52 protein-coding genes, 1 pseudogene and 1 other annotated feature (2 of these 54 cut by a window edge) are annotated in these 57,671 nt (G+C 31.5%); of the genes and pseudogenes, 15 read left to right on the top strand and 38 right to left on the bottom strand.

From position 1 onward, the window contains the following. The 5 genes in view from EKN01_RS07930 to EKN01_RS07230 are tightly spaced (at most 15 nt apart) and all read right to left on the bottom strand, a layout consistent with a single transcriptional unit that may run on beyond the window. Positions 1-59 carry the beginning of a hypothetical protein gene (locus tag EKN01_RS07930; RefSeq protein WP_241685267.1) on the bottom strand. Its footprint begins 694 nt before the window's first position, so only the first 59 of its 753 coding nucleotides appear in the window; the start codon lies at positions 57-59; its stop codon lies beyond the left edge, outside the window. A 15-nt stretch (positions 60-74) separates the two neighbouring features. Then, positions 75-674 (bottom strand): response regulator transcription factor, encoded by a 600-nt coding sequence (locus tag EKN01_RS07245; protein ID WP_129045617.1) that lies wholly within the window; start codon positions 672-674, stop codon positions 75-77. 1 nt (position 675) lies between these two features. Then, complete coding sequence (locus tag EKN01_RS07240; protein WP_129045616.1) at positions 676-1,803, bottom strand: sensor histidine kinase; 1,128 nt, start codon at positions 1,801-1,803, stop codon at positions 676-678. Between the two features lie 6 nt (positions 1,804-1,809). Further along, a complete protein-coding gene (locus tag EKN01_RS07235; protein ID WP_129045615.1) occupies positions 1,810-2,550 on the bottom strand; it encodes an ABC transporter permease in 741 nt (246 codons plus the stop codon). Further along, positions 2,543-3,439: an ABC transporter ATP-binding protein gene (locus EKN01_RS07230; protein ID WP_129045614.1), complete on the bottom strand. Its 897-nt coding sequence runs from the start codon at positions 3,437-3,439 to the stop codon at positions 2,543-2,545. Before EKN01_RS07230 ends, EKN01_RS07235 begins: the two co-directional genes overlap by 8 nt. A gap of 156 nt (positions 3,440-3,595) precedes the next feature. On the opposite strand from EKN01_RS07230, the gene EKN01_RS07225 reads away from it, so the two are divergent. Both EKN01_RS07225 and EKN01_RS07220 read left to right on the top strand, forming a co-directional pair. Continuing rightward, positions 3,596-3,778: a hypothetical protein gene (locus EKN01_RS07225; protein ID WP_099973990.1), complete on the top strand. Its 183-nt coding sequence runs from the start codon at positions 3,596-3,598 to the stop codon at positions 3,776-3,778. Positions 3,779-3,912: 134 nt separating this feature from the next. Then, positions 3,913-5,406, top strand: coding sequence for a DUF6056 family protein (locus EKN01_RS07220; protein WP_129045613.1), 1,494 nt, complete (start codon positions 3,913-3,915; stop codon positions 5,404-5,406). 44 nt (positions 5,407-5,450) lie between these two features. Here the strand turns inward: EKN01_RS07220 and EKN01_RS07215 are convergent, their stop codons facing one another. Genes EKN01_RS07215 through EKN01_RS07205 form a run of 3 tightly spaced genes read right to left on the bottom strand, consistent with a single transcriptional unit; the run spans position 5,451 to position 7,222 of the window. Next, positions 5,451-6,128: an alpha/beta hydrolase gene (locus EKN01_RS07215; protein WP_129045612.1), complete on the bottom strand. Its 678-nt coding sequence runs from the start codon at positions 6,126-6,128 to the stop codon at positions 5,451-5,453. Position 6,129: 1 nt separating this feature from the next. After that, on the bottom strand, positions 6,130-6,927 hold the full coding sequence (locus EKN01_RS07210; protein WP_129045611.1) for a hypothetical protein: 798 nt from the start codon (positions 6,925-6,927) through the stop codon (positions 6,130-6,132). Positions 6,928-6,970: 43 nt separating this feature from the next. Beyond that, the gene (locus EKN01_RS07205; RefSeq protein ID WP_129045610.1) at positions 6,971-7,222 is read right to left on the bottom strand and encodes a hypothetical protein; all 252 of its coding nucleotides are present in this window, start codon (positions 7,220-7,222) and stop codon (positions 6,971-6,973) included. A gap of 316 nt (positions 7,223-7,538) precedes the next feature. On the opposite strand from EKN01_RS07205, the gene EKN01_RS07200 reads away from it, so the two are divergent. Then, the gene (locus EKN01_RS07200) at positions 7,539-7,907 is read left to right on the top strand and encodes a helix-turn-helix domain-containing protein (protein WP_129045609.1); all 369 of its coding nucleotides are present in this window, start codon (positions 7,539-7,541) and stop codon (positions 7,905-7,907) included. Between the two features lie 21 nt (positions 7,908-7,928). Here EKN01_RS07200 and EKN01_RS07195 read toward each other — a convergent pair whose 3' ends face one another. Then, positions 7,929-8,327, bottom strand: coding sequence for an ImmA/IrrE family metallo-endopeptidase (locus EKN01_RS07195; RefSeq protein WP_164966387.1), 399 nt, complete (start codon positions 8,325-8,327; stop codon positions 7,929-7,931). Positions 8,328-8,564: 237 nt separating this feature from the next. Between EKN01_RS07195 and EKN01_RS07190 the strand changes: the two genes are divergently transcribed. After that, positions 8,565-9,593: a zinc-binding alcohol dehydrogenase family protein gene (locus EKN01_RS07190; protein WP_129045607.1), complete on the top strand. Its 1,029-nt coding sequence runs from the start codon at positions 8,565-8,567 to the stop codon at positions 9,591-9,593. 39 nt (positions 9,594-9,632) lie between these two features. On the opposite strand, the gene EKN01_RS07185 is transcribed toward EKN01_RS07190, so the two are convergent. Then, complete coding sequence (locus EKN01_RS07185) at positions 9,633-10,307, bottom strand: putative bacteriocin export ABC transporter (RefSeq protein ID WP_206731628.1); 675 nt, start codon at positions 10,305-10,307, stop codon at positions 9,633-9,635. Continuing rightward, the gene (locus EKN01_RS07180; RefSeq protein ID WP_129045606.1) at positions 10,297-12,378 is read right to left on the bottom strand and encodes a DUF1430 domain-containing protein; all 2,082 of its coding nucleotides are present in this window, start codon (positions 12,376-12,378) and stop codon (positions 10,297-10,299) included. Before EKN01_RS07180 ends, EKN01_RS07185 begins: the two co-directional genes overlap by 11 nt. Positions 12,379-12,500: 122 nt before the next feature. Here EKN01_RS07180 and EKN01_RS07175 point away from each other — a divergent pair, with 122 nt between their 5' ends. Next, on the top strand, positions 12,501-12,890 hold the full coding sequence (locus tag EKN01_RS07175; protein WP_129045605.1) for a hypothetical protein: 390 nt from the start codon (positions 12,501-12,503) through the stop codon (positions 12,888-12,890). Between the two features lie 27 nt (positions 12,891-12,917). Here the strand turns inward: EKN01_RS07175 and EKN01_RS07170 are convergent, their stop codons facing one another. The 9 genes from EKN01_RS07170 to EKN01_RS07130 all read right to left on the bottom strand — a co-directional run bounded on the left by EKN01_RS07170 (position 12,918) and on the right by EKN01_RS07130 (position 21,794). After that, positions 12,918-13,700, bottom strand: a complete 783-nt coding sequence (locus EKN01_RS07170; protein WP_129045604.1) for a MurR/RpiR family transcriptional regulator — start codon at positions 13,698-13,700, stop codon at positions 12,918-12,920. A gap of 3 nt (positions 13,701-13,703) precedes the next feature. Next, positions 13,704-14,804, bottom strand: coding sequence for an agmatine deiminase (gene aguA / locus EKN01_RS07165; protein WP_129045603.1), 1,101 nt, complete (start codon positions 14,802-14,804; stop codon positions 13,704-13,706). A gap of 85 nt (positions 14,805-14,889) precedes the next feature. Further along, on the bottom strand, positions 14,890-15,987 hold the full coding sequence (gene aguA, locus EKN01_RS07160) for an agmatine deiminase (protein ID WP_129045602.1): 1,098 nt from the start codon (positions 15,985-15,987) through the stop codon (positions 14,890-14,892). Position 15,988: 1 nt separating this feature from the next. Beyond that, positions 15,989-17,350, bottom strand: a complete 1,362-nt coding sequence (locus EKN01_RS07155; RefSeq protein ID WP_129045601.1) for an APC family permease — start codon at positions 17,348-17,350, stop codon at positions 15,989-15,991. A gap of 28 nt (positions 17,351-17,378) precedes the next feature. Further along, positions 17,379-18,419: a putrescine carbamoyltransferase gene (gene ptcA, locus EKN01_RS07150; protein ID WP_129045600.1), complete on the bottom strand. Its 1,041-nt coding sequence runs from the start codon at positions 18,417-18,419 to the stop codon at positions 17,379-17,381. A 174-nt stretch (positions 18,420-18,593) separates the two neighbouring features. Beyond that, positions 18,594-19,205: a helix-turn-helix domain-containing protein gene (locus EKN01_RS07145; RefSeq protein ID WP_129045599.1), complete on the bottom strand. Its 612-nt coding sequence runs from the start codon at positions 19,203-19,205 to the stop codon at positions 18,594-18,596. 99 nt (positions 19,206-19,304) lie between these two features. Next, entirely contained in the window at positions 19,305-19,958 is a 654-nt protein-coding gene (locus EKN01_RS07140) for a TetR/AcrR family transcriptional regulator (RefSeq protein ID WP_129045598.1), read from the bottom strand. A gap of 4 nt (positions 19,959-19,962) precedes the next feature. Continuing rightward, positions 19,963-21,075 carry an ABC transporter permease gene (locus tag EKN01_RS07135; RefSeq protein ID WP_129045597.1) on the bottom strand — a complete coding sequence of 371 codons (1,113 nt, stop codon included), beginning with the start codon at positions 21,073-21,075 and terminating at the stop codon, positions 19,963-19,965. Beyond that, positions 21,075-21,794, bottom strand: coding sequence for an ABC transporter ATP-binding protein (locus EKN01_RS07130; protein WP_129045596.1), 720 nt, complete (start codon positions 21,792-21,794; stop codon positions 21,075-21,077). The genes EKN01_RS07135 and EKN01_RS07130 overlap by 1 nt, the downstream gene beginning before the upstream one ends. A gap of 405 nt (positions 21,795-22,199) precedes the next feature. Here EKN01_RS07130 and EKN01_RS07125 point away from each other — a divergent pair, with 405 nt between their 5' ends. Next, a complete protein-coding gene (locus EKN01_RS07125; protein ID WP_164966386.1) occupies positions 22,200-23,870 on the top strand; it encodes a reverse transcriptase domain-containing protein in 1,671 nt (556 codons plus the stop codon). A gap of 38 nt (positions 23,871-23,908) precedes the next feature. On the opposite strand, the gene EKN01_RS07120 is transcribed toward EKN01_RS07125, so the two are convergent. The 5 genes from EKN01_RS07120 to EKN01_RS07100 form a co-directional block, all read right to left on the bottom strand. Then, positions 23,909-24,466, bottom strand: a complete 558-nt coding sequence (locus EKN01_RS07120) for a GNAT family N-acetyltransferase (protein ID WP_129045594.1) — start codon at positions 24,464-24,466, stop codon at positions 23,909-23,911. A gap of 63 nt (positions 24,467-24,529) precedes the next feature. Further along, on the bottom strand, positions 24,530-25,177 hold the full coding sequence (locus tag EKN01_RS07115) for a nitroreductase (RefSeq protein WP_129045593.1): 648 nt from the start codon (positions 25,175-25,177) through the stop codon (positions 24,530-24,532). Between the two features lie 73 nt (positions 25,178-25,250). Continuing rightward, complete coding sequence (locus tag EKN01_RS07110) at positions 25,251-26,483, bottom strand: restriction endonuclease subunit S (RefSeq protein ID WP_129045592.1); 1,233 nt, start codon at positions 26,481-26,483, stop codon at positions 25,251-25,253. Further along, complete coding sequence (locus EKN01_RS07105; protein WP_129045591.1) at positions 26,476-28,140, bottom strand: type I restriction-modification system subunit M; 1,665 nt, start codon at positions 28,138-28,140, stop codon at positions 26,476-26,478. The genes EKN01_RS07110 and EKN01_RS07105 overlap by 8 nt, the downstream gene beginning before the upstream one ends. Positions 28,141-28,160: 20 nt before the next feature. Beyond that, the gene (locus EKN01_RS07100) at positions 28,161-31,271 is read right to left on the bottom strand and encodes a type I restriction endonuclease subunit R (protein ID WP_129045590.1); all 3,111 of its coding nucleotides are present in this window, start codon (positions 31,269-31,271) and stop codon (positions 28,161-28,163) included. A 134-nt stretch (positions 31,272-31,405) separates the two neighbouring features. Between EKN01_RS07100 and EKN01_RS07095 the strand changes: the two genes are divergently transcribed. Beyond that, positions 31,406-31,999, top strand: coding sequence for a stage II sporulation protein M (locus tag EKN01_RS07095; RefSeq protein ID WP_129045589.1), 594 nt, complete (start codon positions 31,406-31,408; stop codon positions 31,997-31,999). A gap of 42 nt (positions 32,000-32,041) precedes the next feature. On the opposite strand, the gene EKN01_RS07090 is transcribed toward EKN01_RS07095, so the two are convergent. Then, positions 32,042-32,860: a GIY-YIG nuclease family protein gene (locus EKN01_RS07090; protein ID WP_129045588.1), complete on the bottom strand. Its 819-nt coding sequence runs from the start codon at positions 32,858-32,860 to the stop codon at positions 32,042-32,044. 346 nt (positions 32,861-33,206) lie between these two features. Here EKN01_RS07090 and EKN01_RS07085 point away from each other — a divergent pair, with 346 nt between their 5' ends. Beyond that, complete coding sequence (locus tag EKN01_RS07085; RefSeq protein ID WP_129045587.1) at positions 33,207-34,244, top strand: zinc-dependent alcohol dehydrogenase family protein; 1,038 nt, start codon at positions 33,207-33,209, stop codon at positions 34,242-34,244. A gap of 76 nt (positions 34,245-34,320) precedes the next feature. Here the strand turns inward: EKN01_RS07085 and EKN01_RS07080 are convergent, their stop codons facing one another. From EKN01_RS07080 to EKN01_RS07060, 5 genes are all read right to left on the bottom strand, one after another. Next, positions 34,321-36,852 carry a M1 family metallopeptidase gene (locus EKN01_RS07080; RefSeq protein WP_129045586.1) on the bottom strand — a complete coding sequence of 844 codons (2,532 nt, stop codon included), beginning with the start codon at positions 36,850-36,852 and terminating at the stop codon, positions 34,321-34,323. Between the two features lie 258 nt (positions 36,853-37,110). Continuing rightward, positions 37,111-37,467 carry an MmcQ/YjbR family DNA-binding protein gene (locus EKN01_RS07075; RefSeq protein WP_129045585.1) on the bottom strand — a complete coding sequence of 119 codons (357 nt, stop codon included), beginning with the start codon at positions 37,465-37,467 and terminating at the stop codon, positions 37,111-37,113. Between the two features lie 23 nt (positions 37,468-37,490). Then, the gene (locus EKN01_RS07070; RefSeq protein ID WP_099974009.1) at positions 37,491-37,742 is read right to left on the bottom strand and encodes a hypothetical protein; all 252 of its coding nucleotides are present in this window, start codon (positions 37,740-37,742) and stop codon (positions 37,491-37,493) included. A gap of 596 nt (positions 37,743-38,338) precedes the next feature. Next, positions 38,339-39,775, bottom strand: a complete 1,437-nt coding sequence (locus EKN01_RS07065; RefSeq protein WP_129045584.1) for a 6-phospho-beta-glucosidase — start codon at positions 39,773-39,775, stop codon at positions 38,339-38,341. Between the two features lie 12 nt (positions 39,776-39,787). Beyond that, positions 39,788-41,677 (bottom strand): beta-glucoside-specific PTS transporter subunit IIABC, encoded by a 1,890-nt coding sequence (locus EKN01_RS07060; protein ID WP_129045583.1) that lies wholly within the window; start codon positions 41,675-41,677, stop codon positions 39,788-39,790. Positions 41,678-41,826: 149 nt separating this feature from the next. Between EKN01_RS07060 and EKN01_RS07055 the strand changes: the two genes are divergently transcribed. The 4 genes from EKN01_RS07055 to asnA all read left to right on the top strand — a co-directional run bounded on the left by EKN01_RS07055 (position 41,827) and on the right by asnA (position 46,213). Beyond that, complete coding sequence (locus tag EKN01_RS07055) at positions 41,827-42,531, top strand: GntR family transcriptional regulator (RefSeq protein WP_164966385.1); 705 nt, start codon at positions 41,827-41,829, stop codon at positions 42,529-42,531. A 73-nt stretch (positions 42,532-42,604) separates the two neighbouring features. Beyond that, positions 42,605-44,011, top strand: a complete 1,407-nt coding sequence (locus EKN01_RS07050) for a C69 family dipeptidase (protein WP_129045581.1) — start codon at positions 42,605-42,607, stop codon at positions 44,009-44,011. A gap of 85 nt (positions 44,012-44,096) precedes the next feature. Further along, complete coding sequence (locus EKN01_RS07045; protein WP_129045580.1) at positions 44,097-44,822, top strand: M57 family metalloprotease; 726 nt, start codon at positions 44,097-44,099, stop codon at positions 44,820-44,822. Between the two features lie 80 nt (positions 44,823-44,902). Further along, positions 44,903-45,151: a binding site (T-box leader), on the top strand. A gap of 54 nt (positions 45,152-45,205) precedes the next feature. Further along, positions 45,206-46,213 carry an aspartate--ammonia ligase gene (gene asnA / locus EKN01_RS07040; RefSeq protein WP_129045579.1) on the top strand — a complete coding sequence of 336 codons (1,008 nt, stop codon included), beginning with the start codon at positions 45,206-45,208 and terminating at the stop codon, positions 46,211-46,213. A gap of 233 nt (positions 46,214-46,446) precedes the next feature. Here the strand turns inward: asnA and EKN01_RS07035 are convergent, their stop codons facing one another. Next, on the bottom strand, positions 46,447-47,148 hold the full coding sequence (locus tag EKN01_RS07035) for a DUF975 family protein (RefSeq protein WP_129045578.1): 702 nt from the start codon (positions 47,146-47,148) through the stop codon (positions 46,447-46,449). 58 nt (positions 47,149-47,206) lie between these two features. Beyond that, complete coding sequence (locus EKN01_RS07030; protein ID WP_164966384.1) at positions 47,207-47,929, bottom strand: DUF975 family protein; 723 nt, start codon at positions 47,927-47,929, stop codon at positions 47,207-47,209. 174 nt (positions 47,930-48,103) lie between these two features. On the opposite strand from EKN01_RS07030, the gene EKN01_RS07025 reads away from it, so the two are divergent. From EKN01_RS07025 to EKN01_RS07015, 3 genes and pseudogenes are all read left to right on the top strand, one after another. Beyond that, the gene (locus EKN01_RS07025) at positions 48,104-48,376 is read left to right on the top strand and encodes a zinc ribbon domain-containing protein (RefSeq protein ID WP_129045576.1); all 273 of its coding nucleotides are present in this window, start codon (positions 48,104-48,106) and stop codon (positions 48,374-48,376) included. After that, positions 48,376-48,786: pseudogene (locus EKN01_RS07020) on the top strand (peptide deformylase). Before EKN01_RS07025 ends, EKN01_RS07020 begins: the two are co-directional and overlap by 1 nt. A gap of 110 nt (positions 48,787-48,896) precedes the next feature. After that, complete coding sequence (locus EKN01_RS07015; protein ID WP_129045575.1) at positions 48,897-49,769, top strand: M57 family metalloprotease; 873 nt, start codon at positions 48,897-48,899, stop codon at positions 49,767-49,769. Positions 49,770-49,818: 49 nt separating this feature from the next. Here EKN01_RS07015 and EKN01_RS07010 read toward each other — a convergent pair whose 3' ends face one another. The 5 genes from EKN01_RS07010 to EKN01_RS06990 form a co-directional block, all read right to left on the bottom strand. Next, complete coding sequence (locus EKN01_RS07010; protein ID WP_129045574.1) at positions 49,819-50,532, bottom strand: ABC transporter permease; 714 nt, start codon at positions 50,530-50,532, stop codon at positions 49,819-49,821. A gap of 732 nt (positions 50,533-51,264) precedes the next feature. Next, positions 51,265-52,026 carry an ABC transporter ATP-binding protein gene (locus EKN01_RS07005; protein WP_129045573.1) on the bottom strand — a complete coding sequence of 254 codons (762 nt, stop codon included), beginning with the start codon at positions 52,024-52,026 and terminating at the stop codon, positions 51,265-51,267. Between the two features lie 117 nt (positions 52,027-52,143). Beyond that, entirely contained in the window at positions 52,144-53,694 is a 1,551-nt protein-coding gene (guaA, locus tag EKN01_RS07000) for a glutamine-hydrolyzing GMP synthase (protein WP_129045572.1), read from the bottom strand. A gap of 96 nt (positions 53,695-53,790) precedes the next feature. Then, positions 53,791-55,935 carry a M13-type metalloendopeptidase gene (locus tag EKN01_RS06995; protein WP_164966382.1) on the bottom strand — a complete coding sequence of 715 codons (2,145 nt, stop codon included), beginning with the start codon at positions 55,933-55,935 and terminating at the stop codon, positions 53,791-53,793. A 105-nt stretch (positions 55,936-56,040) separates the two neighbouring features. Continuing rightward, positions 56,041-57,671: the 3' portion of a M13 family metallopeptidase gene (locus EKN01_RS06990; RefSeq protein WP_164966381.1), read on the bottom strand. The gene runs 484 nt beyond the window's last position; the window shows 1,631 of its 2,115 coding nt (coding positions 485-2,115); its start codon lies beyond the right edge, outside the window; the stop codon is at positions 56,041-56,043.

The raw sequence follows: 57,671 nt of genomic DNA, 5'->3' as shown, positions 1-57,671 counted from the left end.
AATTCTTCTACTTTAATATGAGTAGAATCTGTAGTTAAATCAGCACTAACTTTCGTCATAATTATCTCCTTAAATTAAATCCAACCATGATCATTAGCAACATTAATCGCCTCAATACGTGAACTAGAACCAGTTTTACTAAGTATTGAAGAGATATAATTACGAACTGTTCCTTCTGATAAAAATAATGTGTTGGCAATATCAGCAGTTTTTGAACCATCACTAATCATCTTTATTATCTCTGTCTCACGTTCATTAAATGGATTTTCTTCAGCTGTTAATACTGATTTTACCAAATCAGGAGAATATATTGTATCTCCTTTCATAATATTATGAATAGCATCGATTAAATAATCAGTTTTACTATCTTTCAACAAATATCCATTTACTTCAGCATTTACAGCTTTTTGGAAGTAATTCTTCTGTGCAAAAACAGTAAGAATAACTACTTTTGTATCTAAATCTTTGATTTGTTCTGCCACTTCAAGCCCTGTCATCTTAGGCATTTCGATATCTAATATTGCTAGATCAGGTTTCAATTGTCGAATTTCTTCAAGAGCTTTTTCACCGTCTGTAGCGGTTCCGATCACTTGAAAATCATCTTCCAATGACAAAATTTCTGATAACGCTGAAATTAGTATTTCTTGATCCTCAGCTAAATATATTGATACCATATTATTTCTCCTTTGGAAGTTGAGCAGTAATTGTTGTACCGTCATCCGAGTTAATAGTTATTTTTCCATTTGGTATATTAAATCGCTTCTTCATACCATCTAATCCGAAAGAATTCTCTCGAACGTCAGCTTCACTAAATCCAACTCCGTCATCTGTTATGGTCATGGTTACAAAATCATTATTTTCATCAAAGTTAATATGAACATGCAGTGCTTTAGAGTACCTAATAATATTGGTAGTAGCTTCTTTTATTGTTGCTGCAAAAATATTTTGAATATCAGTAGGCCAAGTATTGGCTGCTTTTTCATTAGTGGTTTCTAGAATAATATTAGAGTCTCTTAAGAGATTACTCTCTTTTAAAATAACTTCTGATATAGTTTCCTTGCGAAGATCGGTTACTATTTCTCTAATTAGATTAAGGTTGTCCCGAGATAATTTTTCAATTTCTATCATTTGATCATTAGCTTTAGCATAATTCTCTTTTTTTATTAACTTTTGTGCCAATTCTGATTTCAAAGTTATCGCTGACATAACCTGACCTACTTGGTCATGAAGATCTTGCGATATTCTCTCACGTTCATCCATCTTGACTACTTGTAGTAGTCGCTCGTAATCAGCTGATGTTTGAGCACTTTTAGTATATGCATTAGTCAGAGATCTGGCTACAATTGGTGATGCAAAAACAAATATTAATATAAATATCATTTCTGAAATATAGTAAGCACTAGAGAATAAATCAGATTTAATCTGATAAATGTAGCAAGCAATACCAATTGCTGCGACTGTATAATATCCAGTAACTAATCTTCTAAAATACTGCTCACTAATCCTAAAACTCCCAATCACCCAGGCACAATACACAAATATATAAGGATTTCTAAATAATGCAGTAAATATAAAACCCAAAATAATCTGAGTAATTACATATGGCAAAAAATTCTTACGATCTGCAAAGGTATTTCGATAAATAACTAAAAATACAAATATTAACACTATTTGTATTTTTTTAGATAACGTATCAAAAGGTATCAAATTAGCCACCATAAATATAAGCCACACAAGCCAGAAATAAGGTGCCAATCCTAATCTTTTAGGAAATAAAACATATTTTTGAAGGAATGATTTCATATTTTCTCACTCTTTTTTAAGATTTATCAAATACATAGCTACTAAAAATGCCACTGTCCAACAACTTAATCCTATAATATCTGTGACATGAAAGCTGGAATTTAATACAACTGATTTCATGATATTAGAAAGTTGATATACCGGAGTTAATTTACCTATATGTTGAAGCCATTCAGGGAACATCCTCAATGGCCACCATAACCCACCAAGGATAGCTAATAGAAATACTCCAATATTGTTCAAAACATTAACTAGATTTATATTACCAGACTGAGATATTAATAAACCTAGAATATCAAAAGGTATCGTACCTATTACAAACACTAATATTAAATTAATCCATGTACCAGCTGAGATATGAATGCTATTCACCAAACCACCAACTAATCCTATCAATAAAAATGATATTAGCTTCATAGCAATTAAAACCACAATCACTGAAGCATAATATTGAATTTTTGAAATAGGCGATAGTTTTACAAATAATTCAAATTTATTCTGTTTGTCGCTCAAGATAAAGTTAGAAAACGTTGTTATTGATATCAAGGTTGCACTAAATATCAACATGCTAATTAAATATTCTTTGTTCCATTCTTCGGTTAGAGGACCTGATTGATTTACAGGTAATATCTTAGTGTAAAGTAAATAGAAAAATGCTGGGAAAATTACATCATAAATAAAAAAGCTCTTGTTTCGCAAAGCTAATCGTAAAAAATTGATTTTTGTTTGATATATAAAATCAGTCATTATCTTGTCCCCCTTTACTTAAATTTTTAAATATTGTTTCCAATGTATTTTGCTCAATGCTTAAATTTGATATTTCATCATAAAAAACTTGAAAATCTTTCAAAAATTCAATCAAGTTATTCGTTGTGATGATGAAATGTTGACCGTTTTGCTTAATAGTTTTAATTGATTCAATTTTTTTAAAATTAACAAGATTAACCTGCGAATCAAACTGTATCTGTGTACTTTCCTGATCCTTACGTAAATCGTCTAATGTTCCTTGAAATACAAACTTTTCATTTTGAAGAATCATGATTTTTGTTGCTATATTTTGAAGCTCTTCTATGTAATGACTAGTTACGAAGAATGTCTTACCTTGATTTTTTAGTTTTAATACAGTATTCCAAAATTTTTCACGATTCATGACGTCCATGCCATTTGTAGGTTCGTCCAAAAAAATCAAATCAGGATCACCCGCTAAAGCAACCGCAAACGATAATAATCGTTTTTGACCTCCTGATAAATCTGTTACTAATTCATTTTCTTTAGACTTAAGATTAGAAAGAGATATTAATTCTTTATAATCCACAGGATTTTTATAATATGACCTAGCTAGATTAATCGTTTCTTTAACTTTAATTTTTTCTAGCGATATATCTTGCTGTGGCATGACCCCTATGCGTTCTCTTAATGACTTATCTTTAATTGAAGTGTTACCAAATATCATTACTTTTCCTGAAGATCTTTCAGTTAAATTATTAATAATGTTAATTAATGTAGATTTACCGGCTCCATTTTCTCCAATTAAAGCCACGATTTCACCACTTTCACTGGTAAAACTTATATTTTTTAAAACCGTGTTTGATCCATATTTTTTTGTTATATTTTCAATCTTTAAAATTTCAGTCATAATCCCCTCACCTCAAAGCCAATTTTATATAGGTTTGAGTTATTACAGTAGTAAAAGTCATCACAAAAAAACATGACAAATGTCATAGTAAATTTTGATTGCTTTTCCCTGTAAACGTGATATGATTTCTATCAAATATAAATAACGGAGGTAGATATGTTCTTATTATTTGCACTTTTTATGGTTCTATTTTTCTTTGGAGTAGCCGGACCATTTTTATTTAAGTTGATAGGGACAATACTGCTAATTGTATTCGCAATATTATTCATCAAATTAGCATTTTGGATATTCCTTATCGGTATAGCAATTGCCGGTATTTCTAGAATATCTAGAATATAAAAAGAGACCTTTTAAGGTCTCTTTTTTTGTATTAATTTTTTAAATATCTCATAATGTTATTAAGTTTTAATAAAACTGGCGTCCAATAGAAATACATAAGTGATACTTTTAACTATATGAAATAGGGTGGAAAAATGTATCTTAGTAAAAAGTTTGAGAAGTTTGTATTTTTTATTATATTCGTCTATTATTCTATAGTTTCATTCCTAATCATCCCTACTGGTGATGATTTTTTTTGGTGGGGTAAACAAGGTCACTATTTACTAACACATGGTTTCTACAGTTTAGATCCTTCGTATGGTGGGAGTAGTAATGGTAGATATTTGGGAAATTTATCTATAATACTAATTATGCACAGTCAGATATTTGCAATCATCTACTACGCTTTTATACTTACATTATTCATTTGGTGTATTTATCAAATAACCGGAAAAACATTACCGTCATTGATATTATCGCTATCACTTTTTTTCATAATACAAGTAGGCTATTTACAAAGTATATTTCTATGGTATGCCGGCTTTGTTAATTACCTTCCACCTGTAACTTTAATGTTATTAGCAATCATAATTTTCAAAAAATATATCGACGAAGAAGTAAAAAATAAAAATTTAATATCATCAGCTATGTTTGTAATTGCCCTGATAGGTGGACTATTTGTAGAACACTTTACCATGTATCAATTATTTGTTGGTATAGTCGCCATCATATCTACTATTTATTTTAATAAAGTAGGTAGTTTGAAGAAATCTTTAATTCCAGCTGTATCTTACTTGTTGGGTGCTATCTTTTCTACCTGTATAATGTTCTCAAATCCTTCTTACTATCACAATTCCAGTAGCTACAGAGAAACAAATTTCACAATTAATAACTCTACAAATATTTTTATCAATTATTCTCATTTTTGGATAATTACATTCAACTATTTCTTTATTATTTTGATTTGTCTATCCGTAGTTTTCATTGCATATAAAGAAGTTATCAACAGAAAATTGAAAATAACGTTGATTTCTCTAGCAATATTTTTTATCTCATATTATTTGATAATCAATATATTTATACATCTAAACTATAGAATAGATGAGTTATCACAAATAATTAATTTCCCATTTCAGATTGCTATCTTTGATTTTACAATCTCAATTCTATTTTATATTTACTTGTTTATTACAACTATTATTTTATACAATCCATCATCAAAAAATAATAAATATGTTCTTTTCTATCTATTTAGTTCAGTTGCATTATTTGTCCCTTTTATTTTTATACTATCTCCAGTTTTTGCCAGAGAGTATTTTGGTGCTTCTATTTTCTTAATAATTATAAGTATAATCTATGCTAATCGAGCTTTTGATTATTTGGATATCAGTTTAAAATACTTATTCATAGGTCTAGCAACTTTATCTATAATTTTAAATTCACTGTCAGTTATTTATATGATGACTAGCAATAGTATAGCAAATACAAACAGAGTTACTGATAGTAAGTTTCTTTATGAAGATGCGATTTTAAATAAAAACGTTCCTTATAAATCATTTGTATTTCTAAATGATGATCTTAAAATGCAGTCTCCTGAGTACTATAAATTTAGGTCGAATTTTAATATAGAAAATTATATTTACAAATAAAAATAAACCAATCAACAATTTATTGTTAATTGGTTTATTCAAATTTAGAACCATTTTAAAATTACATTTTTTACTTCAGGAGACCATAGAACTGTTCCATGATTTTGATTATTACATTCAGTAACACTTTGAGGGAACACTAGAGATGCACATAAAGCACTATCTTCAGCAATCACTCCATCACTAGCAATATTTGTAGGAAATGCATCATTTGTTGGATCTTTTGCAACAAATGTATTTACAGTGCCACTGTATTTAATTTTGGCTTTATCTGCAATAACTTCTTTCACAAAACCTGTTTGTTGAACCGTTACTGCTTTACCGTTATAAGGAGTTGCAATAGTTATAATATTATTTACATAACTTGGTGAATAAGTTTCTAACCATCTAACAACAGCATTTCCACCATTAGAGTGTCCCATAATATTAAGCTTATCAGTTGCTCCTTCAGCATTTCTAAATAATGTAACAGCATTCTGCAAATAATAAGGTAAATTTTCTAATTCTCCTACTAGATAATTATTTGTTTTAAAAACTACTGTTGCATACTTTGATCCTGGTACTCTTTTATAAAATGAAGCAGTACCATTTTTCTCTACTTCGATAATATTAAACATACTAGGGTTTACTCCCCAGTGTTGTGCGACTGAGGGACCATTTGAATAATCATTTACTATAAAATTTCTATCTGAACCTGAACCACCTACGAATATATTTAACATTTTAATTTACTCCCTTTCTTGTTGGAAAGAACTGTCCGTACATAAGACTTGTTCCTGTTGCATCATTAATATTAATATATTGATTATTACCTATCTTGTATCCTGTTCTTCCATTTGTTGTATAAATTCCATCTGATAAAATTTGATGTCCTAAATTATAGTGTAACCCTGTTATTGCATTACCATTGTAATCAAAATAATCTGGTGCAACACTATTTACATTAATTATCTTTGTTATTGGCGTAACATTTCCTCCAGGTAAAGAACCTGATGAGGAAGTCAATTTTGAATTTGGGAACACATGATTCATACTATAAAAATAAGAGCTGTCCACTTTAAAACCTGTTTGAAATTTCTTAGTCCCTACACCATTAGAGTTAGTTGAACCACTATACATTTCAATACCTGTCTTTGTTACAAAACTAGAACCATCTGCAACATCTAAACCTTTTGCTGAGGATAATTGTTGATATCTATCTACAACGTATGGAGTAAATTGTCTATTAGGTCCAAGATAATCAAAGTCTCTATTAACTGTTACTGTATAATTTCCATCTGAACTATCAAAATCAGATACAATATTTTGTCCAGGTTTATCTAATCTTGCCCATTCAGTTCCGTCCACTTTAAAGTACTTATAACCTGTCAATTCATCATAAGCATATTCTTGAGATTGCCATGAAGTAAAAGTGCCTAGACTTCTACCATTTTGAGCAAAAGTATTGCCCGATAATATATATAGATCCGCTACCGTTGATTGTGTCGAAAAGACACCTTTAAAACTAAATCTTCTAATCATATTTAATTCTCCTTATTTTAAATTTATTTTTATTTTATGTTTATTATTTTTTAGATTTGATATCTTCTAATTCAATAAATAATGTCTTTATTTTTTCTTCATGAGACGTTAATTTTATCTCATGAGAATCAAGAACTTTACTTAAAAGTTCATAACTATTATTTATTTTTTTTAATTGAATTGTTAGATTATCAATTTTATCTATTATGGGTGATAAAATGAGCTTTCTAACAAACCAAGTTAATACTCCTATTAAACTTGTTAATAAAAAGAACAGATTCACCCATTCATCCAAAAACAACCCTAAAAATTTGTGCATTGTCTAGTTTCATATAAATCAATAAATTTACCTGATATATCCTTACTCCTTTCTTTAAATATTTATCAATATAATTTTAGTAAATATACAATTTTATTTAATACTGCATTAAATTTAAATAAAAAACACCTTGTTTAATTGGCATTCTTTTAATTATTGACTTAACAACAGGAATTCATATAATATTGTACCTATAGGTATTTATTAGAATTATAAGATATTAAGTTGAATCTATTCAACTTTTTAAGTATAGTTGAATATAATCAGTAAGTCAATAATAAGGAGCTTTTTTATGGACAAAAATTTAAAGGAAATAGTTGAAGAGCTTATTCTTTCTTCTGACAAAGTAAAGAACGTTGCTAGCTTAGAGCGGGAGTTAGGGCTTTCCAAAGGAACTATAAGTAAATGGAATAATTCAAATAATGTTCAATCATCTAATTTATTGAAAATTGCTGATTTTTTTGATGTATCAATTGACTATCTAATGAACAGAAAAAAAGACAACTTTAAAAATCCAGAAGAATGGTATAGGATTGATACAAGAAATTTAACAGATACAGAAATTGAAGAAATAAAATCAAAAATTGACGAATATTCAAAATTTCTTCATCTTCAAATTGAAAATGATAAAGATACAAAAAAGACAAATAAAAAAACATAAACCATTACAGTTTATGTTTTTTTATTTGTCTTTTTTTATAAAACACTCTGCAAAATAGTCTTTTTCAGATTCTAATATACTAACATTATTAATACTATCCATTAATAGACAACGTGTGCCATTATTTAATTCCACTTTTGAATCTATTATTAAATGATATATCTCATGTAATATAGTGTATTGCTTTTCCGAACCATCCATAAAAGGATTTATTCCAATCGCATAAATTCCACTATCAAAAATAATTTGTCCTTTTATTCTCATCAAAAGTGGATCAGTTTTTTCTATGGGCAAATCAAAAACTTTAATATTAAAAGATTCTAATAGCTTGTCTATATAGTTACCAGTTGTAATAGAATCATTTAAACTAATAACTTTGTTTAATAACGACTCAGAATAAATATTATTTTTATCTTCCAAAATAATCCTCCTGTATTTCAGCGAAGGCGAACATACGTTCTTATTATATATTATAACTTCCTTTTTTTCAATTCTTGATATTTTAAGTAAGAAATCAATTTACAAAGATATCTAAACTGAATATTCTATATTTTTTATTAAAAGATAAATTATGATAAATATATAAATAATTAGTAACATATCCTATGAAAATAAATTTTTTAAGACTATCATTGGCCTTGTCAGGAGGATATTAATATGACAAAAATAAAAGCAGTAGGTTTTTATAGTCATTTACCTATCAATGACAGCAATAGTTTTGAAGATGTGGAAATAGATTTACCAAAGGCCACAGGACATGAACTATTAGTTAAAGTCGATGGTGTTTCTGTCAATCCAGTAGATACATTTGTTCGTAAGGGTGGAAGAAAAGACAAATTGTCACATCCCAAAATTATCGGTTGGGATGCAGTTGGTTCAGTAGTTGAAAAGGGTGATGATTCAACTTTATTTAATATCGGAGATCGAGTTTGGTACGCTGGTGATTTTACAAAATCAGGTAGTGACGCCCAATATCAGACAGTTGATGAAAGAATTGTTGGAATGGCACCAAACAATCTTGATGATAGTCAATCTGCAGCCGTTCCACTTGTTGGACTGACTGCCTATGAGTCATTATTTGAAAAGTTAAATCTAACTTTTTCTAATAACGAAGGTAAAACAATTTTGATTATTAACGGCTCTGGTGGCGTCGGATCTATGGCTGTACAATTGGCCAAAATAGCGGGATTGACCGTTATTACTACGGCATCAAGACATGATTCAATGGAATGGGTTAAAAATTTGGGTGCAGATTATGTTGTAGATCATCACAAAGATTTAGTGCCACAAGTAAAAAATTTAGGATATAAGTATGTTGACTATATACTAAATTTGAATAATCTAGATGCCCACTGGAATGAGATTGCTGAATTGATAAAACCCGATGGTAATATCGCAGCGTCTACAGAAAATCATCGTCTAATCGATTTACAAAAGCTAACCAAGAAGCGTGCAACGTTCAGTTGGGAATGGATGTACAGCAAATCATATTATCAAACCGAAGATATGGTTACACAACATGAAATATTGAATCATATAGCAAAACTATATGAAGATAATAGCCTAAAAGTAATAACAACCAAGAATTATTCGCCAATCAATGCTGAGAACCTTAAAAAAGCTCATGCAGACGTGGAGTCTGGTCATATGATTGGTAAGGTAAATATTAATGGTTGGGATGATTAAATTGGAAAAAGAAAAGACCGCTTACGCGGTCTTTTTTTATTATTTTCCAACACCTTCATACAATTCATTTAAATCATAAATTGTATCACTAATATTTTTAAAGTATAAATCATGAGAAACCACTACTACTGTTTTTCCACTTTTTTGTAATTCTAATAATAAGTTACATGCATCTTCTTTGTTATCTTTGTCCAAGGAACCTGTTGGTTCATCAGCAAGAACAATTTCAGATGGTTTCAAAATTGTTTTTGCAATTGCTACTCTTTGTTGCTCACCACCGGACAAAGTATATATTTTAGAGTTTAAATCTATATCAAGATTAACATCTTGAAGCGCTTTTCTTTTAAGCGATTCTTTCTCTTGCTTAGATTTTTTTATATACTGCAATCCAATATCTAAGTTTTGACCCACAGTTTCATCATCGATTAATCCAAAATTTTGGAATAAGTAAGATATTTTATTTCTTCTCATAAGTAATGCCTCACGACTATTTATCTTTGGTGCTTTTTTATTTAGAATAAATATTTCACCTGAACTAGGTTGTTCAAGTAGACCCAACATGTTTAATAATGTTGTCTTACCAGAACCACTTTTCCCAAAGATTGTTACGAATGAATTCTTTTCAATTGTCAGATTTAATCCATCGATTATTTTATTATTTTTATAAGATTTAGATATATTATTAGCTTGAATTGCAATATTGTTATCCATCATTAATAACCTCTTTAATATTTTTATTTTCGAGAGATCTAATACTCATCCATACAGTAAGACACTCTATTATCGTTATAATCACTGTCAATGCAAAATAGGGCGTATTCCCTTGATATCTAGTTATAGTTAACAATAATAATATTATTGCTTGTACAGAAATCAGTATAAATATACTTCTGTATGCTCTAACCTTAGAATAACCTTGTATTCTTTTAAGTAATAACGAACGTTTATTAATCATAAAGTACAGACCCGTTATGTATCCCGTTAAGAAATAGGTAACAAATATTGAGAATAATATTAATGCTGAAGCTTGCATTACATTTCCAATTGACATTTTTAAGTCTTCGAATTGCAAATCTTTTAATTTTACCAATTGTAGATAATTGTCTTGATAATTATTCTTTTTAAGAAGTGGGAGTAATTCTTTATATTTATCTCTGACCGATTTTCCATTTAACGGAATTTTCATAGCGTCTTGATCCCCACCACCATTAAGAAAATTTCTATTTATCCACGAAGAATTATTATACGTGGAAACCAGTATAGGGTAGTTTTCAATTGTTTCCGAGTTACTCAAATTAGTCAATTTTTGATCGTTTTTGATGACTATCGATTGAATTTCAGCAGATTTTCCTGAAACTTGTATTTCATTTGATTTAACTGTATTAATCAGTTGGTCAGTTATACTAATATTTTTCTCTGGAATAAGTACATACAGAATATTTGTAGAATCACTTATGTTAATTGATTTGTTACTTAGATCATAGAGATGAAATTGTTTTAGATAGTTTGGATTTACAATTAGATACTGATTGTTTTTTTCTATATGTTGATCTATAGAGTTAGGATCAAATAAGACTCCACCATCTTTATTTAAGGGTTGGTACATTGTATCATCTAGTTCCTTACTCTCTACTTTAGAATGATACGTGGGATTTTTTGCAAAATAATATGGATAGAATACTGCATATTCATTATCAATTTTATTATCATTATCTGTTGCACTTAAAACATTATATGAGTTAGTAAGTACTAATATCAGCGGAATCAATCCAACGAAGATATTAATTATAAAAACTGATTTTATTATGTATAAAAAGAAAAAGTATCTATTGGAGACTTTGTTATTTTTAATTTTTCCACTTAATTTGGTAGAATGGGCGGAAATTACAAGAACTATTAAAGTTGAAACCATTATTATTACTAATCCAAAAATCAGTGAATAGATTGTACCATTAGTTATTTTCCATCCTAAACAAGCAGCAATTAGTAATTCAATTACTACGCATCCAATTGATAAATATAAAGTTTTTCCAATACATTTTTGCATTGTTTCAAAATATGAATATCCGTTTAGCCTACAAATAGCTATCAATTTCTGATTGTCAAGAATCATTATTATAATAAACAGAATAGTAAATACAAATGCTATTAACAAAAAATTAGATAGATTAGTATTATATCCTTGGAATAAGAAATCTTTGACGTGATAATTTTTATCAGGTTTAAAGTCACTTGATGTAATATTATCTTGGTATTTACTAAATAATTCTGCAGATTTATTTATGAAACGGTCATATTCTTTTGGACTAGATGTTTCTAAATAGAAATCTCCCTCTTGATCATGGGAAGATATCGTCTTCTCTATTGAGTCAATTGAAAAACTAACCCCATGAATCTTTGGTACTCTATCCATATTATCTGACAATTCACTCATATAACTGTCAATTTTGATATTATTTGGACCAACTTGAAACTGTATCCTAGTCCTTGGCTCTGAATAATCTACCTTGTCATTTTTTACTAAACATGAACTATTTATTTCTCTTTTGACATAGGGTATTCCGGTTTCTTTTGATACCTTATTTAAAACGTCTATAAGTTGTTTATATTCTTTTTGTGAATAATTTTTGGTCGGTATTTTAAATAATTTAAATTCTCCTTCGTCCATCCGTGTTAAAACAGCAGTTTTATCAATTGCATATTGTTGACTATTTTGTTTAATTAAAACCAACCCCGAGATAGTAATGAGCAAAACAATAAGTAAGCTTAATATTTTTTTATTCATAATAACCCCCAAATATCCCCTAAAAATTAAAAAATATTAATTAAAAATTATTTTAAAAGCATCATAACATAACTGTAACGTATAGTTATGAATCAAAATATTATTTATGGGGGATTTAAATTATGAAACACAAATCAAACATTATGCTTTTCATACTGGCTGTTCCTTTGATGGTGGGATCAATAGCAGCCACTGCGACAGGCTCAGATGTAAATCTTAACAATGCTCCTAAAAGTGGTGAGGTTACTTTAAATGACAATGACAATATCATTTCTGCTTCATCAGCTGCACTAAGTGGTGCAATTAAAGCTTTGGGAACTGGTGGAGGTAATATATCGCCGGGTAACTTACAGCGGTCATCACTACTATTTGAATGGGGACATTCAAACTGTTACAGTAGATACTGCTGCCATGGATCATACGCACAAGTAGAAAACAGTGGCGGTTCTTTGGATTACGTTACTGCAAAAGGTTATGGAACATTTATAGCTAAATATACAATTGCAGATTAAACAAAAAGACCGCTTACGCAGTCTTTTTTATTTATCGAATATCTCATTATATTGGTATAGTAATAATTCCATTATTGAAATCAAAGATACATGAGAAGTCATCTCTATTTTATTTTTATATATTTCATCTGAAAATAGATAAAAATTTATATCACTCATATTTTGAATAGTATTGTTATTCGCTCCCGTGACGGAAACCAAATTTAATTGTGGAAACTTACGTTCTAAATTTTGTGTAATCTCAATTAGTTCTTTATCTTCCCCATCATAATTGAAAATAAAAACAACATCACTCGATTTAATATTCAAGTGCATCAACTTACGTTGTTCAAAATTCTTGGGAAAAATTACAACAAAACCATTGAGAGTATAAAGATATTCAACGTATTCTGCAGCATATTTGCTAAATCCCTTTGCTAGAAAATATATTTTTTCAGCTTTGTTCATTATATTTGCTACTTGGTTTAATTTTTCATTATCCAAAACACGGATAGTTTCATTAATATTTTTTAGATACTCTTCTCGATATTCAGACTGATTGACAACAAAAGGAGACATTTCTGATTTAGAATTAACATCATTATTCAAAAGTGTATATTTTATAACGGTAATAAAATCACTATATCCTGAAAAACCAATTTTTCTAACAAATCTCAAAAACGTAGTTGTCGAAACAAAGCACTCAGACGACAACTCTCTAATACTTTTGTTCTTAATTTGATCCATGTTTTTTATAACATAGTCCAAAAGTTTTTGTTCATTATTTGTTAAACTATCAACATTTGAATTAACTATCTCAAAAAAATTCATCAGCTACTCCTTATACATTGGGACTGCTTCAATTACACAGTGAACATTTCCTCCACCTAGAAGTAATTCTCTAGCATGTATAGTTTCTATTCTTCTATCAGGAAATAAGTCTTTCAAAATATCTATTGCAATTTGATCATTTGGATCGTCAAATATAGGTAATAATAAGCCTCCATTAAACAAATAATAACTAACGTAACTGGCTGTTAATCTATCTCCTGGATAGCGTGGCAACAAGCCATTGTCTGAATCCACCCCATTGCTCTCATTTTCAGTGGCAAATAAAGGCTTTGGGATGGGCAGTTTATGTATCTCAAATTTTCTACCCTTTGCATCCGTTGAATGACTCAAAATTTCAAAAGCATCCTTAGATATTTGATACTGTGGATCAGTAACATCATCAGTCCATGTCAAAAGGATTACACCTGGTTTCACAAAACTCAGCATGTTATCAACATCACCGTTTGTTTCGTCCATGAAATATCCACTCTTTAACCAAATTATTTTATCCAAGTTAAGATATTTTTTTAATATTTCCTCAGCTTCATCTTTAGTCACATGACCATTTCGACCTTCTGATAAAACTGTGTCCTCTGTTAATATAGCTGTTCCTTCCCCATCAGTATGAATAGCACAACCTTCCAAAATAAAATCACTAACAGAATAATAATCTATTCTTTGAAAATCACTAATTTTTCTGGCTACTTTGTCATCCTGATCCCATGGAAAGTACAGTCCATCTACTAATCCTCCCCAAGCATTAAAACGCCAATCTACAGAACGAATATTATTGCTTTTATTTAACAGATACATTGGACCAATATCTTTAATCCAAGAATCGTTATAGCTCATTTCTAATACTCGAACATTTTCTGACAAAACGTGACGTGCGTGGTCGTATTGCTCTTTAGAGGCAATCATAGTTATCGGTTCATATTCTGATATCTTGTTAGCTATTTCAGAAAATACTTTTTGTGCCGGTTTAGCTCCATTACGCCAATTGTCTGCTCGTTCTGGCCAAATCATTATTGACTCGCTGTGCTCTATATTCTCTGAAGGAAGATAATAGCCATCAGATATAGGAGTTGAATTAATTATTTTCATCTCTAGCCTCATTTGTTTTTATATTATTAATATATCATTATTTGATAACAAAAAAGATTAGGTCTTTTGATCTAATCTTTTTTTATTAGTAAACTGCAGGAACCTGTTGAGTAATACAGTGAATGTTTCCACCGCCTAATATGATTTCACGTGCAGGAATTCCTACAATCTTACGATCTGGATATAATTTTTGTAGTGTCTCACGTGCCTTATCGTCCATAGGATCATTAAACATTGGAAAAACTATTCCACCATTAGCAGTGTAGTAATTTACATAACTTGCAGCTAAACGGTCTCCTTCCAATCTTGGTAATGTTCCATCAACGGCATCGACACCTTCACTCTCTTCTTTAGTAATTAAAATAGGAGAAGGTAGGTATAATTTTTCAACCTCAATTTTACGGCCTTTAGCATCTGTTGAATTTACTAAAATATCATAATTTTCCTTTGATATTTCATACTGAGGATCATCTTCATTATCTGTCCAAGCCAATGCAATTTTTCCCGGTTCAACGAAATTAGCAATGTTATCGACATGGCCATTTGTTTCATCTGAGTAAATTCCACGTTTTAGCCAAATGATTTTTTCAACATTCAAATACTCTTTTAAAATGCTTTCGATTTGATCTTTTGACAGCTGTGGATTACGGCCTTCAGAAAGTAAACATTCCTCAGTCACAATAAGTGTTCCCTCTCCATCAACATGGATAGAACCACCTTCCAAGACGAAATCATCAAGACGATATCGATCCGTATTTTCCATTTCAGTAACTTTTTGTGCAACACGGTCATCCTTATCCCAAGGGAAGTAAAGGCCGTCTACCAAACCACCCCAAGCATTAAATGTCCAATCTACACCACGTATATCACCTTTATCATTCACAACAAATGTAGGACCACAATCTCTTATCCACGAATCATCATTTGAAATTTCAACCACTTTTATATTATCAGGTAGCATATGGCGAGCATTTGTATATTGTCGATCTGAAACACCAACGGTTACTTCTTCAAATTGAGAAATTGCTTCTGCAACCTTAACAAAAGTATGCTGTGCAGGTTTGGCACCATCTCTCCAATTATCTGGGCGCTCTGGCCATAGAATATAAACACCCTTGTGATTTTCAAATTCTCCAGGCATTCGATATCCATCTTTTTGAGGTGAACTTTGTAAAGTTTTCATGTTATTTTTTCTCCTTTTTAGATTCTGCTTTACTGATAAATATCTCTCCAACAACTAGTGTAGAAATAATTCCAATTATAATAGGTAGTTTAGTTGATATCTCTTCATGACTGCCATTCAAAGGTACAACAGTAAAGAAAATTGTAATTAATAACAATACCATTGGAACATAAGTATATAAATTGATTAATAACTTATTACCAGGAACTTTGAATGGACGTTCTGTATCTGGATCTTTTTTTCTTAATTTCAAAAAGGCTGGAAACATTAGAACATATGATAAGAGTAATGCAACAACATTTAACGAGAAGAATGCCCAGAATATATTTTCATTGGGAATCATTGGTGCAATAACAACTAATACAGCAGCAATTATTCCGTTTAAAAATGTAGCACCAATAGGCATTTCTTTCTTATTAACCTTCTTGAAAATTCCTGGTAGATCATTATTTTTAGCTGCATACAAGGCAACATAATTAACACCTGCTGACCAAGAAATTAGGTTAGCTAATAAAGTATACATAAATAAAATTCCAATAATGAAGACAAACCAATTATTTTGACCAACTAATAAGATTAAACTATCAATTAAACCGCCTGATGTTGATATTTTAGCAACTGGTATTGCGGCCCCCATACCAAAAGCAGCAAATAGATAAAAGATAGCGATTAAAATACCACCCCAGATAATTGCTTGAGGAATTTGCTTTTTGGGATTTTCCATATCTTTGGCCATTGTTGTTACAACCTCAAATCCAAGGAAATTGAACAAAATAACTGATATATAACCTAAACTTTTAACATCAAATTTAGGTAACATAGCTGTTCCTGAAAAATCATTTGCCATTCCAACAGTAACAGCATGATAAACTCCCAGAATACCGACACTTAACATAATAACTACTTTAGCAATAGCAGCGATATTTAGTATCCACTTACTGTCTGCAACCGGGTAGCAACAGACTGCTGTAACCACAGCAATAAATATTAATTCAATTACTACAGCTAAAATACTATTAATTTTCACTTTAAAAATTTGTTCTATAACTTCATTGAATAGAACTGCCAAACTTGCCATCCAGATAGGAAAATTAATCCAGTATAGCCAAGCAGCACGTCCGCCCCACTTGCCACCAAAGGCTTTCCTTATCCAATCGTAAATACCACCCTCATCATCGTAGGTTGTACCTAATTCGGCAGAAATCAATCCGTATGGTAAGAAGAACAGTAGCAATAATAAGATCCACCAGAAAAATTGTGATGGTCCAATCGCGGCAGCGGGCGCAGCTGATTCAACTACCAAAACAACAACGACTGCCATCAGTACAGCATCAAATAATCTAAACTTCTTTTTATTCTCCATAGGAATTCCCTACTTTCTAAGAAAAGATCTAGTCTGTAACTAATTGTGAATCAACACGATTAATCAAAAGGTTCTTTAGCTTGTCATCTTGCAAACTATTTAGATCTTCATCACTATAATCAATAATTGGTGCCATCAAATAGACAAGAAGAGCACGCATTGCAGTCAATCTATTCTCTGCTTCATCCCAAGCAACTGAATTGTTGGAATCTAGAACACTATCTGTTACTTCTTCTCCACGATTAGCTGGCAAACAGTGCATAAATTTAGCATCTTTACCTGCTTTTGACATTAATTCATCATTTACTTGATATTTAGGATAGAAAATTTCCATTCTTTCTTCATATGACAATGGAGATTCATATAATCCATACCAAACATCTGTATAAACAAAATCAGCATCTTTCATAGCTTCATCAGTATCTTCTGTAATTAGTACACTACCACCAGATACTTCGGCATTTTTCTTACCGATTTCTAGAGTTTCAGGTTTAATTTGATATCCTTTAGGTCCGAACTGAACAAATTCCATTCCCATCTTTGTAGCAATAAACATTAATGAAACACAAACCTGTGTAGCATCTCCAACAAAGACAACCTTACAATCACTTAATTTTTTACCAGCTGGCAAATGTTCAAACATTGTAATAATATCTCCAATTTCTTGAGTTGGATGATTGTAATCAGTCATACCATTTAAAACAGGAACAGTTGAGTATTTAGAGATTGTTTCAATTGTTTCATGTTGAGCAACACGTGCCATCAAAATATCTACCAATCTTGATAGAACAATTGCTGTATCACCAAGTGACTCACTCTCTGCACTTCCTAGATGTATTTGACCCGGTGCCAAATATTGAGCATGTCCACCAAGTTGTGTCATAGCTGTTTCAAAAGAAACACGAGTTCTTGTGGATGATTCTTCAAAAAGCATTCCTAATGTTCTATTTTTAAGCAGTTGAGGATAATTGCCATCCTTTATATCCTTCTTCATTTGTACTGCTAGATCAATTAAATATTGAACTTCTTCTTGTGTATAATCATTAGTATCTATAAAATCTCTTTTCATGGTTTTTCTCCCAAATTTATAATTTATATTTGTTAACAATTTCACTTTAAATCTAACTAAGAGTTTTTGAAATAGATTTTCATGCATTCAAACTTTATACAAGTAGATGTATTTTGTTACATTTTGAGTAACAAAGTACATGAGCAAAAAAAAAGACCGCTTTTGCGGTCTTTTTTATTTACTATCATCTATATATCTAACAAGTACCCATAAGACAATGAATCCTATCCAAACACCATCAACTATACCTGTAATAAAATCTTGATGAAAATACACTAGTATTGAACTGGTTGCAGTAACAATAACTGCAATTAATAGAATTAATTTCAAACTAACTTTACTCATGTACTCCCACATATGATTCGAATTTATATTATTCAGAAAAACGCTTGTTCTAACAATTACAAAGGAATTAATAATAACTGCAGCAACTATCATAAATCTAGAAATAGAATTTATAGTTATTGATGGATTTAAATTCTGCAGAAGTAAAATCGTAACCATGATAAGAGAATTTATTACCAGAAGTAGAAGTATTAAATTTAGTCGTCTATTTAATCCCTCCTTACTCAAAGATATACGCATTGATTCATTTGCTTTAATTAATTTATCAAGTGATAAATTATATAGGTCACTTATTTTAACTAACATATTCAAATCTGGATAACTAACTTCATTTTCCCAGTTAGATATTGTTTGCCTTGATACAAACAACTGATCTGCAACTTCTTCTTGAGTAAGTTTCATAGTGTTACGTTTTTGCTGTAATTTTTTACCAAAATTCATAATATATACCCCTTTATTAATTAATATCTTGAAACATTTTCAATAAAAAAAACTAGCAAAGATTTTGGGCATTAAAAAAGACCGCATGCACGGTCTTTTTTATTTACTTATTGCATGATATATCAGTTTAGCTATTTCATCTAGATCATGATCAATATGAGTTGGATCTGGTTTCTCTGTAAATTTATACATTCCTATGAATTCAAATACAATCTGACTAACAACTAATTTCAAAACAGATAATCTATCGATATCTTCTCTCATTTCTCCAGACATTTCCAAAATGGGAAACAGTCTATCTAAAAAATTTGATAAATTTTCTTGAAGGAAAACTATTATTTGCTTTTGCATATCGCTATTAATCATTAACTGTGAAAATACAATTAGATAGGTTTCTTTATTCTTCACCAAAAATTGAAATCTATCGTGAACCATAAAATTAACCAGATATTCTAATCCTTTATTTTCGGATTTTACAATATCTACGAAATCTCCTAAGTAAATTGGTAAAATATTTTCCAAAATAGGATCAATAATGAACTTTAGCAAATCTTGCTTAGTCTTGAAATATTTGAATAAGGTAGCTTGACTAGTTCCAGCTAATTCTGCGATTTCTGAGGTAGAAGTTGCATCATATCCTTTTTCAGAGAATATTTTTAGTGCTGCTTGAATAACTTTTCTTTTTCCGTTAGGAATATCTTCACTATCGTACCAACTAGAAAGATCATTTAAAATTATATTTTTTTCTGTCATTATTCTAGACCTTTCTATAACGTTTCAAACCTTGTATATTTAAGGTTACCAAAACAACTAAGAAAATCAAAAGTATACCTATATCTGGTAAAATTGATACTAGTCCATTGCCTGATAGAACAATACCACTCATAGCATTTCCCGCATAATTTAATGGAATAATATATGAAATATATCTTACCCAACTAGCCATATTATCTAAAGGAATTAATCCTGAAAAGAATATTTGTGGAACAACAATCAACGGAATAAATTGCATTAACTGGAATTCCGATCTAGCAAATGTCGACATTAGTAGTCCAAATGCCAATGCTACTAGTGCAAATACCAAATTGACTAGCAGTAGAAGCAAGATATTACCAATAACCTGTACTTGTAGTACCAATATTGTGAATAGAACGATCACCAAAGTTTGAAATACAGCTAACATCCCATAACTTAACATATAACCAAATACAATTTCTGATCGTTTGACCGGTGTTGCCAACAAACGGTCCAATGTTCCTGTTGTTCTTTCTTTCAACAATGCCATTCCTGATATCAAAAATACAAAGAAGAATACAAAGAATCCCATCAAAATTGGAATTATTTTGTCAAAAAATGAAGTATTGCCATCACCATAAATATAAGAATTATGGATTTTTACTTGTGAACCGTTACTATTAGCAGGCATATTTGACTGAACAGATTCTGGAAGCATGCTCTTCATCGTGATAATTTGTTCTTGCATTGATTTAATACCAACAGCTGACATGGACGATTTCAAAGTCATTTTTACTGCACTAGTCTTACTAGGATCATTATTCGCATAAGTTGCATAATACTCGTTATTCTTATATTGAATAATTGAATCAACTTTTTGATCTTTTAAAGCCTTATCAGCTGATTTTTTTGTTGAATATTTTTTTGCAGAAACATGCTTTTGGTCATCCATTTGCTTAACTAATGAACTATTAACGTTCACTGTGGCAATATTAACATCTATTGTTGAATTGCTATTAAATACAACCTTCATCAAACTCAATATTAATATTGGTGCTAAAAACATCAATGCCAAACTTCTTTTATCACGGAGTAACTCCTTAGTTACACGCTTTGAAATTGCCCAAGCTCTCATTAATCTTCACCTTCTGCTTTCAAGAATACTTGCTCAATGCTATCTGCTTCATATTTCATTTTTAGAACATCTGGCGTATCCATAGCAATGATTTTTCCATCATGTAAAATTGCAACTTCATCTACTAATTCAGCTTCGTCCATCTGATGAGTCGTTACCAAAATTGTTTTCCCTTGATTTTTCATAGCGGTCAATTCTTTCCAGATCTTGATCCTTAGAGCAGGATCAATACCAACAGTCGGCTCATCCAATATTAAAAGATCCTTGTCACCGAGCATTGCTATTGCTAGAGATAATCGACGTTTCATACCACCTGAGTAATCATCGGCTTTGATGTTTAGTGATTCAGTTAAATCAACAATTTTTGCAACTTTAGCTATTTGTTTTTGTTGCTCTTGCTTACTAATTTTTAACATCTCAGCGTAAAATTCTAGATTTTCTTGAGCTGTCAATTGTCCGTACAGGGCATCACTTTGCGCCATGTATCCGATTCTGGAAAGTAGTTGGCGATTAGGCATTGTCTTGCCGAAAACTTTGGCACTGCCAGAATCCGCGATTTCCATACCTAAAAGTACTTTGATAATAGTAGATTTACCAGCACCCGAAGGTCCGATTAAACCTATTATTTTACCATTTTGTGGTTGAAAAGTAATATTGTCTAATACTTTTTTGTTGCCAAATGTTTTGGATATATTAGTTAATGAAATGATATTTTCCATTTTTCTGCTCCATTTCACTTCGTGAGTGAGTAATCACTCACCTGATGAATTTAATATACATCGTTGGAAATAAAATAGCAATAACAAAATAAAAAGAACTTACCTAACGGTAAGTTCTTTTTTCTCAATCTGGATACGGAATAATCGCTAATAAAAAATGAGTATTTGTTTGAATAAATTTATAATTTCATATATAGTTTAGTTACCTAAGTTTAGATGCCAGATTCAGCTTAGACTTTTTTATAGCATGTATTTAACATACTTTCAACTCCTTTATTTATTAGGATTGTCAATATTGATTGAATACATACATGCTGTCGACCTATAATGGTCACCAACAGCACGAATATAATGAACAAGATACAATTCGGTTCATTATTATTATTGATTTAGGTAGATATGATTTTGAAAAAATATTTTGTTAAAACTGCTGGCAAGTTTTTAACAATTAGTAATGCGCCTGTGCATAAGACATTTCTACCGTCTGCACAGGCGCTTTCAATTTATAGGAAAATTATGACTGAAAACTTTAAGTATAAAAATAATATTACAAAAAAAAATCTTTTCTATGAGAAAGTAAGCAAAAAATATACGCACATAGACTTTCCTCTAACAAAAGAAGAATCAAATATTTTTGAGAAAAGTTTATTAAATTGGAAAAAAATTAAAACACATAGATTCTTACCAATGATTACTTTTAATATTACTTTTAAAAAATACCCGAATAACGGAAAAAAGAATATAAAAAGAAGAAAAATATCACTAGTTTCACACTATGACGCAGGTGTATACTTTTTTTTATCTAAAAATTTAAATAAAAAATATAACGATTTTTCATATGATCAAAATATTTCTGATGTTGCCGTAGCATACAGATCTGATTTAAAAAATAATACTAAAATATCTAACATTACCGTAGCAAAAGAGGTTTTTGATTTTATTGATAAACAAAATGGAACTTGGATTATGAAAGGCGATTTCAAAAATTTCTTTGATAGATTAAATCATTGTTATCTAGAAAAAAATATGCTAAAAGTTCTAAATTTGGAGGATAAATCTCTTGAATACGAAAGTTGGATAAAAGTTCTCGATAAATTAACAAACTACAAGTATATTGAGAAAAATAAAATAGAAAATTATATTACTAATCCTGAAAAAAAAGTATACAAAAAAAATCCTAAAAAATTTCGAAAAGCATACTTTGAGTCTAGGGAAGAATTTGGAATTTTTATTAAAAACCATCTTGAATTGATTAAACAGAATAAGAAAAAAGGTATCCCACAAGGTACTAGTATCAGTGCTATTTTAGCAAATGTATACATGATTGAATTTGATAAATTTGTAAAGCAAATGGTTACTTCAAAAGGAGGAATTTATCGAAGATACTCTGATGATTTTATAATAGTTATACCCAAAGAAAAAAATAATATAAATGATTTTAAAAAACTTTATAATGAAATAATAATGAATAGTAAAAAAATAGTTGACTTAGAGATATCAGATAAAAAGACAAAGCAGATATCTGAATCAAAGGGATTTTTCACTGATGTATCAACTGAAAAGACATGTGGTTTAGACTACTTAGGATTTTTATACCAAGATAATACAGTCTCCATACGAGGGAAAAGTATCTACAAATTCTATTATAGAGGCAGGCGTTCTATACATTCCACTTATTTTAATAGTCTAATATACAATGTGGTAAAAGATGAGTATTCAAATAAAAACTTTGAAATAAACGATGATAATGCCTACAAGATTTTAATAACAAATAATTTCATCAATAAAAATACGAATAAATTTAAAGTTAAACTGTATTTAAAAAGAACTGAAAGGATTATGTATAAAGTTAGAGAAAATGTGGCACTACCAGATATAAAAAAGACACATACGAGATATTTAATGCATATTGAGAAATCTTCACCCAAGCACTCTTTTCTGTCGTATGCCAAAAATTGTGAAAAGGTTTTCTCAAAAAATAATCCTAGCTATAAAATTAGTTTCCTAAAACAAGCTAATAAATCCCGTAACAGACTCATTAAGTTAAAAAACGATTTAAATGCCCAAAATAAATAAAAGTTAATTCTATTATTATCTAAATCAAAAAAGCTTACCTAATAGTAAGTTTTTTTTTGTAACTCTGAATATGGAATAATCACTCCAATATAAGTACTTCGATTATTGATAACTTTTTCAAACCATACAACATCTAACCATTTATTAAACTTATAGCCAACCTTTTCAAAGGTTCCGATATTTTTAAATCCCAATTTTTCATGAAATCTAATACTACCTATATTCTCTTCTGTAACACATGCCACTATATTAATGACTTTTTGTTTAGTTAACTCTTCTTCTAACGATCGATAAAGTTTTGTCCCAATACCCTTCCCACTGGCATTTTCAGATAAATATATACTAACTTCCACCGTCCAATTATATGCCGCACGTTCTCCATAATAGTGAGCATAAGCATAACCGAGAATACTGCCGTTTTTATCTTCATAAACAAGATATGGAAAATTTTCTAGAACATCATTAATACGTTCAGCAAACTCCTCCAGTGTTGGAACATCATATTCAAAAGTTATTGTTGTATTTTCTATATAGGGTGTGTAAATATCTAGTATTTGTTGTGCATCTTTGGTTGTAGCTAAACGTATACCTGCCATAAATTTTCACCTCGTAAATAAAAAAACTATGAGTCAATTATAGACTTATAGTTTTTATTTGTGCTAATTTTCAATTTTTAAAACATCATCTAAGTTCATACGTCTAGATTCAAAATCATTGATTTTGCTAGTATCTCGATATCCCAGAGCAATACCCATTACAAGCATCTGATCATCGGGAATATCTATATTTTTACGGACAATATCAGGATATTTAACCAAAGCATATGCTGGAATTGAATCTATTCCTTTGTTGGTGGCAGATAGCATCAAAGTTTGTCCAAATGAACCTAAGTCATATATTGACCACGATGATGAATTTTTAGGAACAGTCAGATAGACAATATCAGCAGCGTTGAATAATTTAAACTGAACATCCCCAACCTCATCAGATTCATCGCCAAGAAAGCTATTAATATCAGAGTTCCATTGATCAATGTTGTGAACAGAGTCCTTTGCCCATTGATTATAGTGCATAATAGGCATTTCAGGATTACTTCGAACCTTGTCTTTAGAATATTGAAGATGTTGCTGCTTAATACTTTTTAGAGAGTTACCACCAGCAATGTAAACTTTCCAAGGTTGAGTATTCTCCCAAGATGGTGCTAGCAATGCTTGCTCAACAATCTCCCGTAAATCCTTATCAGATATAGGCTGATTGCTAAAACTTCTGATAGCTCTGCGGTTGTTTAGTACGTTTAAAAATTCCATGATATTACCTCTTGGTATTAAATATTACTGGTAAAATTCTAACACTAAGGTAAGCAATTATGTAAACATTTGATTAAATAAACATCTTTTGTAAGAACGACTTCTTGGCATTCTTTAAATTTTCTAGTTTTTGTTCTTCTAACTCAATTGATTTGTCTAATTGTCTGAAAAAATCACCGATTTTTATTTGTTCTGACTTACTAGGATAACTTACATACTTTTCTTTTACAGAATTATAGTTAACATAAATCTGTGTTCCTCCTTGAGCCATAATTCTAACTTTATTTCGAAATATATAATTAAGATATATAAACATAAAATATGAGTCTAATATATTATATAAACTAATAATTTCAGTTCTTTGGTTTACAATGAATAAGTCATCTTCCTCTATTAATAGCGTTCTACCAATAATATTTCCTTCTTTCGTCTTATCATTTAAAACCATAGTTAGTTCCTGACTTTTCACCAATTGATCTTTAAATTCTTCTTTATAATTAACTTTTATATTTTGATCAACATACCTATTTTCTTTTCCATAACTTCCTATGGATATAACTCTGTGTGTTCCATTGACATCAAAATACTTTTCTATTGGTTTACCATTTCTATGATTAGAAACTTCCCCCAACTTAGTCTCAACCCAATCATCTGAAAATTCTGGGAATCGAATCTTCGGAACCTTTTCACCATCGGCAGGAAACATTTTCTGTAAGAATCCTTGTTTAGCCTGCTTCAAGGCGTCTAGTTCCTTTTGATGTAGAGCAATGGTGTCATCTAGCAGTTTGAAAAAATCACCTATTTTTGTTTGTTCTGGTAGGGAAGGGAACATCATATTTATTCCCATAAATGATTCATAGTTTATATTAAGTAATCCGTCCATTCTTGCCCCAGAAGAAACAAGCTTTCTAAGTTCCCTATCAGGTTTTTTTGTTAAAAATAAATATTCAATAAACAATGAGAAAGAATCATTAGTTGTTCTAAAGCTATGATAAACTCTTGGAACTAAGGCTTCTTCATAAGAGTCCAAAGAAAACACTACTCCATATTTAGCAATTTTAGAATTACCATGGTTATAAGATAGATCATTTTTCTTTAATAACGTGTAATTTTTTTGTTCATTACCAGCTATATTACTAGAAAAACGATCTATTTGATCCATCCATCCTTGAGATGCAGAAATTGTAAGAGTTGGAAGCTCCATTCTCCCATCATTACCTTTGACCCGTTTTGTCACATCACCCAACTTTTTATCAACCCAATCATCATCAAATTCACTAAATCTAACTACAGGAACATTACTCATTAGTATCACCACCTAGTGCTTGAATAAAATGTTGTAGATCAGATTTTATCTTAGGATCGTCACTGGTTAGTTCATTCAACATGCTGATTAGTTCTGTTTCATTTTGTTTGATTTGAGTTTGTGTTTCTTTCATTTCAGTAGTTAGCTTATCAAGATCAATCTCTGGTTCTTCTTCAAATGTGTCGACATATCGAGGAATATTCAAGTTGTAATCGTTCTCTTGGATTTCTTCCAAACTTGCTACATGAGCTAACTTGTCAGCATCTTTACGATCTTTGTAGGTATTGATAATCAATTCAATATCTTCACTACGAAGGACATTTTGATTCTTTCCCTTTTCAAAGTGTTCACTTGCATCGATAAACATTACATCACGGTTATCTCTTTGGCGTTTCAACACTAGGACGACTGTAGGAATTGATGTCGAGAAGAATAATCCTGCTGGCAATCCGATCACGGCATCGATTTGATTTTTTTCTAATAATGCCTGACGAATCTTACCTTCTTTTGCTCCACGAAATAGAACTCCATGAGGTAGAACAATTGCCATCGTTCCTGTAGATTTCAAGTGATATAGACCATGGAGTAGGAAGGCAAAATCTGCTTTAGTTCCAGGTGCTAATCCGTAATCTTTGAAACGAGGATCTTTCAATTTATTATCATTATTATCCCAATGTGCTGAATATGGTGGGTTAGCAACCACTGCATCAAAACTACGTGGATGGTCGATTCCTTGATCATCTGGACCATCTGGCCAATCAGATTCTAGGGTATCACCATTGTTCAATGTCATATTTTGATACTCAACACCATGCATCATCAGATTCATACGGGCCAAGTTGAATGTTGTTGTATTCAATTCTTGACCATAGAATTGAACAGCTCCTTGAGTATTACCATCTGGTAATTCATCTTGAACTGTCAATAATAATGAGCCTGACCCCATAGTAGGATCATATACACTGAATGGACGATCAACAGTTGATTCTTTGATAGTTACTAATTTTGACAAGACTTGAGAAACTTCATGAGGAGTATAGAATTCTCCAGCTTTCTTTCCAGAATTTCCGGCAAACTTAGCAATCAGATATTCATAGACATCCCCTAGGATATCCTTACCGTTTTCTCCTAGATAGTTGAATTCATCTACTGATAAAACAATATTTTTCAAAGCACGAGCACGACTTGTTGTACTATTACCTAATTTATTGTCAGCCAAATTCACATCGGCAAAGATATTTGTGAAATCTCCTGAAGCATTAGTATTGATCTGTGCATTTTTATCGAAGTTATCAAACATATTTTGAAAATCTTCTGGCAAGATTGTGTCACTGTTAACACGATCAATAATTGATGCCCATGTATCATTGGGCGCGATAGCATAACCTAGAGAACTGGCGATATCTTCTAGATAGTCTTCTTCACCATCTTCTGCAGCTGCTCGGATATATGCTTCATTGACAGTTTCATCACCTGATATCTCTACTAAATCTTCATTAATAATATAGTCTTCTTGATGTTCTGACAGATAGCGGTAAAACATGAATCCTAATATATAATTTCTAAACTCACTTGCATCCATGTTTCCACGCAAATCATTGGCCATCGACCACAGTTGATTTGTCAGGTCCTGTGCGCTCTTTACTTCTTCACTCACTATATTGTTTCCTCTTGTCTTTAATATTTTCTTTTTAGTGTATCGGCAAACTTGTTAAATGCTTCTTTAAAACTATTTCTATATTTGATTTTGCTTAGTTCTCTAATTTCTGGATCAGTTGAGTCTTCTTGGTAAAGAACTTGTCCTTCTTTTAGAATCTGGTCACGTTCTCCAGACACGTTGAGATCATCTGCACCAACAACATGATTTTCTAATATTTCATTTATCAGATGAACATTCTTTATATCCACTAGTCCCCACTTACGTTTGAATTCTAAGATTGATTTTCTCATGGTATCAGTGGCGTAATTATCTAATAAATCAGGGATTTCTGTAGAATTAACTGGATATTTTTCAAACTCGACTTCTTTGTTATAGATATCTTCAGCGTAATCACTAACTTGCTTAGCATACTTGGAATCTTCCAGTTGATCAGCAAATTTAACGATCTTATCTCTAGTTTTTTCTGCTTCTAAATTGTCGCCTTCTTTAACTTGATTAGCTAATTCTGCAATAAGAATATTCAAATAATCATAGTTAACTTTGACATCTTTCACATGTTCCATAGTCAAGGTTAGATCCGATAGATCGACATCGTGATTTTCTGCGACTACCTTTTTCAACTCTTCAGCGAAGACACCCGTTACTTTGGCTTCGTCGTCTTCTGTCATTCCTAGTGATTCTAGCAATTTTTCTGGGTGTTCTTCATCATAGTTTTCATCTTGTTTGATTTTGGCCATGATACGATTGTATTTCTCTAAGTTATCATAAGTAGTCTCTTGTAAAGTTTCACTTGGTGGAACCATGACAAAATTGGATGTTGCTTCTGAAATATCCGCTACTACTTCTTTTAGTTCATCGACTAACTCTGTATAAGATTTTTCAATAATACCTCTTCCATCATCATCTCCGCTCTCAACATCGTCAATAGTTAATTGATAATACGCAGATTCACGATTTGCATACAATTGAAGTGCTTCGTCCATTAATTTTTCTGAATTATGTGGCCAACGATAATTTACAATATGTCCAAATGGTTTCTCCTGCATATTTTGAACACGGTTGGTTCTTGAATACGCTTGGATTAATCCAGCACCTTTCAGAGTACGGTCAACGTACAATGTGTTTAGTTGTGGAGCATTGAACCCTGTTAATAATCGATCCACAACAATAACCAAATCAAGGTAATTGCCATCTACTGCTTTCTTGTTTAGTCGAGTGGCTAAATCCTCGTTGTATTCTTTATCTTGAGTAGCATCGAAGTTTGTACCAAATTCCTCATTATACTCTTGCATAGCACGATCTAGATTTTCATTTGTCTCTAGTTGTGAATCGCTGTTATCTGTTTTTCTACTGAAAGTAACTCCTACTTTTAGGGGTTTCTCAAGATTCTTGTTCTGGCGTTTGAATTCGTCATAGTACATCATTGCCATTGGTGTAGAGGCTTTACCTCCACCAACTTTGGTTGTCAAAATGGCGTTGTATTTGTATGAATTTGATCTTTTATTCCAATTACGAATAATTTCTGAGACCACTTCTTTTACATGATCTTCATTCATATCATAAACACTAGGTGTAACTTGATCATCCATATCAGCTGCAGTCATATTGTTGATCTTATGGTCAATTTGTTCTGCAGTCCACTCTGGATGTTGATACTTAAAGTACCTTGGTAGGTAATTTTCTTTAAGAGACTGATCAGATAACGTTGTCTCAAAATCAACTTTGAATCCTAGGACATTTTTATCTGCGATAGCATCCCTGATGGTATAAGCGTGTAATAAATCACCAAATATCTCTTGAGTTGTAGGTCCTTCTTTAGGATCAAATGCTGGAGTCCCTGTGTACCCGACAAAAGCTGATCTCTTAATAGAATCTTTGATTCGTAACATCATGTCACCAGAAGTAGACCTGTGTGCCTCATCAACTATGAATACAATATTTTTATCTAGGTTCTTTAATTTTTTACTTTCAGCCAACCCACCCATTTTTTGAGTAGATGTAACGATAATTCCTGATCCATCAGATAATAATTTCTTTTCAAGCTCTGACTTATTAGCAGTATCATCTACGACACCATTTTTATTTAACTCATCACTATCTGGATCGTATGCTTGATATTCTTCAACTGTCTGATTTGTCAAAGCAACTCGATCCACCAAAAAGACAACTTTATCTACATTAGGCAATCTTGATGCCAACCATGCAGCTTTGAAAGAACTGATTGTTTTTCCTGAACCTGTGGTATGCCAAACATATCCTAATTCTTTAGGGTCTTCTCCAAAATGATGATTACTAATTCTTTCGATAACACGACGAGTAGCGTAGACCTGGTATGATCTCATAGACATGATCATTTGACGGTTTTTTGTTCCATTTAAAATCATATAGCTAGTAGCCATTTGATGCGCCATTGGAATAGATAAGAACTTGTTAGCGAATTCTTTCCAGTCTAATATTGGGGCGTTAGTTTTTTCATCTTGCCATCTAAATGCAAAATCAGTATTAAACATGTCTGATGATGTATTTGCCATATATCTTGCGTCATGCGGTGTCATGGCTACTAAAATTTGCAATGTTGAAAAAATATCAGAGTATTGTTTTTCTGCAATGTATTGATGCATCTGATTCAATGCTTCTTTAGCATCATGACCGTCAGCTTTTTCTTCTATTTGTATAATTGGAAGTCCGTTAATCAATAAAGTTATGTCAAAACGACGTGATTTTTTACCTGCAACAATAGGATCACGTTCTATTTGTTTCACTATTTGATATGTAGTATTTCCTGCACCAACTTGTGCTTGATCAAATACAGTTAAAAAGACATGTCTACCATCATCTAAATCAACTTCAACTTGAGAAGTACCATTTAGTCCATACAAAAATTGACCAGCTTTGAACGATGTAGATAAATTGCTGATCTCACTTTTAACTTGATTAAATTCACTCACGGACAAAGGCTTTTTTAATTTATCCGGATTATTGTTTTCTAAAATTGTTTTGAAATTTACCCATAATTGATCGGTATTTTTTATATCCGGCATTTCTTGCCACTGCTTTGTTCCACCGATTTTTGTTAGATATTCTACAATTTTATTCTCGAATTCTAATTCTCTCTTCTCAACTGCCATTATTTTCCCCATTTTACTTAAACTAATTTTCTTAATTTTATTATATCAAGAGTTTTTACTTCATTCGATGATTATAGCGAATTCATTAACAAGTAATTCAATGTTAATATATTAATTAGTGGGGAAATATAATTATGAAAAAATCTTCTAACAATTTTATATCTAGAACATGGCATTTCTTTGAAATAGCCATTGCAATAACTATAATTACAGCAGTCATTATTTATTTAATTCATCCTGATCTACACTCAGTTGTAAAAAGTGCTAGTAATGCATACCCTAATGAGATTGAAAATAAAAGCGGATTTACTTTATTTATTCAATACATATTGAATAACGGATTTAAAGTTCCTCTGCAAATGTTTATTTTTGCACTTATTCCGATACCCTTTCTATATTTGATAAATGTATTTTATACTTCTCTTTTACCTGGATTATTATACGGTGTTGCTTATACTCTAGCTTTTCAAAAAGGATTTGCAATTACTATTGGATCAATGCCACACTTTCTCTCAGAGACATTTGCTTTTTGCTTATTTGCATCTGCAGTATACCCAATTAATCTATGGATTCGAGACAAAATTTTTCACAGAGAAAATAATTCTACATTCTGGTTTGAAATCAAATTATTCCTGAAAAGATATATCTTGTATGTCTTACCATTGATTATATTAGCAGCTTTCTTAGAAACTTATGTTGCTGATTGGATTACTAATTTAATGATATAAAAAAAGCTAACCCTATGGGTTAGCTTTTTTGTGGTATTCATTTTAAAAATTACATGTTATTTTAATTCCTAGGATGTCACTTATATAACTAATTTTCTTGATAATATCTTGTTTAGAAAAATTAACATATAAAAAGATACCATCTGATATTTCTCTTGTTAATTTATATCCTGACTTAGATATACTTTCTTTTGTTCCTAAAATATTAATTGTAGTTGGTTTATCAGACACTATCAGCTTACTTAATTGATCTTTGAATGAATTATAGTAATTCGTAACCATTTTTACAAAAACGGACCTCATTGATGAATCTGAAAACTCGTTTCCCTGATTATCTTTAATCACATAACAATTGATTTGATCTGTGTTTTCATCAACGATTTGATTTTCGTTTTCGAATAAATCAATATTCACTACGTCCAATAGTATCTCTTGAACTATTGACCACAAATTATCCGCTTGTGCTTTAGATAATTTATCAATGTAACTTTGATTTCCTTGTGTTGAATTATCAATATCAAATGTTGTTTGTTGAAATAAATCTATCAATTTTTTCTCTAAATAATCAGTTTGAGATTTAGCTAGATGACCATCTTCTCTGCCAAAGAAAATCACGTTAGTCCACCAATCTTTATCCTTATGATGTTGGCTTAATCTTGAAATAACACTCGTCGCAGCCTGACCAATATATCTACGGTTATCTCCAATTAAAATATAAATACCTGGTAAATTAGCTTCCTCTAATGAAGTTAAAGAATTTATATCTTCACGATTTGCCATAACGACTTCTGCTGGTTCTTGATGATAGACATAGATATTATCATTTTTTCCGTCAGCTGTAACAAAAATATTTTCACCCATATTGCCTCCAAATTTTTAAATATCTCACTACTATTAATTACGCAAAAAAAGCTAACCCAGGGGAAGGTTAGCTTTTTGTATTTTATATATCTTGTATATTTTTATCGAGAGTTTTACGGGGGTTTAATATTATAGGGGGGAATATTAAGTATTAAAAGTCATCTCTCATCTGACTATGGTTATATATTAACTTTAATATTTGAATTAATAACTAATAAAATGTGAAGATTCTGTTAACTTACATAATTAATTGATTTTGTTTGACTTATAGTATGGTTTAAGTTGTAAAATTACTTTGTATTACATTTATTATTAAATAATATGACTAATAGGAGATATTGAAAATATGAAAAGTGCTATTTTTGAAAAAGTCGGAGATATTCAAATAGAAGATATTGATATGCCAAAAATTCAAGCACCTGATGACGTAATTATTCGCGTTGTTCGTACTTGTGTCTGTGGTTCAGATTTATGGGCTTATCGTGGTCTAACTGAAAAACCAGAACATTCTGAAAATGGTGGTCACGAAGCTATTGGTGTCATTGAAGAAGTGGGTTCTGATATTTCTACTTTTATCCCTGGTGATTTCGTTATCGCTCCATTTACTCATGGATGTGGTCACTGTGCTGCATGTCTTGCAGGTTTTGAAGGAGATTGTCAAAACCATACTGATAACTTCAGTTCAGGTATCCAATCTGAATACATCCGTTATCAACATGCTAACTGGTCTCTTATCAAGATTCCTGGCAAGCCAGAAGACTACAGTGATGATATGATCAAATCACTATTAGCTCTTTCAGACGTTATGCCTACAGGTTACCACGCTGCTCGAGTAGCTAACGTTTCAACTGGTGATACAGCTGTTGTCGTTGGTGATGGTGCTGTTGGTCTATGCGGTGTTATAGCTGCTAAAATGCGTGGAGCAAAACGTATTATTGCTATGAGTCGTCATGAAGACAGACAAAAACTTGCTCTAGAATTTGGTGCTACTGATATCATTGCTGAACGTGGTGACGAAGCTATTGCCAAAATCATGGAACTTACTGATGGCGCAGGTGCTGACGCAGTTCTTGAATGTGTTGGTACAGAATTATCAACTGAAACAGCCCTAAAAGCTGCTCGTCCTGGTGCTACTATTGGTCGTGTTGGTCTACCTCAAAATCCTAATATGGATATGACTTCAACATTCTACAATAACAACATTATCGGAGGTGGCCCTGCATCTGTTACAACATATGTTAAAGGCGGACTTCTAGATGCTGTTCTAAGTGGAGAAATCAACCCTGGTAAAGTATTTACAAAAAGTTTCTCTCTTGATGAAATTGAAGATGCATATGAAGCAATGGACAAACGTGAAGCAATCAAGTCACTAATTGTTATGTAATAAATAAAAAAAGCTAGGACTTTTGTCTTAGCTTTTTTATTTATATTATTATCCTTTTTTAAGGAAATTATTATATTTAAATTGCTTCTTCAATAGATTTATTTACAGAATCTTTTTCACTTTCGATCAAGTTAACTCTTGTTTCAATAACATTAATATCCATTGTGATTTCACGAGTTAAGCCAGATTGGTTAAGTTTTGGTTCAAAGAATTCTTTGAACTCTGACAATCTTTGATTAGTTCTAAACACTCGGCTGATAACTAGGATAAATGTCGTGAATTCCATATCTCCACCAACAGTATCTTCTAGCCATTGCCATTCGTTGCGAATCCAATCCCATGCTAATTGCTCACCTTTAGAATTATTCAATACTCCATAGAACCAAGCACGCAAATCTTGTGGCTTAATAACACTAGCATCTTCAAATTTTTCGATCAATTTTGCCAATAATTTCTCATCAGTAGCACTCGTAAGTGCAGAAGTAATTGCATTCTTATAACTAGGGTCTGAAGTTTGAACATATTCGTTTAGAAGATTATCAAATAATGTTTCATCCCCATAATTTCTAACTTCATTTGCCAAAATCAATGTACGTGTATCTGCTGGTAAAGCAGCTAGATTAGATTTATTTTGTGTAAATAAATCATGCGCTTTAGAAATCATTTCGGGATTCTTAGCATATAATGCGGCTGATAATACAATTGGTCGAGTTAATTGATTATCATTTGTATCTCCGGCTAGCTTTTCCCAACCTAGTTTAGCAACTTGTTGTTCACTTAATTTACCGTAGAGTTTACGCAAATTTTGTTCTTCATTGGTATCTGGTTGAACAAATTTCTTCAAATTACCTACGACTGTGTATAGAGCATCATTAACAATCGTTTCATCATTATCTGAGAATTGATTCAACAAAGGAACTACTGAACTATAAGAAATTTGACGGCTTTCTGCCAATAGTCTCAAGTCTTGAAGTATTTGTAATTTTGAAATTGCATCCAAATTATCAACATCATTCAAAATATCATCTAATAATTCTTGATCATAATTTACTATAAAGTGTGAATTATTTTCCAGATTTAATCGGAAAGGTTTACCATTTTTTGTACGTAGATCAGCGTAATTTCCCAAATTAATTGAATTATCAATCATTAGTTTTGGAGCCTGATCATAATTAGCATTCAAAGGTATTTGCCATTGTCTATCCTTGTCAACGCCGTCACCAATAAAGAATTGCTTTTGATTTAGAACCAAATCTCCATTTTCAATCTTAGCAGTAACTACTGGATATCCTGGCTGTTCCAACCAAGAATTCATAATTGAACCTAAGTCTAGTCCTGATGCTTTACCTAAAGCATCCCAAAGGTCTGCACCTCTGGCATTGCTATACTTGTGTTCAGCAAAATAATTCTTCAATCCTGCTCGTAAGGCATCGTCACCTATCAAAGCACGAACCATAACTAGCATACGAGCACCTTTAGCGTAAACAATAGCTCCATCAAATAGAGAATCGATTTCAGCTGGATCATTTACTTGAACATGAACAGATTGCACCCCATCAGTTGCATCACGCTGCAATGCTGCTGGAGCATCTGAAGTTTGGAATAATTCCCAAATATGCCAATCTGGTTGTATGGCATCGATAGCTACATATTCCATCATATTGGCGAAACTTTCATTTAACCATAAATCATCCCACCACTTCATAGTTACCAAATCACCAAACCATTGATGTGCCAACTCATGAGCAATAACAGTAGCAACTAATTGTTTTACATTGAGTGCGGTATTTTCAGGATCTAACAATAAATATGCTTCACGATAAGTAATCAGACCCCAGTTCTCCATTGCTCCTGCTGAAAAATCAGGCAAAGCTAATTGCCATGAATGTGGCAATGGATAAGGAGTTTCATAGAATTCTTCAAAAAATTCAATAGATCGTTGAGCAATGTCTAGTGCAAAATCTAGTTCATTGCTAGCATGTGCTTTAGTTCCAAACACTCCAACTTGAACACCGCTTTTAGTAGTTGTCATCTTACTTTGTAGCTCACCAAATGCAAAGGCAATTAGATATGTAGACATGCGAACTGTAGTATCAAAGTAGTGAACGCCATCTTCTGTTCTAACTTCTGGCATATTGCTCAAAATGGTTTCGCCATCATGTTCATCAAACTTGATAGCTAAGTCAAAAGTGGCTTTTGCTTCAGGTTCATCAACACTTGGAAAAGCTTGGCGTGCAAAAGTAGTTTCAAATTGTGTTCCAATTATTTGTTTCTTAACACCATCAACTTCATAGTATGAAGGATAAATTCCCATCATAGTATCAGTAAGTTTGGCATTATATTTGATTTCTAATGTTACCTCACCAATATCTGAAAGTTCAATATTGATAGCTTCATTCTTGTCATCCACTTCAAATGGAAGATTTGTACCATTTGAAATCACTGATTCGATAGTTAAATATTTTTGATGAATAGAAATATTTTTCTCTTTGGCATCACCTGTAATTGTCGATGTACCTTGGATTTGTTTCTTCTCACGATTGATATCAATAAAGATATCATAGTGAGTTGGTTCGAATAATTGATAAAAATGATTCAATTCTGCCATAAATTCTCTCCTTAAAGTTCAATAATTGTTTTTATTATACGACAGTGCACAAAAAAAGAGTTGGCTAAGCCAACTCTTTTTCAACTTTTTGGGGGAAAGTTATTTATTTATGAGGGGATTAATATTTAAGGGGGGGAATATTAATGAAAAAATCTATTAGCCATATCTCTTATCTGACTATGGTTATATAGTAACCTGAAATTTTGAAGATATATCTATACAAATAAGAAATAAATTAGAATAGTTGTGAATATTCTGTTACTTTGTCAATTCAAAACTCATATCAATGAGCGGAGTAATCTTGTCTAAACTGACCGTACCGTCCAAAACAATAGTAATCCAATAATCTTTATTCATATGATAACCCGGGTAAAATCCCTCATCTTTTCGCAATGACCCTAATATTTCTGGATCAACTTTGACATCAAGAATATCAAGCTTTTCATTACTGTCTAGGCCTATTTTGTCAGCTGTAATGGTCATAATTAACGCAAACCATTTGCCATGATCTGAATGACGAAAAACTCCGTCTTCAGGAAACTTCTTAAAAGGAAAAGTGATTTCTTCACCGTATTCGGTTTTTATGTACTCTAAAACTTGATCTTTGATTTTCATAATACTGCCTTTGACTAATTAACCTATGAATGTTTTTCAACTTTCAAAATATCTTCTAGTTCCTTCATTTTAAAATCGTATATTTTTGAGAGTATAAGACATAGTCTTATATCAACTTTTTTAACTTGATCTCTTTCTATTTGATTCAATCCAGTTGTAGAACTTTGATAATCATATTTTGACAACTCATCAACAACATCTTGTAAACTCATATCAGCAAAAAAACGCTTAGATTTTAAGAAAAAACCCAGTGTATCTTTATCTTTTTGATTCATTATTTTCCTTTCAATAATAATTAGCAATACAACTTGACATCAATGAATTTATTTGTGATAATGTGGTTGTCCTTTATTAAGGAAATATTCCTTTTATAGAACAAATATAATTTTGGGGGTAACTAGATATGATTACACTTTTCAACTATTTAGGTTTATGTGTTCTATCAGCAATTAATGACGAATTCTTTGATGGTACTCGTTAATATCAAGTTAGATATTGAAAATTATCTTTAATGTATTTTTAGACAACTTACATTATATCAAAAATAGTATATGTAATGGATTTCATAATACATTATCATATACTTTTTTATAGTTAACTCTCAATTATTTGAGAGTTTTTTTAATTTATAGAAACAAATTTTATTTATAACGATTTTTATTTAAAAATTAAATATTTATTTATATTAACTATTGTATTAATTCAAATTATATATTACTATTTAACCATAAATTAATTCAAAGGAGCTATATAATGATTACACTATTTAACTATGTTCTTGCTTGTACAGCATCAGCAGTTTACGACGAATTCTTCGACGGAACAAAATAATAAAAAAAAGACATCGTAATGATGTCTTTTTTTATTTGTCCTATAAAATAGATCCACTAGAATTTATAACTTCTTTATACCAATTAAATGAATCTTTCTTCATTCTTTTCATAGATCCATTACCTTGATTATCACGATCAACATAAATCATGCCATAACGTTTTTTCATCTCACCAGTAGTGAATGAAACCAGATCAATGACTCCCCATGGAGTGTATCCCATAACAGGAACTCCATCATAGTTTACAGCATCCTTGATAGCGTCTATGTGTTGTCGTAAATAATCTATTCGTTCTGGATCATGTATTTTTCCATCTACCACTTCATCAATAGCTCCAAAACCATTTTCAACTATAAATAGTGGTATCTGGTATCTCTCATACAAATTATTCAACGTATATCTCAATCCATCAGGGTCTATCGCCCATCCCCAATCACTAGATTTAATATAAGGATTATCCACTGAATTATCTAATCCACCATTTACGACATTGCCAGTATTGTCATTCTTAACATCAGATTTCACAACTGTTGACATGTAGTAACTAAATCCAATAAAATCAACTTTTCCTAACTTTAATTCTTCTAAATCTCCATCTTGAATACCAATATCATAATTATTACGATCAAATTCATTTAAAGCATATGAAGGATAGTAACCACGTACTTGTACGTCTGAGAAAAAGAAGCGTTGATGCATTTCTTGTTGGGCTAACAGAATATCTTTAGGATTTGATGAATATGGGTATATAGGCACATGGGAAATCATACAACCTATTTGAAGGGTTGGATCAATTTCATGACCAATCTTCACAGCTCTGGCACTTGCTAATAGCTCATTGTGTGCTACTTGATATAAAATTTCTCTAGGGTTTTCTTCTTTTTTAATCTTCACACCAGAATTAGTCCACATAAAAATTGGATTATTCAAATCCATTTGATTATTAATCTCATTAAATGTCATCCAATATTTTACTTTTGAGTGATATCTTTTAAAACAAACTTCTGCGAATTTAGTAAAGAAATCAACTACGTTACGATTCTTAAATCCACCGTATTCTTTTGCTAAATGAAGAGGCATCTCAAAGTGAGATAATGTAATAACTGGTTCGATATTATATTTTAATAACTCATCAAAGACATTATCGTAAAACTTTAATCCTTCTTCATTAGGTAATTCTTCGTCACCGTTTGGAAAAATTCTTGTCCATGCAATAGATGTTCTGAAACATTTCAATCCCATTTCTGCAAAGAGAGCAATATCTTCTTTATAGTGATGATAAAAATCAATAGCTTCATGATTAGGATAAAACTTGTCTGGTTCTATCGTCTCTGTAATCTCTCTGGGAACACCATTTGATCCAGCGGTCATTACGTCAATAACGCTAGGTCCTTTTCCACCAGCATCCCAACCACCTTCAAATTGATGAGCAGCAACTGCTCCACCCCATAAAAAATCTTTAGGTAATTTTGACATTATTTTCTCCTATTATTTGTTTAATTCAAGAACAGCCTCACCATTTTTAACATCTTTAACTGGATAAACTATCACATCTTTATATTCAGCTGAATTAGTTATAACCATTGGTGTAACTAAAGAATATCCGGCATCTTTTATAGCATCTGCGTCAAACTCAAGTAGTAAATCACCTTTCTTAACAAGATCACCCACTTTTGCACGCTCTGTGTAATGTTCTCCTTTTAGTTCAACTGTATCCATTCCTATATGAATAAGTACCTCAGCTCCATCATTTCCACTGATACCTACTGCATGTTTTGTATCAGCAAACATAACTATTTTTCCATCTACGGGTGAGTACACTTTATTACCTGTTGGTTCAAATGCCATACCTTGACCCATAGCACCTGAAGAAAATACTGGGTCATCTATTTCAGATAATTGAAGTACATGACCATCGATAGGACTATTTACAACAATGGGATCAGTATTAACTGCGTTTTCTTCTATTTCTGATTTCTCAGGATCTTCAACTATACCTTCAGCAATTGCTTCTTTTTCACCTGTACCAAGAAACATAACCATTGCCATAGCGCCAAAGAACGCTACTGCACATCCTATAACTATTCCAATAAATGATGCTTGATTTGCACCAATACCGTTAACCATCGTTAACATACCAGGTAGTCCAGCATATGCATAATAGTGTGAGTTAAAGAAACTCATAACAATTCCACCAACAGCGCCAGATACACAGGCTATAACAAATGGTTTTTTAAATTTCAATGTAACACCATAAATTGTTGGTTCTGTGATACCAAAGATACCTGTAACAAAAGCAGATAATGAAACACCCTTCAAATCTTTATCTTTTGTTTTTAGGAAAACTCCTAATACTGCTCCTACTTGCGAAACAACTGCGGCAGTTTGAAATGCTTGGAATGAATCCATACCATACATATCAAAGTTAGCTAGTACAACTGGAGTGATTCCCCAATGAACACCAAAGATAACAAATACTTCCCAGAATCCACCGATCACGGCTCCTGCCAATGGAGGAGCAACTTTAACCATCCAGTTGTAGCCATTAGCAATACCATTAGCAGCTAATTGAGATACAGGTCCTATTAACAAAATAGTTAGCGGAACCATTATCAAAATACAAAGAAATGGTACTGCCAATGACTTAATTACATCAGGCATGTGTTTATTTAGAAATTTTTCTAAATAAGATAACAACCACACCAATAGAAGTGGTGGTAATACTGAAGATGTATAAACAGTTTGTGTCAAAGGTATACCTAAGAAATCAATTGTATGGCCCGAGGCAATGCTAGCTGCCATAGTTGCCCATGTTGGACTAACCAAGGCAGCACAACAAGCTACTGCAATAAACATATTTGTTTTGAAATGTTGTGATGCAGTAATAGCGATAAAGATAGGTAAAAATACAAATGGTGCCCATGATATAAAACTAAGTACTTGATAGGTACCGGTTTTAGCAAAATTACTAATAAATAAATTGAGCAAAATTAGTATTCCTTGTAGAATACCTGCTGCAGCTAAAACATAAATGAACGGTGCAAAAACTGCTGACATTGTAGCAATAATTTTATTCAAAACACTTTGCTTAGGTTGATCCCCTGAATCATTCAATTCAATATCGGTTAGTTCAATAAATTGATCATAGACATCAACAACATGTTGACCAATAACTATCTGAAACTGACCGCTATTTTCAACAACTGTGATTACTCCATTTAGCTTACTAACTTTTTCTTTCATCTCTGGAGTTGTATTTTTTAACTCCAATCTAAGTCTAGTAGCACAATGAACTACATTATTAATATTTTCATCCCCGCCAACTATATCGTAAATATCTTTGGCTAGTTTTGAATAATCCCTTACCTTTTCTGCCATAATTCTTCTCCGTAAAGTACCAAATATTTTATTTTCTATATAGATTACATGTATAATATTAATTGTGCATGCACACTTCGTCAAGCGCTTTCATTATTATTTATTTATGTTTACAATTAAGAAGAAAAAGCCAAAAAGGACTGATATATATGCCAAAATATAATGAAGTAGTAAATTCTATACAGAATTTAATTCAAAAAGAAAATTTGAAACAAGGCGACAAATTACCTAGTCTTGCTCAAATGATTGATCAATTTAAAACTAGTAAAACTACAATTGTCAAAGCCTTGGATATTTTACAAAAAAACGGAACAGTTTATCAGGTTCACGGTAGCGGAATCTTCGTCAGGCGTAGTCAAAAAAACGGTTTAATCGATCTTTATACTAACAGTGGCTTCACTTCAGATCTGGAAAAAGTTAGATTGGAAGCATCCGATATCTCTATTTCATCCGAAATACCTAATAATGAAGTCTCAAAAAATTTGAACTGTAAGCCTGGAGAAGAAGTCTTTCATATTAGTCGTTTAAGGAGTACAAGTGACGAAATTCTTTGTATTGAAAATTCTTATTTAAAAAAAACATTAGTACCTTATATAAATAAAGAAGTTGTAGAAGAGTCCATATTTAATTATTTATTTGAATCTTATAATTTGGAAGTTGGATTTTCTGACAAATATCTTTCGGTTTCGAAATTATCTGACAAGCAAGCCAAACTTTTAAATTTAAAAAAAGATGATCCTTGTCTTATAACAAATGAATTATTCTATTCTACCAATGGAGAACCTTTTGACTATTCAACCAACATCTACAACTATAAAAATGCTAACTTTTTTCTACAAATAACTAACAACTAACAACTTCACCCACTATTAACTTTTGATTAATTAAGTCTATAATGATAGTTAAATAACAGAAGGAGTATTTTTTATGAGTAAAAAAATTCAAGGTTCATGTACAACAATTTTGGTTGGTAAAGATGCTTCAATTGATGGCTCTACAATTATTTCAAGAAATGATGATGGCCATGAGGCACTTGATCCTCAACGTTTTATCGTTGTTCAACCTGAAGATCAACCTAGAAAATATCAATCAGTTATCAGCAAAGTTCAAGTTGACCTTCCTGATAATCCTATGCGTTATACCTCAATTCCTAACTCTATTTTGACAAATGGTATCTGGCCTGCCGCTGGTATCAATAGTGAAAATGTTGCTATGTCCGCTACGGAAACAATCACTACTAATTCTAGAGTATTGGGATTTGATCCATTAGTAGATGGTGGAATTGGTGAAGAAGATCTTGTTACACTGGTTCTTCCTTATATCCATAGTGCAAGAGAAGGAGTCGAAAGACTTGGATCTCTTTTAGAAGAATTTGGAACATACGAAACAAATGGAATTGCCTTTTCTGATCATAATGAAGTTTGGTGGCTAGAAACAATTGGTGGACACCACTGGGCTGCGGTTCGTATTCCTGATGATGCCTATGTTGTTGCACCAAACCGTATGAATATTGATGACTTTGATTTTGATTCAGCTGATACACTTTGCTCAAGTGATTTGAAAGATGCTATCGCAAAATATAATTTAAATCCTGATTTTGAAGGATACAATTTACGCCACATCTTTGGTAGTGCAACTATAAAAGATACTGTTTATAACAACCCTCGTGCTTGGTACGGTCAAAGTTACTTCAACCCTGATTTGATTCAAGATATTGATGACCAAGATCTTCCATTTATCTGCTTTGCAAATCGCAAGATTTCTATTGAAGATGTAAAATACGTGCTAAGCTCTCACTTTGAAAACACAGAATATGATCCTTATGGAAATGGTACTGAAGATGAAAAACAACTACTTCGTCCAATCGGAATAAACCGTAACCACAACGTTCACATTCTTCAAATCAGAAATAATGTTCCTGCAGAAATTTCTGGAATCCACTGGTTAGCTTATGGTGCTAACACTTTCAACACTGTTGTTCCTTTCTACAGCAACGTTGATGACACTCCAGAAAGTTACAAAGATGCCAATGGAACTTTCAACATGAATAACATGTATTGGTTGAGTTGTACTACTGCTCTACTTGGAGACACAGATTACGATTTGTATGTTGATTTACGTGATACCTTCGAGCTAGAAGCAATGGGTGCTTATCGTAAGATTCAAAATGATACCGATGCAGAATTTTCATCAAGTTCAGATGTTAAAAAATATCTACAAAGTGCCAATGAAAAATTAGCTAATGAATCATTTACTAGACAAACAAAATTACTTGGTGACATGGTTATTCTAGGTTCAGAACATATGAAATTAAGATATAATCTTAACGACTAAAAGCATCCCTTGTGGATGCTTTTTTTAATAGACACATTTAGTAATTCGGAGTAAAATGGATTAACTTTATTAAAGGAAGTACGAAATGAAAAGAAACATTTTACTTATAGTAGTACTAATAACAGTTGATGGATTTTTTGCCATCAATGACAGCAATCTAACTACAGAAGCTGACAGATCAGCATTAGTTAGTACTTTAAATCAGTCCAAAAATGATATATCCAATTTATTCAGTTCATTATCATCTAGATTATTTGCCATAGAAACTGGTGAAACAGCACAAAGTGAAAAAGATGCTGCAAAAAAAGTGTATCCAAATCAAACACCGATTTTTTCGATATTTAAAGAATACACTCCAGGAAATACTTATTATTATCACTTTACTAGTAAAACTCCAACTGTTGCCAGACAAGCATTCAACGATGCAATTTCCACATATAATAATACCGGACTAGTCAAACTAGTCGAAGGAAATGGCAGTGATGACGTAAATACCATTACATTTTCTATCTATCATGATAATCAAAGTTATACTGATGGACAAACTATAGAATTAGGTAAAGGTGGTCCACAGCTTACATATAGTCCTAGTGATGCCTCTAAAAAAGCAATTAACCATGCAAAGGCAAGTATCAATATGTCTTATTCTGAATCTGTAGCCGATTCAGTTACTGTTCACGAGTTAGGTCATGCTTTAGGATTAGAACATAGTAAAGACCCAAGTTCTGTGATGTACCCTAGCAATCAAGGCGTTAGCAAATTATCTGAAAGTGATCTGAATGCTTTGAGATCTATTTACTCTAAAAATTAACTTTTTTCTAATTTTTAGAGATTTATATTAAAAAACTATTTGCAAATTAAAAATTAAATGCTATGATATGTTCACAAAATAAAATAACAACAAGAAAGACAAGTAGATATGTTAGGGCTGACAGTGAAATGAGAATTAGTGAGAACTCATTCAGATACTTAATATTTTGAAAAACACTTTCTAATGTTTCTAGCTGAAAAGTTTTCTTAGTAGGTCTAGACGTTACCGGTACGTTATCATTCGGAGGAGTATGTTAGTACTCTTATTGAGGTGGTCTATTTAGGTATAGACAACTTGGGTGGTACCGCGAAAAGTCTTTCGTCCCTATACACAGGGATGGAAGGCTTTTTTTATTTTGAAAAATTAAATGCGGGGTTGAAATTATGAACTTAATTATTCCAGAATCATATGATCCAAAACTATCAATCAAGGATACACAAAAAGCCATAAGATACATTCGTGAAACATTTCAAAACGAATTTGGAAAAGAATTAAATCTGTCTAGATTATCTGCACCTATGTTTTTAGAAAAATCTACTGGTTTAAATGATAACTTGAACGGAGTTGAACAGGCTGTATCTTTCACTATGAAAGACATGGGTGACGATACAATAGAAATCGTCCATTCATTAGCAAAATGGAAAAGATTTGCTCTGGGTGAATATGGATTTGACCTACATGAGGGATTGTATACAAACATGAATGCTATCCGTAAAGATGAAGACTTGGATAACTATCACTCAATTTATGTTGACCAATGGGATTGGGAAAAAGTGATTTCTAAAGACGAACGTACCAAAGAAACCTTGGAAGAAACAGTTAGAGAAGTTTTCAAAGTTATCAAACATATGGAACATGAAGTTTGGTACAAATTCCCAGAAACAGTTCACAAGTTGCCTGATGAAATTCACTTTATTACAACACAAGAATTAGAAGATAAATATCCTGATTTAACTCCTAGAGAACGTGAAAATGCCATCTGTAAAGAGTACGGTGCAGTATTTATAGAACAAATTGGTGGAAAATTAAAGAGTGGTGAACGCCACGATGGACGAGCACCCGACTATGATGATTGGAAACTAAACGGAGATATCATGTTCTGGTATGAACCTCTAAACCAAGCTATCGAAGTATCAAGTATGGGAATTCGAGTTGATAAAGATGCCATGTTATCTCAACTAAAAGAGCTTGATGAAGAAGCACGTCTGGAATTACCATTCCATAAAATGATTATCAATGAAGAACTACCTTACACAATTGGTGGTGGAATTGGCCAATCACGTCTATGTATGTTGTTACTAGGAAAAGCACATGTTGGGGAAGTTCAAGCAAGTATTTGGCCAGCGGATATGATTGAAGAATGTAAAAAGAACGGAATTAATATTCTATAAAACAAAAAAAAGATGCCTTTTGGCATCTTTTTTATTTAACTTTTGGGGAGAAAGTTAATTATGAGGGGATTAATATTTAAGGGGGGAATATTAATGAAAAAATCTATTAGCCATCTCTCTTATCTGACTATGATTATATAATAACTTGAAATTATGAATATATAGATACAGAGATGAGAATTATTTTCTGTAAAACTATGAATATTTTTTGAAAATAAAAAAAATCATAGAAATTAATCTATGATTTCTGCAGTATTTTGATTTTCTTTTAGATCAAGGTAGAATGCAGCAAAAGTAGCTGATTTATACGGTGCTAACCAGATATATCCTATACCTAAAGTTAACCATGCTAGGATATCCCAGCCAAGGAAACTAAGTTGTAATACAAAATATCTCCATTTGTTTCCATCCATCATTTGACGACTCTTTGTTATGTAATCTCTATAATGATCAGATGTATTTCCAGATTCAACCGCGTCTTTGTAAATAAACATTGCTTGTGAGTAGGCAATTGCCTTGATAACTCCGGGCACTATAAGAAGAATAGACCAAAGTAATACCCATATATAGTTTAATAATTGAATAAAGAATGAACCTGCAAAATAATCCTTTGTAAATGCAACAAACGCGCTCTTAAATGGTGTTTCTGGAGCATTCTTTGTATTAAGCCAATCTATGAATACAAACACTATTCCTGATGTAAGAATTCCCAATAAAATAGAAACTATTATTCCAAATGCAGAATTAGTACTATTAGTAGCTGATTGGGGATCATAATAATTATATGTAGAAGTATAGGCTACTGTCCCAATTCCTACAAAAATATAATAAAGTGTAGGAATAATATTAAGTATGATTCCCTTACTCCAGTTGCCATGCAAAATTTCTTTAGCGCTACTTTTTAGTGATGCACTAGTTTTAAAATTAGAATCCATTGTAAACCCCCTTATTTAATAAACATTACTTATAAAATATATCACACATATTATAAATTTAATTAATTTTTTTAGATTTTAGATTATCATAAAAATTAGCATTTGTTGCATTTATGTATGGTGTTAACCATATAAAACCTATGCCCAATGTAAGAATCGAAAGCAAGAACCATCCTAAAAATGAAAGCTGCAAAACAAAATACTCCCATTTATGACCATCCATAAGTTTTCTGCTCTCAGTTATAAAATCACCAAAGTTATATTCTTTTTTATTACCTTCGTCAATATAATCCTTATACAAATAAATCGCTTGCGAGTACGAGATCATTTTAATTATTCCAGGTACAACCAATAATAGTGACCAAAGATAAAAATAAAGGGAAGATTCAATTCCAATTATAATATTACCTTTTACATATTTAGGTGAGAAACCTGAAAATCCAGAATTAAATACTGAATCCATGTTGATTTTTTCACCTCTCAACCACCCTAAAAGAGTGAACATTACTCCGTAAGAAACTAGCATCATTCCTATTGTTACAATAATGAAATTCACTACACATATAAGAATAAATATAATTACTGCTAATGGTTGACCGTTATTTACCGGTTCTGATATTAAGATGCTTATTGGCAAAAATACCACCTCTATAATTCTTATAGCTCCTAAAACTATCATGCCAGGTATTATATTTAGCAGAATTGTGTATAACCAGTTACCTTTATACATATTTTTAACATCTTGTTTTAGTTCTGCACGACTCTTGTAATGTCGTTCCATAAAATCCCCCTTATAAATACTGATATAAATCACTATTAAATATATCATAAGCGTTTAAAATATTAATAAATAAATTTATATGTCATTCCAATTTTTATTAAATTATCAAATATAATTAGTCTTTACTCCTAATTTCAGATAAAATAAATTTAAATTCAACTAGGAGAATCAAACATGGAAAAATTTTGTCAAAGTTGTGGTATGCCACTAAATTCAGAAAATCTTGGTACAGAATCTGATGGTAGTAAATCATCTAAATATTGTAACTATTGCTACGAAAACGGAAAATTCATCGAACCCGACATTACTATAGAAGAAATGATCTCTAGAGGTAAAAAAGGAATTGATGAATCTAGCGATAACTTTATCAAAAAGGCAATGCTAAAAATGTTCTATCCTATGCAGATTAAGGGATTAGATCGTTGGAAAGCATCAAAAAACAAATAATGATTAAATCAATTATGACTGACGAAAATTTTCTATCTAAAAAATCAATACCAGCAACTAAGGACGATCTAAATGTTGTTAATGATTTAATGGATACACTTGAATATCATTCTGATAATTGTGTCGGAATGGCAGCTAATATGATTGGTATCAGCAAAAATATTATTGTTTTTAAGTTAGGAAATACTTCTGTACCTATGATTAATCCTGTTATAATATCTAAATAGAATATTTACGAAACTAGTGAGGGTTGCTTATCACTAACTGGCGAACGTCCCACAAAAAGATACCAAAATATCAAAGTCAAATACTTAGACATCAATTTCATAGAACATACCCAAGATTTTTCTGATTGGATTGCTCAAATTATTCAGCATGAAATTGACCACTGCAATGGAATTATTATCTAGCTTGAGAGGAATATTTGGTTATTCCTCTTTTTTATTATCTTTTTAATAAAATATTTTATTGAAATTAATTATTATTCAAATATAATTATATATAACTAAGGGGGGACCACATTATTAAAAATAATAAACTAATTAAGATTATTACTGCTGCCACTGTTGCAATATCTATTGCTAGCACAGCAATAATCTCAACTACAAAGGTAGCTGCTGCTTCAAGAGACGTAAAAATTACAATTATTGATCCTAAGACAAATCAAAAGTCTAATCAAGATGTAAAGCGTTCTTACAATAACTTACCTGCACGTCTGAACTCACTGCAAAATATCAAAGTTTATATTGATCCAAAACTTCCATTTTCACAAGTTACAGCTATTAAATATGCTTTGGGTGCTTGGGAAACTTCAGGATTTTTAAATTTTGTCACTACTTCTGACCCTGATAGTGCTCAAATTGTTTATACAAGTTCAACAGCTGAAATCACTGATGATTTAGCGGGTGAAACAATGTTATCTTACTATCCTTCAGGAAATGCTTATCAAATAATTTCTAGTGAAATCAGCTTATCTTACAATGGTGAAACACAAACAACTGAAGATATGGTTCACACAGCAACACACGAAACTGGTCACGCACTAGGTTTAGATGATGAAACTGATCCATCATTAGAAACAACATCTGTTATGTACTATCAATTAACAGATCATTCATCCGACCTTGGATATTCTCTACACGATTATGATTTGCAAAAACTATACTCACTATACTTCCCAGGTGCAAAGTACAACGATAACATCTCTAACAATACATTTGTTAGAACTACAAAATGGGATTCAGCTATTGTAAATAAAGATAGTAAAAAAGTTGGCGTTGTCCCAGCATACTCTTCTTGGGCAGTTAAAACAGGTTATCTAAATATCGAAACGAATACGTCCTACTATCAAGTGGGAAATAACCAATACATCTCAGAAAATGATCTATATTAATAAAAAAGCCACGAAGAAAATTCTTCGTGACTTTTTTATTTCCAATTTATCATTTTTTTAACCTTTTCAAGTTGACCTTATAAATAAATACAAACAATATTAGATACAAGAAGTCTATTATTATCGACCAGTAAAAATAAACAATATTGTTTGATCTATAAAAATCAGCGATATAAGAAAATGGCAATAATCTACTGACTATTTTCAGTACTGATGGATACAAATTGGTAGAGAAATAAATACCAGTAAATAATAATCCATATGAACCGATAAAATTTGAGAAGAGGAATGGATTATTTGTACCCATTGAAATAGCAATAGACAAAACTCCAAAAACTATCCCTGTAAATACGCATAGGATTGCCGATATTATAAAGGCTCTTATATTTTGAATATCGAGATGAAAAATAATATAAAAAGGTATCAAATTAAAAAAGATTGAAAACAGACCAACTATCATTCCAACTAAACATTTATTAATCCAATAATAACCTGAAAATGGATTTAAAATAATTTCTTGAGCAAATATTTTTGAACTTAACTCCGTTATAAAAGATCTAGTCATTGAAGTAATGATGATTATCATAGCCGTTATAAATATTGTTACCATTATAGTGTTATAACTACTGTTTTGATTAGCAGTCAAATATGTATTTCCTAATAGAAAAAAGAATAATACACTAAAAAATGGCAAAATTAGAAATTGGACTAAGAATGTCTTGATATTATCAAATATCCCAATTGATTTTAATACAACTATCATTTATATTAGCTCCAATTTCCCATTTTTATAAGAACTAAAAATATATTTTGAAATTATTGTTTCAAATAAAATCCATATAATTACGGACGTCAAAAATTGAATTAGGAATTGGAAATTAACCCCTGACTGCATAATTTTCAATGGTGCTGAGATTGGTATCAACCAGGAAATTAAATGATTTAAATAGGTGGGAATTACTTTTAATGGGAATAATCCAGATATTATAAGAATTGGAAACAACAAGAGTTCCTCATATATCTGAGCATTTCTGCTCAATACAAATATAAACGAAATAAGTATTGATATAACGACTGCTCCTATCCAAAACAAAACTACCCCTAAAATTTCTGAGTAATTTAGTTCAATTCCATGACCTAATAAGATCGACAATATATAAGATATTGGAAAAGACAATAGCCCAATTATACTAGTGGGTACAATCACTGTGATTATAGACTTAATATCACTAATATTATTATTTAATATATATAAAAGTGTTCCTTGATATCTTTGATAACCTATAGCTCCTGCACTTAATATACAAGAACTCCATAATCCGATTATTGCTGATCGTAGAAATATATAATTAAAATCGATATTTTTTGCTTGAAAGGTTATAACATATTGAAGTAAGAAAAATGATACCGTTTGATTAAACACATTCCAGAAATAAAATCTCTCTTTCAATATTTGTTTTAAGTGGAAGTTTAATATTTGAAGTGTATTCATATTTTATACCCTTTTCAATTCATCAGAAATTTGTAAATACGTTTCTTCCAGTGATAAATTTTCATCAACACCAACAAATTTCTTAAACTCAGATGTTGGACCGTTATAATAAACTTCCCCTGATCCAATAACTATTAATTGATCTGCTAAGCGTTCGACTTCAGACATAGTATGACTAGTCAGAATTATTGCCCTATCTTTGGACAAAGATTTTTGAATATTATTTTGTAAATCTCTAGCAGATTCTACATCTAAGCCAGAAGTCGGCTCATCCAACATCAATAGTTTTGGACTTCCTAATAAAGCACGTGCTATCTGTAGTCTCTGCTTCATACCTTTTGAATATTGATAAACATTTTCATTTTTGACATTAGTTAAATTTACTAATTCCAAAACTCTATCAATTTCAGCAGTTTGATCTTTCCTGGGAATTTTTTTCAAAGCAGCGAAAAACTTTAAATTTTGATAGGCAGTAGATCTATCATAAAATCCATTTTCTCCACCTAAAGAGATTCCGACATTGATATTCTGTCGATTTGAAGAATATGATTTCTTATCACCAGCTATAAATACTTCTCCAGAAGTAGGTAACAAATATCCACCTATTATCTTGATTGTTGTGGTTTTTCCCGCACCGTTTGGTCCAATTATCGCAGCTATGGAACCTGTACTTATATCAAAAGATATATTATCAACCGCTTTAAAAGTTGATCCGTTATTTTTAAAAGATTTACTCAAATTTTTTACCGAAACTATATTATTCATATAATTCACCCCAATGAATTAGAATATCTTGACTCTATAGTTAATCAGTAAACAATAAAATGCAAATATATTTATTTTATAAACAAAAAAGCCTAGAGAATATTCTCTAGGCTTTTATTATTCCCACTCAATTGTTGAAGGTGGCTTACTTGTAATGTCATACACTACACGGTTGATATGATCAACTTCATTGACCATTCTTACTGAGATAGCTTGTAAAACATCCCAAGGTATTTGAGCAAAGTCAGCAGTCATTCCATCAATTGAATTAACTGCGCGAATACCGATTGTATAATCGTATGTTCTTCCGTCACCCATGACACCTACTGAGCGAATTCCAGGTAGAACTGTGAAATATTGCCAGATTTCTTGATCTAGTCCAGCTTTTTTGATTTCCTCACGTAGAACTAAGTCACTATCACGTACTACTTTAAGTTTTTCTTCGGTAACTTCACCGATAACACGAATTCCTAATCCAGGTCCTGGGAATGGTTGTCTCCATACTAGATCATGAGGCATACCCATTTCTTCGCCAAGCGCACGAACTTCATCTTTAAACAATGTGTTTAGAGGTTCGATTAGTTTGAATTGCATATCTTCAGGAAGTCCACCTACGTTATGATGTGACTTAATTGTTTGAGCTGTACTTGTTCCAGATTCGATAATATCTGTATATAAAGTTCCTTGAGCTAGGAATTCCATTCCATTTAGTTTTGATGCTTCATCATCAAATACTTGAATGAATTCATTTCCAATAATTTTACGTTTCTTTTCAGGGTCTGTAACGCCTGCTAATTTATCTAAGAAGCGTTTTTGAGCATCTACTTTAATAATATTTAGTCCAAATTTACCTTCTAGACTAGCCATTACTTCATCTGCTTCGTTCTTTCTTAAAAGACCGTGATCAACAAAGATACATGTCAATTGATCACCGATAGCTTTATTTAACAGTACACCCACAACAGATGAATCTACTCCACCAGATAATCCTAGAAGAACTTTTTTATCACCAACAGTTGAACGAATTTCTTCAATTTGTTGATTGATAAAATCTTCCATAGTCCAATTTGATTCTGCTTCACAGATATCAAATGCAAAGTGCTTTAGAATATCCATTCCGTATTCTGTATTGCGAACTTCTGTATGGAATTGAACACCGTACATTTTACGTTCATTGTTTCCAATGGCACTGATAGGAGCATTCTTGCTGGTAGCAATAACATCAAATCCTGCAGGTGCTTCGCGAACTAAATCACCATGTGACATCCAAACAACTTGATCTTTTGGTAAGTCTTTGAAAAGTGGTGAATCTTGTTTTAGAACCTCAATATCAGCTTTTCCGTATTCACGATTATCAGCTGATTCTACCTTACCACCAAGGTTATATGACATAAGTTGCATTCCATAACAAATACCTAGCATAGGTATACCCAAATCATAGATTTCTTGATCTAGTGTGAATGCATCCTTGTCATAAACACTCATTGGGCCACCTGAAAGGATAATACCTTTAGGATTAATTTCTTTAATTTCTGCTGCTGTAATAGTGTTTGGTAATAACTCAGAATACACCCCAATATCACGAATACGGCGAGTAATCAGTTGATTATATTGACTACCATAATCCAAAACAATAATGCTATCTGCTTCTGGCCAGTTTTTGCTCAAATCATTGTCCCCCTTGAAAGAATTGTTCTAATAATTGTATATGAAATAAGACTTTTTGTCATCATTTATACAAAAAAAGACCTCAAAAGGGTCTTTTTACCAAATATTGACGCGATCTGCTTCATCAAGCCACATTGCATCTCCTGGTTTGATATCGAATGTTTTGTAGAAATCATCAAAATTTTGTACAGCAACATTTCCTCTAATTGGTGCTGGTGCATGAGGATCAACAGTTAATAGTATATTTGCATGATCATTGGTTGTCTTATATCTCCAAGCCTTCTCCCATGATTCAAAGAACTCTTTAGCACTAAAATCACTTTCCTTTTGAGCTGCTGCAAATGCGACATTAAGACCACCATTGTCTGCAATGTTCTCGCCAACAGTTTGATATCCATCAACTGTTCCGTCTGCATAAGGAATACCATCATATTCATTTGCCATATTATCAACTAGTTCTTGGAACTTAGACTGATCTTCTTCTGTCCACCAATTATTATAGTTTCCATTAGCATCGAACATTGCCCCACTATTATCAAAAGCATGTGTTATTTCATGTCCGATAACGGCACCAATGGCACCATAATTAGAACTACTTGATTGAGATGATGAGTAAAATGGACTCTGTAATATAGCTGCTGGAATAGTTACATCGTTATTTTGTGGATCATACTGTGCATTTACTTGAAAACTAGGCATGGTCCATTTTGACTTGTCGAATGCTCTATTATAGTCGGAAATCATACTTTCCTGACTTGCTTTATTTAAATCCTTTATAACATTGTATAAAGATTCATCTTGAGAAATTTTAACCTTACTATAGATGTCATCAACATTATCAGGATAAGCAACTTTAAGTTTAATGTTATTCAATTTTGTAATAGCATTTTTCTTAGTTGCATCACTTAACCAAGTATTGTTTTGTAGACGGTCTTTATAGACAGACAAGATATTATCTATTAATTTTGTAGCATCTGCTCTAGCTGATTCGCCAAAATAATTTTGTCCATAATATTGACTTAAAGTTTGATCAAACATCGAACTAGTCCAATCGTATACCATACTATCAAGACTAGGAAGTTCATCAAGACCACTAACTTTTTCTTCAAAAGGAGCTACTGCTTGAAGTGCATCTTCTCCCAAATACGCACCATCACTCATAGATGTTGTAACTATCATCCAAGATTTTAAATTGTCAAAATTCTTAAGACTAACAAGATTGTTGAATTTATTGTAGTAACTAGTATCAGAAACATCTATAACATTACTTTTATTTGTGAATAATGAATTTAAAAAATCTCCAACTTTTAAATTAGTAAAATTATCTACAAAATCACTATTTGAAACATAATTATAGGGTTTTGCATCAGTTGTATTATCTACATTATCCATGCTATTTGTAATTAAATTACTATAAATTTGGCGATCAAAGTCCATTGCTTGATCAACCATAGTAGAAGCTTCATCGCTGCTATATCCTAATAACTTAAGTAAATTAGTTGCTGATTCAGAATATCTAGAAAGCATGATAATTCCATCATCATTGTCTGTATCGTAATATGAAGAATCCGGCAAAATATTTGCGGCTGGTGAAAAGTTTAGAACAACTTGGTTGGAATTATTATAATTTGCCTCAAGACTATAATTGAAGGGCAAACTAATATTGTCGTTGCTTAATTCAAGTAATGCATTATTTAAATCGTCATAATTATTTAAAGCAGCAACTTTTTGTAAGTCAGCATTAATGTCACTATAATTTTTATCTGTGTCTTTATTTCCAGTTGTTGCTAATTTGTAAAAATCGACAGCTTGTTGGATTTGTGAACTTGTAACTTTTTGATTACCATTGGCCATATTTTCCAAAGATGACATCATCTCTTTATCAATGTTATCTTGAATTTCATCCATAGCACCAGTAGACGCCTGGCCTTCGGGTATTTGAGCAGAACTTAACCATTGACCGTTGACGTTGTAATAAAAATTTTCTTGTGGTGTTGCGGTTGATGGATCAACACTCCAGTCACCACCGGCATATTGATCATCTGATGTAACTTGACTAGTTGTGTCTTGATCAGTTGTTGTTTGATCATCTGAGACAGCTACATTGTTGTCATTACTTACAACTGCTACCTTTGGATCTTGTATAACAGTCTCAGCATTTACTGTTTGTATCTCTACAGACAGCCCCAATATAATTGCTAATGCTGTACCACAAATGAATATACTCCCCTTGTGCTTCATAATTAATACCCCCATTAATTTATTAAAGTTATAATTTATATTTTATTCCTCGCTATACGTAAAAACAAATATATTAATAAAAAAGGCTGCTCAATGAGCAACCTTTTACCAAATAGTAATTCTTTTTTCAGGATCAAGCCACATAGCATCACCCTTTTTAATATTATATGTTTTATAAAAATCATCCATATTCTGTAACGTTACATTAACACGAACAGGTCCTGGGATATGTTCATCCATAATTGCATACATTTGATCAATTATAGGAAGTGCACTGTACTGCCATGATTTTGCCCATGACTCGAAGAATTTATTGATATTAAAATCAGGTTGTTTTTTTGCGACATCTAAAGCAATTACTAAGCCGCTATTATCTGCCATATTTTCACCAACTGATTTATAGCCATCTAATACAGTAGAATTATAAGGGATATTATTGTATTCAACAGACATTTTTTGGACAATATCTTGGAAATTAGCGAAATCATTATCTGTCCACCAATTGTTTAAATTACCATCTGCATCATATAATGCCCCGATATTATCGAATGCATGAGAAATTTCATGACCAATAGTTGCTCCCAGTGCACCGTAATTTTCACTAGAGTTTCCATCAACATCGTAAAATGCTTTAGAAATTTGTGCTGAAGGTATTGTTATCTCATTTCTTGATGAATCGTACTGGGCGTTTACTTCATAGCTCCCCATTGTCCAAATAGATCTATCAACTGGTTTACTAAAACTTTCGATACTATTTTCAATATCGATTTGATTTAAATTATCAATAATCGTTATAAGTGGAATATATTGATCAAAATTAACATCTGAGTAACTATCAGTCACTTGAGTTGGATATCCAATCTTGATTGCCATTTTATTAAGTTTAGCAATTGCATTGTTTTTGGTTGATTGACTAAGCCAAGTATTACTTTCTAACCTATGAGCAAATGCCTGGTTAATATCGGTAACCATTTTGGTAGCACCGGCAATAGTTTGATCTGATGTGTATTTAGATCCATAATAATTACTTAAAATAGACCCATAGTAATTATACAAATTTTCATTTGCGAAATCTTCTGAATCTTGCGCATCAAATTCAGAATATAAATTGTTATTATGATAAATTTGTTGTGCCTTTGATCCTAATAACTCAGCATTTTGAACTAGATTATTAACAACCATCCATGATTTCATTTCATCAAATGTATTTGGATTTATCAAATCATTTATATGTCTGTAACCTTCCAAATCATCGATAGAAAATCTTGAACCAGTAGCACCATATGTTTCTGTTATTAATTTGTTTATATCTAAACTATCGAAGTTATTGATAAAATCATCTGAATTAACTGTATAATCTGGTACTGGTTGAGCAGCTAGATCATTTTGAAAAATATCCTGATTGGTATTCTTTGCTAGTAGCTCATCATACTTCATGGCTTTAGCCACTATGTTATTTGCAGTGATTGAGTCATAGCCAATTAAACCCAAAAGCTTATTAGACATTTGAGCATATATAGACATCCCTATATTGGATTTATTAACCCAGTTACGTATTTGTTGAGGAAAAACTGGATATCCTGCTGCAAAGTGTAAAATGTACTGTGAACTGTCCTCAACACCAGCATCAGATCTTAAACTAAATGGTAAATTAAGACCAGATTTATAAAGTGCACTCAAATTATTGTTAAAGTCATCTATGTCCTTTAAGTCGTTAATTTGGTTAAGCTGCGACA

It is taken from the genome of Companilactobacillus metriopterae (assembly GCF_004117915.1).
Lineage (GTDB): Bacteria > Bacillota > Bacilli > Lactobacillales > Lactobacillaceae > Companilactobacillus > Companilactobacillus metriopterae.
This window is presented reverse-complemented; position numbering and strand designations above follow the sequence as displayed.

What these genes read in the sequence shown, in the direction of transcription:
- EKN01_RS07245 (WP_129045617.1), bottom strand. Translation starts at nt 674, where the DNA reads ATGGTATCAATATATTTAGCTGAGGATCAAGAAATACTAATTTCAGCG.
- EKN01_RS07240 (WP_129045616.1), bottom strand. Translation starts at nt 1,803, where the DNA reads ATGAAATCATTCCTTCAAAAATATGTTTTATTTCCTAAAAGATTAGGA.
- EKN01_RS07235 (WP_129045615.1), bottom strand. Translation starts at nt 2,550, where the DNA reads ATGACTGATTTTATATATCAAACAAAAATCAATTTTTTACGATTAGCT.
- EKN01_RS07230 (WP_129045614.1), bottom strand. Translation starts at nt 3,439, where the DNA reads ATGACTGAAATTTTAAAGATTGAAAATATAACAAAAAAATATGGATCA.
- EKN01_RS07225 (WP_099973990.1), top strand. Translation starts at nt 3,596, where the DNA reads ATGTTCTTATTATTTGCACTTTTTATGGTTCTATTTTTCTTTGGAGTA.
- EKN01_RS07220 (WP_129045613.1), top strand. Translation starts at nt 3,913, where the DNA reads ATGTATCTTAGTAAAAAGTTTGAGAAGTTTGTATTTTTTATTATATTC.
- EKN01_RS07215 (WP_129045612.1), bottom strand. Translation starts at nt 6,128, where the DNA reads ATGTTAAATATATTCGTAGGTGGTTCAGGTTCAGATAGAAATTTTATA.
- EKN01_RS07210 (WP_129045611.1), bottom strand. Translation starts at nt 6,927, where the DNA reads ATGATTAGAAGATTTAGTTTTAAAGGTGTCTTTTCGACACAATCAACG.
- EKN01_RS07200 (WP_129045609.1), top strand. Translation starts at nt 7,539, where the DNA reads ATGGACAAAAATTTAAAGGAAATAGTTGAAGAGCTTATTCTTTCTTCT.
- EKN01_RS07190 (WP_129045607.1), top strand. Translation starts at nt 8,565, where the DNA reads ATGACAAAAATAAAAGCAGTAGGTTTTTATAGTCATTTACCTATCAAT.
- EKN01_RS07185 (WP_206731628.1), bottom strand. Translation starts at nt 10,307, where the DNA reads ATGATGGATAACAATATTGCAATTCAAGCTAATAATATATCTAAATCT.
- EKN01_RS07180 (WP_129045606.1), bottom strand. Translation starts at nt 12,378, where the DNA reads ATGAATAAAAAAATATTAAGCTTACTTATTGTTTTGCTCATTACTATC.
- EKN01_RS07175 (WP_129045605.1), top strand. Translation starts at nt 12,501, where the DNA reads ATGAAACACAAATCAAACATTATGCTTTTCATACTGGCTGTTCCTTTG.
- EKN01_RS07170 (WP_129045604.1), bottom strand. Translation starts at nt 13,700, where the DNA reads ATGAATTTTTTTGAGATAGTTAATTCAAATGTTGATAGTTTAACAAAT.
- aguA (WP_129045603.1), bottom strand. Translation starts at nt 14,804, where the DNA reads ATGAAAATAATTAATTCAACTCCTATATCTGATGGCTATTATCTTCCT.
- aguA (WP_129045602.1), bottom strand. Translation starts at nt 15,987, where the DNA reads ATGAAAACTTTACAAAGTTCACCTCAAAAAGATGGATATCGAATGCCT.
- EKN01_RS07155 (WP_129045601.1), bottom strand. Translation starts at nt 17,350, where the DNA reads ATGGAGAATAAAAAGAAGTTTAGATTATTTGATGCTGTACTGATGGCA.
- ptcA (WP_129045600.1), bottom strand. Translation starts at nt 18,419, where the DNA reads ATGAAAAGAGATTTTATAGATACTAATGATTATACACAAGAAGAAGTT.
- EKN01_RS07145 (WP_129045599.1), bottom strand. Translation starts at nt 19,205, where the DNA reads ATGAATTTTGGTAAAAAATTACAGCAAAAACGTAACACTATGAAACTT.
- EKN01_RS07140 (WP_129045598.1), bottom strand. Translation starts at nt 19,958, where the DNA reads ATGACAGAAAAAAATATAATTTTAAATGATCTTTCTAGTTGGTACGAT.
- EKN01_RS07135 (WP_129045597.1), bottom strand. Translation starts at nt 21,075, where the DNA reads ATGAGAGCTTGGGCAATTTCAAAGCGTGTAACTAAGGAGTTACTCCGT.
- EKN01_RS07130 (WP_129045596.1), bottom strand. Translation starts at nt 21,794, where the DNA reads ATGGAAAATATCATTTCATTAACTAATATATCCAAAACATTTGGCAAC.
- EKN01_RS07120 (WP_129045594.1), bottom strand. Translation starts at nt 24,466, where the DNA reads ATGGCAGGTATACGTTTAGCTACAACCAAAGATGCACAACAAATACTA.
- EKN01_RS07115 (WP_129045593.1), bottom strand. Translation starts at nt 25,177, where the DNA reads ATGGAATTTTTAAACGTACTAAACAACCGCAGAGCTATCAGAAGTTTT.
- EKN01_RS07110 (WP_129045592.1), bottom strand. Translation starts at nt 26,483, where the DNA reads ATGAGTAATGTTCCTGTAGTTAGATTTAGTGAATTTGATGATGATTGG.
- EKN01_RS07100 (WP_129045590.1), bottom strand. Translation starts at nt 31,271, where the DNA reads ATGGCAGTTGAGAAGAGAGAATTAGAATTCGAGAATAAAATTGTAGAA.
- EKN01_RS07095 (WP_129045589.1), top strand. Translation starts at nt 31,406, where the DNA reads ATGAAAAAATCTTCTAACAATTTTATATCTAGAACATGGCATTTCTTT.
- EKN01_RS07090 (WP_129045588.1), bottom strand. Translation starts at nt 32,860, where the DNA reads ATGGGTGAAAATATTTTTGTTACAGCTGACGGAAAAAATGATAATATC.
- EKN01_RS07085 (WP_129045587.1), top strand. Translation starts at nt 33,207, where the DNA reads ATGAAAAGTGCTATTTTTGAAAAAGTCGGAGATATTCAAATAGAAGAT.
- EKN01_RS07080 (WP_129045586.1), bottom strand. Translation starts at nt 36,852, where the DNA reads ATGGCAGAATTGAATCATTTTTATCAATTATTCGAACCAACTCACTAT.
- EKN01_RS07075 (WP_129045585.1), bottom strand. Translation starts at nt 37,467, where the DNA reads ATGAAAATCAAAGATCAAGTTTTAGAGTACATAAAAACCGAATACGGT.
- EKN01_RS07070 (WP_099974009.1), bottom strand. Translation starts at nt 37,742, where the DNA reads ATGAATCAAAAAGATAAAGATACACTGGGTTTTTTCTTAAAATCTAAG.
- EKN01_RS07065 (WP_129045584.1), bottom strand. Translation starts at nt 39,775, where the DNA reads ATGTCAAAATTACCTAAAGATTTTTTATGGGGTGGAGCAGTTGCTGCT.
- EKN01_RS07060 (WP_129045583.1), bottom strand. Translation starts at nt 41,677, where the DNA reads ATGGCAGAAAAGGTAAGGGATTATTCAAAACTAGCCAAAGATATTTAC.
- EKN01_RS07055 (WP_164966385.1), top strand. Translation starts at nt 41,827, where the DNA reads ATGCCAAAATATAATGAAGTAGTAAATTCTATACAGAATTTAATTCAA.
- EKN01_RS07050 (WP_129045581.1), top strand. Translation starts at nt 42,605, where the DNA reads ATGAGTAAAAAAATTCAAGGTTCATGTACAACAATTTTGGTTGGTAAA.
- EKN01_RS07045 (WP_129045580.1), top strand. Translation starts at nt 44,097, where the DNA reads ATGAAAAGAAACATTTTACTTATAGTAGTACTAATAACAGTTGATGGA.
- asnA (WP_129045579.1), top strand. Translation starts at nt 45,206, where the DNA reads ATGAACTTAATTATTCCAGAATCATATGATCCAAAACTATCAATCAAG.
- EKN01_RS07035 (WP_129045578.1), bottom strand. Translation starts at nt 47,148, where the DNA reads ATGGATTCTAATTTTAAAACTAGTGCATCACTAAAAAGTAGCGCTAAA.
- EKN01_RS07030 (WP_164966384.1), bottom strand. Translation starts at nt 47,929, where the DNA reads ATGGAACGACATTACAAGAGTCGTGCAGAACTAAAACAAGATGTTAAA.
- EKN01_RS07025 (WP_129045576.1), top strand. Translation starts at nt 48,104, where the DNA reads ATGGAAAAATTTTGTCAAAGTTGTGGTATGCCACTAAATTCAGAAAAT.
- EKN01_RS07010 (WP_129045574.1), bottom strand. Translation starts at nt 50,532, where the DNA reads ATGATAGTTGTATTAAAATCAATTGGGATATTTGATAATATCAAGACA.
- EKN01_RS07005 (WP_129045573.1), bottom strand. Translation starts at nt 52,026, where the DNA reads ATGAATAATATAGTTTCGGTAAAAAATTTGAGTAAATCTTTTAAAAAT.
- EKN01_RS06995 (WP_164966382.1), bottom strand. Translation starts at nt 55,935, where the DNA reads ATGAAGCACAAGGGGAGTATATTCATTTGTGGTACAGCATTAGCAATT.